The sequence below is a fragment of the Amycolatopsis sp. NPDC051102 genome (assembly GCF_040682815.1).
GTDB lineage: Bacteria > Actinomycetota > Actinomycetes > Mycobacteriales > Pseudonocardiaceae > Amycolatopsis.
Map to the genome: position 1 here is coordinate 109,464 of NZ_JBFBBT010000022.1, position 40,586 is coordinate 150,049.

42 protein-coding genes (1 of these 42 only partly in view) are annotated in these 40,586 nt (G+C 70.8%); 17 read left to right on the forward strand and 25 right to left on the reverse strand.

Translation table 11 applies throughout. The features are described from left to right. Positions 1–295, reverse strand: partial view of an SRPBCC family protein gene (locus AB0M93_RS39570; protein ID WP_364284271.1) — the 5' portion only. It extends 161 nt beyond the left edge of the window; the window shows 295 of its 456 coding nt (coding positions 1–295); it begins with the start codon at positions 293–295; its stop codon lies beyond the left edge, outside the window. A gap of 22 nt (positions 296–317) precedes the next feature. Between AB0M93_RS39570 and AB0M93_RS39575 the strand changes: the two genes are divergently transcribed. Then, complete coding sequence (locus AB0M93_RS39575) at positions 318–929, forward strand: TetR/AcrR family transcriptional regulator (RefSeq protein ID WP_364284274.1); 612 nt, start codon at positions 318–320, stop codon at positions 927–929. Here AB0M93_RS39575 and AB0M93_RS39580 read toward each other — a convergent pair. Beyond that, positions 913–1,476 carry a helix-turn-helix domain-containing protein gene (locus AB0M93_RS39580; protein WP_364284276.1) on the reverse strand — a complete coding sequence of 188 codons (564 nt, stop codon included), beginning with the start codon at positions 1,474–1,476 and terminating at the stop codon, positions 913–915. The genes AB0M93_RS39575 and AB0M93_RS39580 overlap by 17 nt on opposite strands. A 43-nt stretch (positions 1,477–1,519) precedes the next feature. Here AB0M93_RS39580 and AB0M93_RS39585 point away from each other — a divergent pair, with 43 nt between their 5' ends. The 5 genes from AB0M93_RS39585 to AB0M93_RS39605 all read left to right on the forward strand — a co-directional run bounded on the left by AB0M93_RS39585 (position 1,520) and on the right by AB0M93_RS39605 (position 4,805). Then, positions 1,520–2,035 (forward strand): N-acetyltransferase family protein, encoded by a 516-nt coding sequence (locus AB0M93_RS39585; protein ID WP_364284279.1) that lies wholly within the window; start codon positions 1,520–1,522, stop codon positions 2,033–2,035. A gap of 31 nt (positions 2,036–2,066) precedes the next feature. Then, complete coding sequence (locus AB0M93_RS39590; protein ID WP_364284282.1) at positions 2,067–2,513, forward strand: SRPBCC domain-containing protein; 447 nt, start codon at positions 2,067–2,069, stop codon at positions 2,511–2,513. Continuing rightward, complete coding sequence (locus tag AB0M93_RS39595) at positions 2,510–2,845, forward strand: metalloregulator ArsR/SmtB family transcription factor (RefSeq protein WP_364284285.1); 336 nt, start codon at positions 2,510–2,512, stop codon at positions 2,843–2,845. The genes AB0M93_RS39590 and AB0M93_RS39595 overlap by 4 nt, the downstream gene beginning before the upstream one ends. Continuing rightward, positions 2,845–3,285 carry an SRPBCC domain-containing protein gene (locus AB0M93_RS39600; protein WP_364284287.1) on the forward strand — a complete coding sequence of 147 codons (441 nt, stop codon included), beginning with the start codon at positions 2,845–2,847 and terminating at the stop codon, positions 3,283–3,285. Before AB0M93_RS39595 ends, AB0M93_RS39600 begins: the two co-directional genes overlap by 1 nt. Positions 3,286–3,824: 539 nt before the next feature. Continuing rightward, entirely contained in the window at positions 3,825–4,805 is a 981-nt protein-coding gene (locus AB0M93_RS39605; protein ID WP_364284381.1) for a tyrosine-type recombinase/integrase, read from the forward strand. Positions 4,806–4,948: 143 nt separating this feature from the next. On the opposite strand, the gene AB0M93_RS39610 is transcribed toward AB0M93_RS39605, so the two are convergent. Further along, the gene (locus AB0M93_RS39610) at positions 4,949–5,329 is read right to left on the reverse strand and encodes a hypothetical protein (RefSeq protein WP_003081494.1); all 381 of its coding nucleotides are present in this window, start codon (positions 5,327–5,329) and stop codon (positions 4,949–4,951) included. Between the two features lie 66 nt (positions 5,330–5,395). Between AB0M93_RS39610 and AB0M93_RS39615 the strand changes: the two genes are divergently transcribed. Beyond that, positions 5,396–6,187, forward strand: a complete 792-nt coding sequence (locus AB0M93_RS39615; protein WP_364284290.1) for a glycerophosphodiester phosphodiesterase — start codon at positions 5,396–5,398, stop codon at positions 6,185–6,187. Between the two features lie 43 nt (positions 6,188–6,230). Here the strand turns inward: AB0M93_RS39615 and AB0M93_RS39620 are convergent, their stop codons facing one another. Further along, on the reverse strand, positions 6,231–6,896 hold the full coding sequence (locus AB0M93_RS39620) for a transglycosylase family protein (RefSeq protein ID WP_364284292.1): 666 nt from the start codon (positions 6,894–6,896) through the stop codon (positions 6,231–6,233). Between the two features lie 235 nt (positions 6,897–7,131). Here AB0M93_RS39620 and AB0M93_RS39625 point away from each other — a divergent pair, with 235 nt between their 5' ends. The 3 genes from AB0M93_RS39625 to AB0M93_RS39635 all read left to right on the forward strand — a co-directional run bounded on the left by AB0M93_RS39625 (position 7,132) and on the right by AB0M93_RS39635 (position 9,938). Beyond that, the gene (locus AB0M93_RS39625; protein ID WP_364284294.1) at positions 7,132–8,532 is read left to right on the forward strand and encodes an MFS transporter; all 1,401 of its coding nucleotides are present in this window, start codon (positions 7,132–7,134) and stop codon (positions 8,530–8,532) included. Between the two features lie 66 nt (positions 8,533–8,598). Further along, positions 8,599–9,363, forward strand: coding sequence for a thymidine kinase (locus AB0M93_RS39630; RefSeq protein ID WP_364284297.1), 765 nt, complete (start codon positions 8,599–8,601; stop codon positions 9,361–9,363). Positions 9,364–9,590: 227 nt separating this feature from the next. Continuing rightward, positions 9,591–9,938, forward strand: a complete 348-nt coding sequence (locus AB0M93_RS39635; RefSeq protein ID WP_003081521.1) for an RNA polymerase-binding protein RbpA — start codon at positions 9,591–9,593, stop codon at positions 9,936–9,938. Positions 9,939–10,144: 206 nt separating this feature from the next. Here AB0M93_RS39635 and AB0M93_RS39640 read toward each other — a convergent pair whose 3' ends face one another. After that, positions 10,145–10,753 (reverse strand): NUDIX domain-containing protein, encoded by a 609-nt coding sequence (locus tag AB0M93_RS39640; RefSeq protein ID WP_364284299.1) that lies wholly within the window; start codon positions 10,751–10,753, stop codon positions 10,145–10,147. 48 nt (positions 10,754–10,801) lie between these two features. On the opposite strand from AB0M93_RS39640, the gene AB0M93_RS39645 reads away from it, so the two are divergent. After that, on the forward strand, positions 10,802–11,551 hold the full coding sequence (locus tag AB0M93_RS39645) for a DeoR/GlpR family DNA-binding transcription regulator (RefSeq protein ID WP_364284302.1): 750 nt from the start codon (positions 10,802–10,804) through the stop codon (positions 11,549–11,551). Here AB0M93_RS39645 and AB0M93_RS39650 read toward each other — a convergent pair. The 4 genes from AB0M93_RS39650 to AB0M93_RS39665 are packed head-to-tail and all read right to left on the reverse strand — an operon-like array spanning position 11,484 to position 16,339. After that, positions 11,484–12,278: a PIG-L family deacetylase gene (locus tag AB0M93_RS39650; RefSeq protein WP_364284305.1), complete on the reverse strand. Its 795-nt coding sequence runs from the start codon at positions 12,276–12,278 to the stop codon at positions 11,484–11,486. The two genes, AB0M93_RS39645 and AB0M93_RS39650, sit on opposite strands and share 68 nt — an antisense overlap. Before the next feature lie 49 nt (positions 12,279–12,327). Next, the gene (locus AB0M93_RS39655) at positions 12,328–13,095 is read right to left on the reverse strand and encodes a polyprenol monophosphomannose synthase (RefSeq protein WP_364284308.1); all 768 of its coding nucleotides are present in this window, start codon (positions 13,093–13,095) and stop codon (positions 12,328–12,330) included. A 26-nt stretch (positions 13,096–13,121) separates the two neighbouring features. Continuing rightward, a complete protein-coding gene (gene lnt / locus AB0M93_RS39660) occupies positions 13,122–14,732 on the reverse strand; it encodes an apolipoprotein N-acyltransferase (protein ID WP_364284311.1) in 1,611 nt (536 codons plus the stop codon). Between the two features lie 11 nt (positions 14,733–14,743). Next, positions 14,744–16,339, reverse strand: a complete 1,596-nt coding sequence (locus AB0M93_RS39665) for an amidohydrolase family protein (RefSeq protein ID WP_364284314.1) — start codon at positions 16,337–16,339, stop codon at positions 14,744–14,746. 121 nt (positions 16,340–16,460) lie between these two features. On the opposite strand from AB0M93_RS39665, the gene AB0M93_RS39670 reads away from it, so the two are divergent. Continuing rightward, positions 16,461–17,849 carry a lysine 2,3-aminomutase gene (locus AB0M93_RS39670; protein ID WP_364284316.1) on the forward strand — a complete coding sequence of 463 codons (1,389 nt, stop codon included), beginning with the start codon at positions 16,461–16,463 and terminating at the stop codon, positions 17,847–17,849. A gap of 283 nt (positions 17,850–18,132) precedes the next feature. Here AB0M93_RS39670 and AB0M93_RS39675 read toward each other — a convergent pair whose 3' ends face one another. Further along, positions 18,133–18,591, reverse strand: a complete 459-nt coding sequence (locus tag AB0M93_RS39675; RefSeq protein WP_364284319.1) for a hypothetical protein — start codon at positions 18,589–18,591, stop codon at positions 18,133–18,135. 405 nt (positions 18,592–18,996) lie between these two features. Here AB0M93_RS39675 and AB0M93_RS39680 point away from each other — a divergent pair, with 405 nt between their 5' ends. Beyond that, a complete protein-coding gene (locus AB0M93_RS39680) occupies positions 18,997–19,665 on the forward strand; it encodes an alpha/beta hydrolase (protein WP_364284322.1) in 669 nt (222 codons plus the stop codon). A 15-nt stretch (positions 19,666–19,680) separates the two neighbouring features. On the opposite strand, the gene AB0M93_RS39685 is transcribed toward AB0M93_RS39680, so the two are convergent. Further along, the gene (locus AB0M93_RS39685; RefSeq protein ID WP_364284325.1) at positions 19,681–20,298 is read right to left on the reverse strand and encodes a TetR/AcrR family transcriptional regulator; all 618 of its coding nucleotides are present in this window, start codon (positions 20,296–20,298) and stop codon (positions 19,681–19,683) included. Between the two features lie 63 nt (positions 20,299–20,361). Between AB0M93_RS39685 and AB0M93_RS39690 the strand changes: the two genes are divergently transcribed. After that, the gene (locus AB0M93_RS39690) at positions 20,362–21,402 is read left to right on the forward strand and encodes an amidohydrolase family protein (RefSeq protein WP_364284328.1); all 1,041 of its coding nucleotides are present in this window, start codon (positions 20,362–20,364) and stop codon (positions 21,400–21,402) included. A 441-nt stretch (positions 21,403–21,843) separates the two neighbouring features. On the opposite strand, the gene AB0M93_RS39695 is transcribed toward AB0M93_RS39690, so the two are convergent. The 3 genes from AB0M93_RS39695 to AB0M93_RS39705 form a co-directional block, all read right to left on the reverse strand. Next, the gene (locus AB0M93_RS39695; RefSeq protein WP_364284331.1) at positions 21,844–22,881 is read right to left on the reverse strand and encodes a glycoside hydrolase family 43 protein; all 1,038 of its coding nucleotides are present in this window, start codon (positions 22,879–22,881) and stop codon (positions 21,844–21,846) included. 295 nt (positions 22,882–23,176) lie between these two features. Then, a complete protein-coding gene (locus AB0M93_RS39700; RefSeq protein WP_364284334.1) occupies positions 23,177–24,589 on the reverse strand; it encodes a carboxylesterase family protein in 1,413 nt (470 codons plus the stop codon). A 16-nt stretch (positions 24,590–24,605) separates the two neighbouring features. Continuing rightward, on the reverse strand, positions 24,606–25,514 hold the full coding sequence (locus AB0M93_RS39705; protein ID WP_364284337.1) for an MBL fold metallo-hydrolase: 909 nt from the start codon (positions 25,512–25,514) through the stop codon (positions 24,606–24,608). 131 nt (positions 25,515–25,645) lie between these two features. Here AB0M93_RS39705 and AB0M93_RS39710 point away from each other — a divergent pair, with 131 nt between their 5' ends. After that, on the forward strand, positions 25,646–26,503 hold the full coding sequence (locus AB0M93_RS39710) for a helix-turn-helix transcriptional regulator (RefSeq protein WP_364284340.1): 858 nt from the start codon (positions 25,646–25,648) through the stop codon (positions 26,501–26,503). Positions 26,504–26,567: 64 nt separating this feature from the next. On the opposite strand, the gene AB0M93_RS39715 is transcribed toward AB0M93_RS39710, so the two are convergent. The 9 genes from AB0M93_RS39715 to AB0M93_RS39755 all read right to left on the reverse strand — a co-directional run bounded on the left by AB0M93_RS39715 (position 26,568) and on the right by AB0M93_RS39755 (position 37,670). Next, on the reverse strand, positions 26,568–29,702 hold the full coding sequence (locus tag AB0M93_RS39715) for a PA14 domain-containing protein (protein WP_364284343.1): 3,135 nt from the start codon (positions 29,700–29,702) through the stop codon (positions 26,568–26,570). 181 nt (positions 29,703–29,883) lie between these two features. Then, positions 29,884–30,651: an ATP-binding cassette domain-containing protein gene (locus AB0M93_RS39720; protein ID WP_364284346.1), complete on the reverse strand. Its 768-nt coding sequence runs from the start codon at positions 30,649–30,651 to the stop codon at positions 29,884–29,886. Then, positions 30,648–31,622, reverse strand: a complete 975-nt coding sequence (locus AB0M93_RS39725; RefSeq protein WP_364284349.1) for an ABC transporter permease — start codon at positions 31,620–31,622, stop codon at positions 30,648–30,650. Before AB0M93_RS39725 ends, AB0M93_RS39720 begins: the two co-directional genes overlap by 4 nt. 8 nt (positions 31,623–31,630) lie before the next feature. Then, positions 31,631–32,659: a sugar ABC transporter substrate-binding protein gene (locus AB0M93_RS39730; RefSeq protein WP_364284351.1), complete on the reverse strand. Its 1,029-nt coding sequence runs from the start codon at positions 32,657–32,659 to the stop codon at positions 31,631–31,633. Positions 32,660–33,052: 393 nt separating this feature from the next. After that, positions 33,053–33,901: an enoyl-CoA hydratase/isomerase family protein gene (locus tag AB0M93_RS39735; protein WP_364284354.1), complete on the reverse strand. Its 849-nt coding sequence runs from the start codon at positions 33,899–33,901 to the stop codon at positions 33,053–33,055. Positions 33,902–34,068: 167 nt separating this feature from the next. Then, the gene (locus tag AB0M93_RS39740) at positions 34,069–35,184 is read right to left on the reverse strand and encodes an FAD-binding oxidoreductase (protein WP_364284357.1); all 1,116 of its coding nucleotides are present in this window, start codon (positions 35,182–35,184) and stop codon (positions 34,069–34,071) included. A 62-nt stretch (positions 35,185–35,246) separates the two neighbouring features. Further along, on the reverse strand, positions 35,247–36,014 hold the full coding sequence (locus AB0M93_RS39745; protein ID WP_364284359.1) for an amino acid ABC transporter ATP-binding protein: 768 nt from the start codon (positions 36,012–36,014) through the stop codon (positions 35,247–35,249). Then, positions 36,011–36,793 (reverse strand): amino acid ABC transporter permease, encoded by a 783-nt coding sequence (locus AB0M93_RS39750; RefSeq protein WP_364284362.1) that lies wholly within the window; start codon positions 36,791–36,793, stop codon positions 36,011–36,013. Before AB0M93_RS39750 ends, AB0M93_RS39745 begins: the two co-directional genes overlap by 4 nt. Positions 36,794–36,821: 28 nt before the next feature. Further along, entirely contained in the window at positions 36,822–37,670 is an 849-nt protein-coding gene (locus AB0M93_RS39755) for an ABC transporter substrate-binding protein (RefSeq protein ID WP_364284365.1), read from the reverse strand. Positions 37,671–37,855: 185 nt separating this feature from the next. Here AB0M93_RS39755 and AB0M93_RS39760 point away from each other — a divergent pair, with 185 nt between their 5' ends. Further along, on the forward strand, positions 37,856–38,968 hold the full coding sequence (locus AB0M93_RS39760; RefSeq protein WP_364284368.1) for a LacI family DNA-binding transcriptional regulator: 1,113 nt from the start codon (positions 37,856–37,858) through the stop codon (positions 38,966–38,968). Positions 38,969–38,986: 18 nt separating this feature from the next. Here AB0M93_RS39760 and AB0M93_RS39765 read toward each other — a convergent pair whose 3' ends face one another. Then, positions 38,987–39,832, reverse strand: coding sequence for an SDR family NAD(P)-dependent oxidoreductase (locus AB0M93_RS39765; RefSeq protein ID WP_364284371.1), 846 nt, complete (start codon positions 39,830–39,832; stop codon positions 38,987–38,989). A gap of 74 nt (positions 39,833–39,906) precedes the next feature. Between AB0M93_RS39765 and AB0M93_RS39770 the strand changes: the two genes are divergently transcribed. Continuing rightward, positions 39,907–40,350, forward strand: a complete 444-nt coding sequence (locus AB0M93_RS39770; RefSeq protein WP_364284373.1) for a MarR family transcriptional regulator — start codon at positions 39,907–39,909, stop codon at positions 40,348–40,350. Positions 40,351–40,364: 14 nt separating this feature from the next. On the opposite strand, the gene AB0M93_RS39775 is transcribed toward AB0M93_RS39770, so the two are convergent. Beyond that, positions 40,365–40,586: integrase core domain-containing protein (locus AB0M93_RS39775; protein ID WP_364284376.1), on the reverse strand; the 222-nt coding region annotated here is incomplete at its 5' end.

The window sequence follows — 40,586 nt, forward strand, 5'->3', positions numbered from 1 at the left end:
AAGATGCCTCGAACGAGCACAACCGCCGCGCCAGGCGGTTTTCCGGCCGGTCGGGCAACCGCACGTCGACCCGACGACCCGGCGTCAGCGTCATCCGGGAGACGATCTTCGGACCCGGCCCGAGCCCGGGCAGCCGGGAGCGGAACCGGAACTCGGTGACCTTCCCGGCGGAGCGGACCCAGTCGATCCGCCCCAGCTTGCGATCGACCTCCGCGTACCGTCGCGGGTCCATGACCAGAGCCAGGAAAGCCTCCGGAGTGCACGACACGGTCGCTTCCACCGTCACATCCACCATAGAAAGAGAGTAGTTTCTCACTATGGCTCGGACAACCCCCGGCGTCACCCGCCGTCGCATCCTCGACGAAGCCGTCCACCTCTTCGCCACCCGCGGCTACGACGCCACTTCCGTCGCCGACATCCAGACCGCCTGCGGCCTGCACCCCGGAAGCGGCGCCCTCTACAAGCACTTCCCGTCCAAAGCCGCGGTCCTGGAGGCCGCGGTGCACGACAACCTCGGGCGACTGACCACCCGCACCGCCGACACCGCCGACGCCCAGCTACCGGAGGACCCCCGCGAAGCGCTGCGCGTCCTCGCCGACGTCGTCTGGGCATTCATGGCCGCCGACCGCGACCTCATCCGCCTGATGATCCGCGAATTCACCGGCTTCCCCGCACTGTTCGAGCAGATGTGGCAGGGCGTCGTGGCCACCGTCTACCGCCGCGGCGCCGAGTGGATCACCACCCTGCGCGACCAGGGGAGAGCCGCGGTCCGCGACCCCGAAGCCACCGCCGCGGTCCTCGTCGCCGCCCTGACGTACTACCCGATCCTCGACGTCCTCATCGGACACACCCCCGGCGACCTCACGCCCGACCGGTTTCTCGCCGCCTGGCTCGACTCCTCGATCGCCGCCCTCAACCTGCGCGCTTGACCAGCGCCACCAGATACCGGCAGGGGACCGAGCCCGGGTTGGCGAACACGCAGTCCGCCGCCGGGCCCAGCTGCAGGCAGTCGCCCGCGGCCAGCTCGTGCACCTGTGCGCCCTCGTGGAAGCGCAGGTGCCCCGCCAGCACCCAGATCTGCTGGTGCAGGAACGCATACGTCCCCGACACCAGCGGCACCTCCACCCCCGGCGGCAGCTCGACCTCCACCAGCTCCAGCGGCCGGCCGGCCGCGGGGGAGACCGACCGTCGCCGGTAGCCGGTGTCCGGGTCCACCCACACCGGCTGCTCCGCCGCCCGCACCAGCCGCCGCTCGTCACCCTCGGCCCGGGCGATCAGCTCCGACAACGTCAGGCCCAGCGCCGCCGACAGCTTCGCCAGCAACGCCGCCGTCGGCTGGACGTCACCCCGCTCGATCTTGCCGATCATCGCCCGCGACACCCCCGACACCTCGGCCAGCGCCGCGGCCGAAAGGCCCTGGGACGTCCGAGCCGCGTGCACGGTGGCGGCCAGGCGGGCAGTCAGGGGATCAGTCATAACTGTGAATACTATACGAGCCATTACGGCTACCATATGAGCCATGATTCGATCCGCCACCCCGCAAGATGCCGCCGCCTGTGCCGCCATCTACGCGCCCTACGTCACCGACACCGCCATCTCCTTCGAGACCGAACCGCCCGACGCCGGCGAAATCGCTAGCCGCATCACGCGCGCCCACGCCTGGTTCGTCCTCGAAGACCACGGCCACATCGCCGGCTACGCCTACGCCAACCCCTTCGCCGCCCGCGCCGCCTACCGCTGGTCCTGCGAGACCAGCATCTACCTCGAACAAGGCCGCCGCCGTACCGGCGCCGGGCGCGCCCTCTACGAAACCCTGCTGCACCGCCTGCGCGAACGCGGGCTCTGCCGCGCCTTCGCCGGCATGACCCTGCCCAACGACGCCAGCGCCGGACTGCACCGCGCACTGGGGTTCGAGCCCGCGGGCGTCTACCACCGCGTCGGCTGGAAGCACGGCGCCTGGCACGACGTCGCCTGGGTCCAGAAAGACCTACGCGCAACTGAAGGTTGCACATCGGCGCCCGCCGAGCTAACGTGACACGCAACCGAACGTTGCACGAGGAGCCCGCATGGACCACGGCACCATCGAACGCGAAATCCACATCGACGCCCACCCCGACACCGTCTTCGACGTCGTCAGCAACCCCGAACACGTCCGCGCCTGGTGGCCCGACGAAGCCGAATACCCCGTCGAACCCGGGGGAGCGGGACGCATCGGCTTCGGCGGCTCCTGGGTCGGGTTCACCGTCGTCGACGCCATCCCCCCGAAACTCTTCTCCTTCCGCTGGACCCACGCCGAAGGGGAGACCGCCACCCCCGGCAACTCCTTCCTCGTCGTCTTCCAACTCGAACCCACCGCCACCGGCACCCGCCTCCGGATGACCGAAACCGGCTTCCGCGAACGCGGCTGGGACGAAGCCAAGATCGCCGCCGAATACGCCGACCACGTCAGCGGCTGGGACCACTTCCTGCCCCGCCTGCCCGCCCGCGCCGCCGAGGTGGGAGCCGCCCGGTGACCACCACCGTCGACGACGACCTCTGGTCCGCCATCGGCGACCCCACCCGCCGCCGCATGCTCGACCTCCTCCTCAGCGAAGGCCGGGGGACCGCCACCAGCCTCAGCGAACACCTCCCGGTCACCCGCCAGGCCGTCGCCAAGCACCTCGCCGTCCTCGACCGCGCCGGCCTCGTCCACGCCCGGCCCGAAGGCCGCGAAAAGCAGTTCCACGTCGACGAAGACCAGCTCGCCCGCGCCGTCGCCCAGCTTGCCGAAGTCGGCAACACCTGGGACGCCCGGCTCCGCCGCATCAAGCGCATCGCCGAAACCCTCGAAAGGAAAAAGCAGTAATGGATATCCTGCACCGCATCGGCATCCGGAACGCCACCCCCGACAAGGTCTACACAGCACTCACCACGATCGACGGCCTGGCCGGCTGGTGGACCGAGAAAACCGAGGGGGAGACCGGCCTCGGCGGCGTCATCGCGTTCCGCTTCATCCCGGGCGGCTTCGACATGAAGGTCATCGAACTCGACCCCGGCCGGCTCGTTCGCTGGGAGGTCGTCGACGGGCCGCCCGAGTGGATCGGCACGACGATCCGCTGGGACATCGACCAGCGCGACGACCACACGATCGTCCTCTTCAAACACGAAGGCTGGCGCGAGGCGGGCGAGTTCATGCACCACTGCAGCACCAAGTGGGCCATCTACCTGATGAGCCTGAAGCAGCTCGTGGAGACCGGGGAAGGTGCCCCGGCACCGCGGGACGTGATGATCAGCGACTGGCACTGACGTTACTTGACATAATGTACATTATCGGCACTTGGCGACCTGCTGCAGCGAGTGCCGAGAGGGGCGGAAGAACCCGGGGCTCACGCTGTTGCACGAGAGCGTGTTCACTTCGCCAGGATGGCTCCTGTGACGGTTTCCGGTCGGGCTGCCGAGGGCTCGTCGTTGGAGCGGCCTCCGGAGGGACGTGCAGGATCCCCTAAAGGCTGCAGGTTCGACGTCTCGCCACTCGACCGTAAAACGTCACGGTGACGAAACTGAGGAAGGTTCCAGGACCTCGAACTGGCGTATGAGCGTCCGTTGACAGCGAGCCCTATGGGCCACCTCAGGCGTCCCCCTGAAGGCTCGCTGCCCCGACCTGCGGCTTCGTCGAACATATGTGCGCATGCCCCGCCGTGCCGTTCCGAGGAGGGTCGAAACGGCCCTCGATGGATTCCGGATCCCCCAGGGAGTGGCTCCCCGGTTATCCCGGCGTTTCATGCATAATGGCAATTATGCATGAAACGCCGGGTGACGACCCGGCCACGGAAACTGTCGGTGGTGTGCGGTACAAGATCCACATGAAGGTTTCCGAGGCCCAGCAAGCCTTCTTCGCCGCCCGCCGTCCCCGCAAGGACTCCCCGCACACCACCGACGCCTACCGCCGGGACCTCGCCGGGATCACCACTCTCCTGGTTTCGGAGCTCGGGCGGCCGGCCGAGGAGCTGGAGGTCGCCGATCTGACCGGATCGGCGCTGCGGTCGGCGTTCGGGGTGTTCGCGGACGGGCACGCGAAGAGCTCGGTGCTGCGGGCGTGGTCGACGTGGAACCAGTTCCTGACGTTCTGCGTGGCCGACGGGCTGCTGTCCGGCAATCCGATGGGTGCGGTGGCGCGGCCGCGGACGCCGGCGTTGACGCCGAAACCGTTGCGGGGCGAGGAAACCCCGGAGCAGCTGCTGTCGGCGGCGGCCGCGGGTTCGCGGCGCGCGCGGGATCCGTGGCCGGAGCGGGACGTGCTGGTGATCGCGCTGGGGCTGGTGGCGGGGTTGCGGGCGGCGGAGATGCGGGCGTTGACGTCGCGGTCGCTGGTGGGGCGCGCGGGTGAGCTGCGGTTGCACGTGAAGGGGAAGGGCAGCCGGGACCGGTCGATTCCGGTGCAGCCGGTGCTGGCGGAGCTGATCGGGCGGTACCGGGAGTCGTGCCGGGTGCGGTTCCCGAACGTGCGGTTCTCCCCTGGTTCGCCGTTGCTGCTGGATCGGGCGGGTGAGCCGATCGGGCGGGGTGCGCTGGAGTACTTGGTGAAGTCGTGTTACCGGGGTGCGGGGTTGCACGACCGGGTGCCGGCGGGGGCGAATCTGCACGCGTTGCGGCACACGTTCGCGACGCGGCTGGCGGAGGACGGGGCGACGGCGTCGGAGATCATGGCGTTGCTGGGGCACGCGAGCTTGGCGACGAGCCAGAACTACATCGAGGCGACGGGCCGGGAGCAGCGGGCGGCGGCGGCGAGCAACCGGACGTACCGGGCGTTGGACGGGCTGGGTTGAGGGTCGGCACGTGTGCGTGAGCGGTCGACTCGCGTGATTGGGCGGTCGACTCGCGTGATTGGGCGGTCGACACGCGTGATTGGGCGGTCGACACGCGTGATTGGGCGGTCGACACGCGTGATTGGGCGGTCGACGCGCGGGTGTCAGCGGAGTTGTTCGAGGTCCTTGGCCGCGCGGGCGATTTCTTCGGCGAGGCCGCGCAGTTCGCGGGGGTCGGCGCCGTCGTCGGCTGCGGTCACGATGTCTTCGGCGGCGCAGCGCAGCTGGAAGAGGCGGTCCTGGAGGGCGGCGATTTCGGTGTCGGAGAGGACGACGGCGTCTTCGGGCAGGCCGCTGCGTTGCAGTGCGGTGCGGCGTTCGTAGGCGCGCTGGCGGCAGGACTGGCCGCAGTAGCGGCGTCGGCGGCCGACGTTGCCGCCTTCGGGGAGGCGTCGTCCGCACCAGCCGCAGTGCTTGGGGGCGCCTCGGCGGGCCGGGGCGAGTTCGATTGTGGTCGGCTGGGTCAGTTCGGCGGCTTCCCTCACCCGGGAGACCCTAGCTGGCCACCGGTTGCTCATACCGGGGTCATGGCGGAAGGGCACACTTGGGGGATGCAGGCGTCGTTTCCGTACTTGGCCGATCCGGTCCCCCGTGCGTTCGCGCACCGGGGGTGGCACCTCGGTGACCTCGAGGGTTTGGAGAATTCGCTGCCGGCGTTCAAGCGGGCGTGTGCGGAGGGGTACCGGTACCTGGAGACGGATGTGCACGCGACGGCAGACGGTGTGGTGGTGGTGCACCACGATGCGAGCCTGGACCGGACGACGGATGGGTCGGGGTTGATTTCGGCGCAGACGTGGGCGCAGCTGAAGCACGTCAAGGTGGGTGGGAAGGCGCCGCTGTCGCGGTTGGAGGACGTGCTGGAGGAGCTGCCGGACGCGCGGTTCAACGTCGATGTGAAGGCGGATCGGGCGGTGGAGCCGTTCGTGGGGGTGCTGGAGCGGACGGGGGCGTTCGACCGGGTGGCGGGGGCGGCGTTTTCGGATGCGCGGCTGGTGCGGTTGCGGAAGCTGGCGGGGCCGCGGCTGGTGACGGCGATGGGGCCGCGGTCGGCGCTGGCGTTGTGGGCGCGGGGGAAGCTGCCGTTGTTGCCGTTGGGGCGGCTGGTGCTGGGGGCGATGGCGCAGGTGCCGGTGCGGCAGGGGGCGTTGCGGGTGGTGGACAAGGCGTTCGTGTCGATGGCGGGGCGGTCTGGGATCGAGGTGCACACGTGGACGATCGACGATCCGGCGGAGATGCGGATGCTGCTGGATCTGGGGGTGCACGGGATCGTGACGGACCGGCCGGACCTGTTGCGTGAGGTGCTGATCGAGCGGGGTGCGTGGCAGCGGTCCCAGGAGTCGTGAGTGGTAAGGCGCGTTAGAACGCGCCTTACCACTCACGAGGGGGTCAGCGGGGTGGTTTGCCGGTCCAGGCGGCGTCCCAGGTCTTGGGGCCGAGCAGGCCGCTGTCCTTGATGCCGTTGGCGCGCTGGAGGGCGAGGACGGCGGTGCGGGTCTTTTCGTAGTAGCAGCCGGTGCCGCTGAAGCCGTAGCCGTAGGCGTTCATGCGGAGCTGGAAGGTCTTGAGCGGGGCGGCGCAGTCGCCGTAGTCGTAGACGACGCCGGGCCAGGCGGGGCGGGGGCCGCCGGGGCCCGGGGGTGGTGCGGGGAGGCCGCCGCCGATGTAGGCGGCTTCGGCGTAGGTGGGGACGCGTTTGCTGCGGGCGTCGGCGTCGCCGGTGAGTTTGAGCGAGCCGGCGCACTGCCAGGGTTGCCAGCCGCGCATGCGGTAGAGGTAGAGGGCGCGGTAGTCCTGTTCGGCGGGGGTGGCCTGGTCGGGGCGGCCTTGGCCGCCGACGCTGCGCCAGGTGGGCAGGTTGAACTGGTAGGCGCCGTAGTAGCCGTTGCCGGTGTTGGTGGTGTAGCGGTTGCTCGACTCGCACATGCGGAGCTTGGCCCAGGCGGTGGACGCGGGGTCGGCGGCGGCGAGGCCGGGGGTGGTGAGGGGCAGACCCGTGACGGCGAGCGCGAGGAGCAGGAGTCTCAGGACGGTGCGCCGGCGGTTCTGGATCATGGGAGCACAGTAAGAGCGTGTCCCGATGGCCACAACAGACGCAGTGCGCCCGGCAGGCTCACGTGTAACACCGTTCACTTCGGTCTGCGATGCGCGGGGTCGGGCGTCGCGCGGGGGTGCCGGATGATCACGAGGCGACAAACCGGACACGGTTTGCACGGTGCGGTGACCGGGGTCGGCGCCGGGCCGTAGTCTCCGCGCTGACCTGGACGTTTTCGAGACGAAGGAGCCGTGGATGACGCTGGCCGGGACGCGTTCGAGCAAGCGGGAGCGCTGGGGCTGGTATTTCTACGACTGGGCGAATTCGCCGTTCTATTCGTCGACGACGACGGTGTTCGGGGCGCTGTCGATGAGCTCGATCGCGGCGGAGGACGCGAAGACGAACTTCACCCTTAACGGGGATCGTCCGTGCGTGAACGCGGCGGGTGCGGCGGACACGCTGCAGCACTGTGACGTGTCGTTGTTCGGGCTGCACTTCCCGGCGGGTTCGGTGTGGGGTTACCTGTTGTCGCTGGCGACGGTCGTGCAGGTGCTGGTGCTGCCGATCGCGGGTGCGGTGGCCGACCGCAGCCACAACAAGCGGCGGATCCTGGGCGGGTTCGCGTTCCTGGGGGCGGCCGCGGCGGCGGCGATGTTCTTCCTGGCCGGGTCGGACTGGCAGCTGGGTGTGGTGCTGTTCGTGGTGGCGAACATCGGTTACGGGGGTTCGCTGGTCGTCTACTACTCGTTCCTGGTCGACATCGGCGGGCCGGACGAGCGGGACGACATCTCGGCGAAGGGCTGGGCGTTCGGTTATCTGGGTGGCGGGCTGGCGCTGGCGTTGCAGCTGGGGTTCTACCTCGGGCACGACGCGTTCGGGGTGAGCAAGGGTTTGGCGGTGCAGATCTGCTTCCTGACCTCGGGGTTGTGGTGGGCGGCGTTCACGGTGCCGGCGGTGCGGGCGCTCCCCCGCCGTCACACGCCGGTCGAGGTCGTGGCGGGGCGGTCGGTGCTGCGTGCGGGGTTCGCGGAGTTGCGGCAGACGCTGGTTTCGGCGAGGGCGTATCCGTTGACGCTGGCGTTCCTGGGCAGCTACCTGGTCTTCACCGACGGGATCAACACGGTGGTGACGGTGTCGGCGCAGTACGGCAAGGACGGGCTGGGGTTCGGCAACGAGGTGCTGATCGTCACGATCCTGGTGATCCAGTTCGTGGCGTACCTGGGTGGCACGCTGCACGGGCTGGTGGCGCGGCGGATCGGGGCGAAGCGGACGATCCTGGGCAGCCTGGTGCTGTGGGTGGTGGTGCTGGCGGGGGCGTACTTCGTGCAGCCGAAGCAGCTGGTGCAGTTCTTGGCGGTGGCGGTGGGGATCGGGCTGGTGCTGGGCGGGACGAACGCGTTGTCGCGGTCGTTGTTCAGCCAGATGATCCCGGCGGGCAAGGATGCGCAGTACTACTCGCTCTACGTCGTGGGCGAGCGGGGGACGTCGTGGCTGGGGCCGCTGGTGTTCGCCGGGGTGGGGCAGGTGACGGGGTCGTTCCGGCTGGCCATCGTGGCGCTGGTGGTCTTCTTCGCGGCGGGGCTGGTGCTGGTGGCGCTGGTGCCGGTGCGGCGGGCGATCGTGGCGGCGGGCAACCGGCCGCCGGAGGTGCTGTGACGGCCGGCGGTCCGTTGTACCGGGCTGTCCGGGCCGGGCGGCGGGCCACCGATAGGGTCGGGCGTCGTGACCTTGCTCAACGACCCACCCGCCGGCCCTGATCCCACGGACGCGCTGTCGTCGGTTCCCGCGGCCGGTTCGCGTCGCGGGACGCCGCCGGTGGGCAGGCTGAAGTTCTGCTACGGGCCGATGGACTGCGGGAAGTCGACCTTGGCGCTGCAGATCGACCACAATCACGCGCGGCAGGGCCGGCGGGGCCTGGTGCTGGTCCGGCACGACCGGTCGGGTGCGCCGCAGATCTCCAGCCGGATCGGGCTGACCCGGCAGGCGGTGGAGGTCGGCGAGGACACCGATGTGCGTGACCTGGTGCGGCAGGAGTGGGCGCGGGGGCAGCACGTGGACTACGTGGTGGTGGACGAGGCGCAGTTCCTCTCCCCCGGGCAGGTCGACCAGCTGGCGGAGCTGGCCGACGAGGTCGAGATCGACGTCTACTGCTTCGGGATCGCGACGGACTTCCGGAGCCGGTTGTTCCCGGGGGCCGCTCGTCTGTTCGAACTGGCGGACGAGTTGCAGCCGGTTCAGGTCGAGGTGCTGTGCTGGTGCGGGCTGCCCGGGCGGTTCAACGCGCGGGTGGTCGACGGCGAGGTCGTGCGCGAGGGTGACACCGTCGTGGTGGCAGATACCGAACAATCCGTAGTTGAAACTTCAGCTTCAGCACGTTTTGAGGCCGAATTCGCTACTGTGCGTTATCAGGTATTGTGTCGCCGCCACTTTCGATCGGGTGACTTGGGGGCGGTTACCGCTCATCACGGTCAGTTACGGTTGACCTGAGCGATACCCTAGTAGCCCATCTGGGGGATATCAGCACTAAGAAGGCCGTATTGACGTCACGCCGGAGCGCGAAACGCCTCCTACTAGGAGAAGCTGATGCAGGCGGGTGACGCAGCTCATCGTGAGCAACGACATGGTGCTTCGGGAATCCTCCCGGACCCCGGGTCGTTGCATAGGGTGAGCAACACCCTGGCTCCACCCCGGAGCTGACTGAAAGGACCCCCATCATGGCCGACCGTGTTCTTCGTGGAAGCCGGCTGGGAGCGGTCAGCTACGAGACCGACCGCAACCACGACCTCGCCCCACGCCGCACCGTGCGCTACGCCTGCCCGAAGAACCACGAGTTCGAGGTGCCGTTCTCCGACGACGCCGAGATCCCGACGGTCTGGGAATGCCGCCTGCACGGCAGCGAATCGGAGATCGTGGATGGCGGGCAGCCCGAGCAGAAGAAGGTCAAGCCGCCGCGCACCCACTGGGACATGCTGCTCGAGCGGCGCACGATCCCCGAGCTCGAGGACCTGCTCAACGAACGTCTCGCCGAGCTGAAGGGCCGCCGGACCTCCCGGTCGGCATGACCTTCTGGAACTCGGCCCAGTAGCCAAGCTCCCACCACAACCGAAAGGCCCCCGCGACCTCCCCCCGCGGGGGCCTTTCGCCTGCCCAGGGGCCATCTCACGTCCCCAGACAGTCGGCTCGCGTACCCAGGCGGTCGGACACCCGCCCGGCCTCTGCGTGTTCGAGCCGACTCCCCCGGTACGCGAGTCGACCCTCCGGGTGCGGGTCAGGGGGTGCGGAAGGGGCCGTGCAGGGCCGCCCACTGCAGGAGCATGATCGTCTTCGCGTCGGCGATCTCGCCGGTGCCGATCATGTCCAGGGCCTTGGGGAACGGGAGCTCCAGGACCTCGATGTCCTCGCCTTCCTCCGCCAGCCCGCCGCCGGTGCCGCGGTCGGCGGGGTCGTAGGGTGCCGCGTAGCAGTGCAGGCGCTCGGTGACCGAGCCCGGGCTGGTGTAGACGTCGAACACGTGCTGCAGCTCGCCGATGCGGACGCCGGTTTCCTCCTCGGCTTCGCGGCGGATCGCGGTTTCCGGGTCGTCGGCGTCGAGCAGACCGGCGGCCGTCTCGACGAACATGCCGTCCGGGTGGTCGTTGACGTAGACCGGGTAGCGGAACTGGCGGGTCAGCAGGACCGTGCCGCCGCCCGTGTCGTAGAGCAGCACCGTCGCGCCGTTGCCGCGGTCGTAGGTCTCGCGCTGCTCGGTCGTCCAGCGGCCGTCGGCGTGCTGGTAGTCGAACGTCGTGCGGCGCAGCACGTACCAGGCCGACGACAGCAGTTCCACGTCGGTGACCCGGACCCTCGGGTTGCGGGACAGGCTTGTCGAAGAGGTCATGACGCGACCATAATGTGCACGACTCGGAAGAAACAAGGAGGATCGTGCATGCTGGTCGGGGAACGTCGTGATCTGCTGCTCGCCCGGCTCGCCGCCGACGGCAAGGTGCTGGCGAAGGACGTCGCGGCCGAGCTGGGTGTCTCCGAGGACAGCATCCGCCGGGATCTGCGCGACCTGGCCGCCGCCGGGCTCTGCCAGCGCGTCTACGGCGGCGCGCTGCCCCTCTCCCCCGCGGTGGCCGACTACGCGAGCCGGACGGCCATCGCCGTCGACGGCAAGGACCGGGTCGCCGCGGTCGCGGCCGGGCTGGTCCGGCCCGGCGCCACGGTCATCCTCGACGGCGGCACCACCACCCTGGCCGTCGCGAAAGCGCTCCCCCGCGACCTCAAGGCCACCGTCGTCACCCACAGCCCGACCGTCGCGGTCGCCCTGCTCGACCACCCCGGCGTCGAAGTGTTCCTGCTCGGCGGGCGGCTGTTCCGGCACTCCGCCGTCACCTGCGGCGCCGCCGCGGCCGAGGCCGCCCAGGCGATCAGCGCCGACGTCTTCCTGCTCGGCGTCACCGGCGTCCACCCCGAAGCCGGCCTGACCACCGGCGACGCCGACGAAGCCGCGATGAAACGCGCGCTGGCCCGGCGCGCGGCCGACACCTACGTGCTGGCCAGCGCCGAAAAGCTCGGCACGGCCTCCCGGTTCACCGTGCTGCCCTTCGCCGACGTCGCCGGCGTGATCACCGACGCCGACGACCAGAACGTGCAGGAACTTGCAGACCAGGGCGTGACGATCCTGCGGGCGTGACCTCGGCGAACCACTCGTGGCCCGCCACCAGCCCGAACAACGGCGCGGGCAGCCACACCAGCAGCCGCAGCACCGCCGACAGCCGCCCGGTGCCGCGCACGTCGGACACGTGCGCGGCCAGCGCCGCCTGCTTGCGCCCGGCGAAGCGCCGCACGTCGAACCGGTGGGTGACGGCCGAAGCCGGACTGTAGGCGCGGCTGAGCGCTTCGACGTCGTAGTCGAACGGGATCCGCAGCGCCCGGACCACCCGCACGAACCGCAGCGCGAAGTCACGGGGCAGCGTGGCCTCCAGCAGCCGTGTCCCGGTCAGCCGGGCCGCGCGGCGGGCGACTTCGTGCACCTTGACGTGGTCGCGGTGCCCGTAGCCGCCGTTGCCGTCGTAGCCGAGCAGCAGGTCGGCGCGCTCCTCGTGCAGCAGGGCCGCCAGCCGGTGCGCGGCTTCCTCGGTGTCCGCGCGGGCGAACCGCTGCCGTCCCGGCGGGTCCGCGTACAGCACGGGACCGTGGCCGCTGTCGGCGTACCCCAGGTGCACGACACGCCGGACGCCGAGGATCGCCGCCGCGGCCTCCAGCTCCGCCCAGCGCGGCGTCGGGTGCTCGGCGGCCATGCCGTCGGTGGCCACCACGACCACCACCCGGTGCCCGTCGGCCGCGGCCCTGGCCAGGGTGCCGCCGCTGAGCAGGACCGGGTCGTCGGCGTGGGCGTGGAAGGCCACGATGGTCGTCATCGGCCCCATGATGGCCGACAACGGGGGAAAACGGCGTGAACGACCGGCCTCAGGCGCGCTTGACGAGCTTGCGCAGCTGGTGCCAGCGGCGCTCGGCGCCCCACTTGGCCACCCGCAGGAACGCCTCGCGGATGATCGAGCCGCTCATCTTCGACTCGCCGATCTCGCGCTCGGTGAAGGTGATCGGGACCTCGACGATCTCGAAGCCGGCGTCGGCCGTGCGGATCGTCAGGTCGATCTGGAAGCAGTAGCCGTGCGAGTTGACCTCGTCCAGGGCCAGCTTCTCCAGCACCGGACGGCGGTAGGCGCGGAAGCCCGCGGTGATGTCGCGGGTGCGCATGCCCAGCGCGATCTGCGAGTAGATGTTGGCGCCGCGGGAGAGGATCTGGCGGTTGACCGGCCAGTTCACCACCGCGCCGCCCGGCACGTACCGGGAGCCGATCGCCAGGTCGGCGTCGCCGACCGCGTCCAGCAGCCGCGGCAGGTCCTCCGGGGCGTGCGAGCCGTCGGCGTCCATCTCGACGATCGTGTTGTACTCCCGCGCCAGGCCCCAGCGGAAGCCGGCGATGTAGGCCGCGCCCAGGCCGGCCTTCTCGGTGCGGTGCAGCACGTGGACGTGGTCGTTGGCCGCCGCGCGCTCGTCGGCGAGCTCGCCGGTGCCGTCGGGGCTGCCGTCGTCCACCACGAGCACGTGCACGTCCGGGAGTACCTTGTGCAGGCGATCCAGGATCGGGCCGAGGTTCTCCCGCTCGTTGTACGTCGGGATCACCACCAGCACCGGCTCGATTCCCCGGGCCCCCCGCGGCGCCTGCGACATCCGTGCTCCTCCGATATCCGCGGCGGTCAGTCCGCCGCTTCCCCTGCCGTGCCGGCGCTGGTGCGCCGGGTGCGAAAACGGAGTACGAGCCCACCGGCCACCCCGGCGATCGCCAGAGCCAGCAGCCCGTACTCCGTCCACGCACCTAGTCGATCCGACAGCGTAGTCTGCGTCCGCAGCGGCACGCGCCCGACCAGGGAATCCGCCGTGAAAAGGCCCGTTGAGCTGGTCACCGTCCCGTCGGGGGCGACGATCGCGCTCACCCCGGAGACCGCCGACACCACGACCGCGCGGCCGTGCTCGACCGCCCGCAGCCGGGACATCGCCAGCTGCTGGTAGCTCATCTCGCTCTTGCCGTACCAGGCGTTGTTCGTCGGGACGACGAGCAGTTCGGCGCCGTCGCGCACCGCGTCGCGGGCCGGGTAGTCGAACGCGGTTTCGTAGCAGATGAACACGCCGACCTTCGTGCCGCCGGCGGTCATGGTCTGGTTCGCCCCGTCGCCGGGGACCATGTCCACGGTCTCGGAGTCGAGGAACGGCGTGACGAGCTCGGCGACCTTGCGGGCCGGGACGTACTCGCCGAAGGGCACCAGCTGCTGCTTGGCGTAGCGCGCGCCGGGCCCGGTGCGCGGGTCCCAGGCGAGGACGGAGTTCTGCAGGTGCCCGTCCGGGAGCCGGTAGATCGCCCCGATCAGCGCCGGGACGCCGAAGTTCGCCACGAGCTGGTCGACCTGCGGGTCCGGGCCGGTGACGGTGGTGGCGCTCTCCGGCCACACGAGCAGGTCCGGCTGGGGCACTTTCCCGGCCCGGATGCCGGCCAGCAGGCGCCGGCTCTCGGCGATGGTGTTGTCGCGCAGCACCGTCCGCTGTCCCTGCAGCGCGAGGCCGATGTCGGGGGCGTTGCCCTGGACGGTGGCGACAGTGCGCTCGCCGTCCTGGGCGCCGGTGCCGATCGCCGGCCACAGCACGAGGCCGGCGACGAGGGGCAGCAGCGTGCCGGCGGCGGCGAAGACCACCGGCCGGGTGACCTTGCGGACCTTCCCCAGCCGGGCGGCGAGCGCGGCCAGGCCGAAGCCGGTGGCGACGACGGCGAGGCCGACCAGCGGGGCGCCGCCGATCGAGGCGAGCGGCAGGAACGCGCCTTCGGGCTGGCTGAACGCGACCCGGCCCCACGGGAACCCGCCGAACGGGAACCACGCGCGGGGCGTCTCCAGCGCGACGAACACCAGCGCCGCCCACAGCGGCGCAGCCGGGAGCCGGGACACCAGCGTGATCAATCCGCCCGCCAGGCCGTGGTAGAGCGCCAGCGCGAACGACAGGCCCAGCCACGGCCACGGGCCGAAGTCGGGGCCCAGGAAGTCCAGCAGCCAGGTCAGCAGCGGCAGGAAGAACGTGAACCCGAACGCGAAGCCGTAGCCGAAGCCGCCCCGGAACCGGCGTCCCCGCAGCACGAGGGCGAACCCGGCGAAGGCCAGCGGCGCGAGCCACCACAGCGGGCGCGGCGCGAAGCTCAGGTAGTAGGCGAAGCCCGACCCCAGCGCGGCGACCGTGCGCAGCAGCCAGGCAGGGGGGAACCGCCGCGTGCGGGCGGATGGGTGCGGGGCGCCCGGCTCGGGGTCCGCGACGGTGACTGCCACGCCTGACAACTCTAGGAGATGACGTCGTGGAGGACTGCACCCGCGCGGACCGTGCGCAGGCAGTGCGGGAGGGCGGCGTCCGGTTCGAGCCTCGGCAGCGGCGGGACGCCGGCCCGCGGGTCGGTCGACCAGCGCTGCACGCGGCTGTCCGGAGTCGCCACGACCAGGTCGGTGGCGTCCCAGATCGCGTAGTGCGCCGGAGCGCCCGGCACGAGGCTGCCGGTGACGCCGTCGTTGACGCCCGCCGCGCGGTACCCGGCCCGGGTGTGGGCTGTGAACGCGGCTCGCGGCGACAGGCCCGCGCCCGGCGTGCGGTGGTAGGCCGCCGCGCGGACGCTCGCCCACGGGTCCAGGGGCGTCACCGGCGCGTCGGAGCCGAAGGCCAGCACGACGCCTTCGGCGGCCAGGGCCGAGAACGGGTTGAGCCCGGCGGCGCGGCCGGGGCCGAGGCGTTCGGCGTACATGCCTTCCGAGCCGCCCCACAGTGCGTCGAACAGCGGCTGCGCCGAGGCGACCACCCCCCAGCCGGCCAGCTGTTTCGCCTGCTCGGCGGTGACCATCTCCAGGTGCTCCAGCCGGTGGTGGCGGGCGGCCAGCGCGCGCTGCCCGACCTCCTTTTCGGCCAGCCGGAAGCCTTCCACGACCTCGGCGGCCGCGGCGTCGCCGATGACGTGGAAGCCGGCCTGCAGCCCGGCTTCGGTGCAGGTGGCGAGGTGGCCGGCGATGCGGTGGGCGTCGAGGTAGAGCGTTCCCGTGCTCGCGTGGTCGGCGTAGGGCTCGCTCAGCGCGGCGGTGTGGGAGCCGAGGGCGCCGTCGACGAACAGGTCGCCGGCCAGGCCGCGGGCGCCGAGTTCGCGGGCGGTTTCGACGGCGCCGAGCTCACCCCAGTAGCCGACGACCTCGGGCGTGCCCGGTCCGGCGAGGGCGAGCAGGGCGGCGAGGTCGTCGCGGCCGGAGATGTCAGGCCCGGCGCATTCGTGGACGCTGACGATGCCCTGCTTCGCGGCCTCGGCGAGGAACGCGCGCTGGGCGCGTTCGCGCTGCTGCGGGGTGATCGCGGCCCGCACGGCCGCGCGGACGGCGTGGTGGGCGGCGCGAGTCAGCGGTCCGTCGGGCGACCAGCCGTCGGCGCCGCGGGCGGCCGGGGCCAGCTCGACCAGAGCGGTGGAGACCAGCGCGGAGTGGACGTCGACGCGGCTGAGGTAGACGGGCGCGCCGGCGGCGGCGTCGTCGAGCTCGGCGCGGCTGGGCAGGCGCGGGTCGGTCCAGGTGGTCTCGTCCCAGCCGTGGGCGAGCAGGACCTGCCCGGGTACGGCGGCGTCGCGCACGCGGGCCAGCAGCGTCGCGCGGTCGCGGACGCCGGTGAGGTCCAGGCCGGTCAGGTGCAGGCCGGTGGCGGTGGCGTGGACGTGCGCGTCGACGAACGCGGGAGCGACGAAGGCGCCTTGGAGGTCGACGATCTCGGCGTTTTCGTGGAGGGCGCGAGCCGGGGCGTCCTGCCCCACCCAGACCACGGTGCCGCCGGTGACCGCCATCGCCGTGGCGTCGGGACCAGCGGGGGTGTAGATGCGCCCACCGAGCAGGAGCGTCGTGTGTTCGTCCGTCACGCCGCTGAGTCTGCCGCCCTTGGTCCACGTGGGGGAAGGCAGGCCAGCAGGCAGGAAGATTTACTCCGTGAGAACGTTATGACAGGATATTTTAACGTGTTCCCGACGACTAGGAGTACAAGTGACTGCGATCCAGGAACCTGTGACGCCTGCCGCCGCCTTCGACCAGCCCTACGAGTACGCCCGCGCCGAGCTGGTGGAACCCGACTGGCGCCGCTTCCCCGGCTGGCACGACGTGACCGAGGCCGAGTGGCGTGACGCGCAGTGGCAGCGGGTGCACTGCATCCGCAACGTCAAGCAGCTGCGCGCGCTGATGGGCGACCTGCTGGAGGAACGCTTCTACGACGACCTGGTCGCCGACCAGCGCGAGCTGGCGACGATGTCGATGCTGCTGCCCCCGCAGATGATCAACACGATGGCCCCCACGGCCGGTACCGACCCGGCGAAGGTGACCGAGGCGTTCTACGCCGACCCGATCCGCCGGTACATGCTCCCGGTGCGCAGCGACCGCGACCCGGTCTGGACGAGCCACCCGCACGCCGAACGCGACTCCCTGCACGAGGCCGAGATGTGGGTCGTGGAGGGCCTGACCCACCGCTACCCGACGAAGGTGCTGGCCGAGATGATCTCGACCTGCCCCCAGTACTGCGGCCACTGCACCCGCATGGACCTGGTCGGCAATTCGACGGAGACGGTCGAAAAGCACAAGCTGACCCTCAAGCCGGTCGACCGCCAGGACGCGATGATCGCCTACCTGAAGAAGACCCCGGGCGTGCGCGACGTGGTCGTCTCCGGCGGCGACGTCGCCAACGTGCCGTGGCCGCAGCTGGAGTCGTTCCTGATGCGCCTGATGGACATCGACACCGTCCGCGACATCCGCCTGGCGACGAAGGCACTGGCGGCCCTCCCCCAGCACTGGATCCAGCCGAAGGTGGTCGAGGGCCTGGAGCGCGTCGCGGTGACGGCCCAGCGCCGCGGGGTGAACCTGGCGATCCACACGCACGTCAACCACGCCCAGTCGGTGACCCCGCTGGTGGCGGAGGCAGCCCAGACGGCCCTGAACGTCGGCGTCCGCGACGTGCGCAACCAGGGCGTCCTGATGCGCGGCGTCAACGCGACCCCGGCGGCGCTGCTGGACCTTTGCTTTGCCCTGCAAGGGGAAGCGAACATCCTGCCGTACTACTTCTACATGTGCGACATGATCCCGAACGCCGAGCACTGGCGGGTCGCGGTGTGGGAAGCCCAGGAGCTGCAGCACTCGATCATGGGGTACCTGCCGGGGTACGCGACGCCGCGGATCGTGTGCGACGTGCCGTATGTCGGGAAGCGGTGGGTGCACCAGCTCGCCGAATACGACCGTGAGCTGGGGATCTCGTACTGGACCAAGAACTACCGGACCGGGATCGAGCTGGAAGACCCGGAGGCGTTGCAGCGCCGGTACCCGTACTACGACCCGATCTCCACCCTCCCCGAAGCCGGCCAGACCTGGTGGGCCAACCGGTCCAGCTGACGCGTCCGCCTTCGAAAGGTGTGCCGAGGGGTGTCGTGCAGCCCGATGTGGGCCGTACGACACCCCTCCGGCCACTTCGGGCGTTTGGGCTGGTCAGAGCCGGTGCGTACCGGTTGCGACCGATCGCCATACTGTCCAGAAATCCATTGTGGACCCAGCCGCGCGACCCCACTGCAGTGGCTGCTGCGCGCGGCGGTCGTCCAGCCGGGATCCGGCGACCGCGGTGGCCAGCCGGAATAGGTGACACCGCGGTCGGCCAGATCGATGTCCAGCACGTAGTTCGTCAGTAGTTGAACGACACGATCGACGTGGGCGAGCAGACGTCGGGCCGAGCGGACCTGTCGAGGCAGACCTTGATGACGGCGCGGGCCGCCGTCGCGTCCGAGCGCAACCTGGCTGACAACGGGCCACTGGCCGTGTCGTATGTGCGCTTGGACTGCACAGTGGAGGCGTTTTGCCACCGGCCCTGCTTCCAGAAGGTGAACTGCACCTCGACGTAGACGTCCCAGCCATCGGTGTGCTTCAAGTCCGTCCAGTTGGCACCGACCGTCGCGTAGACACCACCGTTGTTGGCGAAGTCACCGTACGCGGAGGCGGCAGACGTGCCGTCGGTCTTCGCGTAGATCGGCCCCCACGCTTTGCCGGCCGCGTGCGCGGCCGGCGCCATCACGGTCGAGGCCAGCACCGTCACACACGCCAATGCTGCCGCGCCGAACACGCGCCGCAAACCCGTTACCGCCATGATCCCTCCCAGATCAATCGTGTGGCAGATACGCCACGACGCAGCCTGGCACCGACCCCAGACTTTCCCCCGGCAAGACCAAACCAGTTCACCCCAATAGACCATCGAATCGTTCCATCGCAGCCCCATGACTTCGCCGCGGCACAGCCCGAGGAGGGCGACAAGGTGTCCAGACGACGGCGTGCGGTCGACGTCCGCGGGGGTAATCCGACGTAGCGGGCGGGGTTGCGCTCGATCAGCGGTTCACGGAGGACGGTGAACCGGCCCGCGTGCGTCGGGTGACGCAGTGCGTGTACGTCACCGCCGGCCGGGGTGCTGCTGTGGAACAGTGCCGATCATGACGGGGTCGCCCTGGGGGCACGGACCCACCGCCTGGTCGCTGTTCGCCGCGGGAAAGAGGACGAAATGAAGAACCTGGTGCTCGTGCACGGTGCCTGGCACGGACCCTGGTGCTGGCAGCCGCTGGTACCCGAGCTGGCCGGCCGGGGGTGGAACGTGTCCGCTGTGGACCTGCCGAGCACGGCCGGCGACCCGGCCGCCGGGATGTACGCCGATGCCCGCGCTGTCGAGGCGCACCTTGCCGCGATCGACGGTCCGGTGACCCTGGTCGCGCACTCCTACGGTGGCGTCCCCGCCACCGAAGCCGCGGCGCCGAATGTCCGGGCGCTCGTCTACCTCGCGGCGCACGTGCTGAAGGCGGGTGAATCCCTGGTCTCCCCCTTGGGCGGCCCGTGGTTCCCGCCGGAGACGGAGTTCGTGCCCGGCGCCGATCCGCTCACGGCGCTCTACCACGACGTCCCCGCGGACCGGGCGCGGGAAGCGGTGGCGCACCTGCGGCCCCAGAGCGCGAAGGCGTTCACCGAGGAGCTGACGCGCGAGGCGTGGCGGGACACCCCGTCCGCGCTGATCGTCTGCGACGACGACCGGGCGATGCCCGAACCGATCGTCAAGCGCGCCGTCGCGGAAGGGCTGACGGACATCGTCCGGCACCTGCCCGGCAGCCACTCGCCGTTCCTGGCCCGGCCCGCCGAGCTGGCCGGGCTCCTCGACGACGTCGTGGCGGCGCTGCCGTGACGGATGGCGTCCCCTTCACGGGGCAGGGGCCACCGCCGCCCGGGCGGGCTTCTCGGCCGGGGGCGTCACCAGCGGCAACAGGACCTCGTCGACGATCGCTGTCACTTCTGCGGCGGTGACCGTCCCCGCTTCCACGTGTTCGACGAGGACCAGGCGCGGGCCCACCGCGGCGATCCGGGCGGTGGCCGCGGCGGGGCGTGCCTCTCCGCGCTCGGCGGCGTCGGCCAGCAGGCCGAGGATCAGCTCCTGGCGGGGGCGCAGCACCAGGGCACGGATCCGGGCGAACAGCTGCGGGTGGCGCGCCCGTTGCGTGATCAGCGGGCGCAGGGCCCGGCCGAGCGGTTCGTCGAGCACCCGGGCCAGCCCGCCGAGCAGCGCCAAGAGGTCGCCGCGCAGGGTTCCGGTTTGCGGTGGCCGGGGCTCCCCGAAGCCCGCGTCCGGGTCGGTGAGCGCGGCCAGCACGAGGTCCTCGGGCGTCGCCCACCGCCGGTAGAGCGCCGCCTTGCCGGTCCGCGCGCGGGCCGCGACCTTCTCGAAGGTCAGTTCCTCGAACGAGGCTTCGGCCAGTTCTGCCAGCGTCGCCTCGAGGATCGCGCGGACCAGCGCGTCGCCCCGGCGCCGGGTCTCGGCCATCGGACCCTCCTCTCGTGTACGGTCTTTAGTGAACGATACCGTTCCTTATCAGAGGGTGGGGCGATGACGGCCATCACGAACGTCCGGGTCTTCGACGGCGCCGGGCTCACGGAACCGCGGACCGTCTTCGTCGAGGACGGCCGCCTGTCCGGCGAAGCCACCGGTGGCCCGGTGCTCGACGGAACCGGGCAAGTCCTGCTCCCCGGCCTGATCGATGCCCACGTCCACCTGCACGGCCGGGAGAACCTCGAACAGTTCACCCGGTACGGCGTCACCACGGCCCTGGACATGGCGACGACGTCGGCCGAACTGCTGGCCGGCCTGCGGAACCAGCCGGGGCTCACCGACATCCGCAGCGCCGGCGTGCCCGCGATCGGGCCGGGCGGGATGCACGCCCGCATGCCCGGCATGCCCGCCGAAGCGGTCGTCACCGATCCCGCGCAGGCGGCAGGCTTCGTCGCCGCCCGCGCCGCGGCGGGCTCGGACTACCTCAAGGTCGTGCTCGAAGCACCCGGGGGCGGCGGCCCCGAACTGCCGGTGGCCCGCGCCCTCACCGAAGCCGCGCACGCGGCCGGGCTGCTGGTCGTCGCGCACGCCGCGACCACCGGGGCGTACACGATGGCGCTGGACGCGGGCGTGGACGTCGTCACGCACGCGCCGCTCGGGCCACCGATCGCGGACGGGGACCTCGCGCGGGCGAAGGTCGTCGTGCCGACGCTGACGATGATGCAGGGCATTTCGACGGCGACCGGCCGGCCGCAGCTCTACGCGGGCGCGGTGACGTCGGTGACCCGGCTCCACCGCGCGGGGGTGGCCGTCCTGGCCGGAACCGACGCGAACGCCGCGCCGGGAGTTCCTTTTTCCGTCGCGCACGGCGCGAGCCTGCACGACGAGCTCGAGCTGCTCGTCGCCGCCGGACTGTCCACAGTGGAAGTGCTGCGTGCCGCGACCGTGCTGCCGGCGAAGCACTTCGGGCTGACCGACCGCGGCGCGATCCGGCCGGGACTGCGCGCGGACCTGGTCCTGCTCGACGGCGACCCGGTTGCCGACATCCGCGCCACCCGCGCGATCAGCCGCGTCTGGTGCGCCGGCGTCGAGCACTGATTCAGGCCGGCCGAGCAGGGCGACCGACGCCCGCAGCTGGGCCACCCGCAGCGCGTCCGGACGGCCGGAGCTGCTCGTCCCGGCGCGAGTACCCCGGCCGCCGCGGTCAGCACCTCGGCGAGGTAACCGACATCGGGGAACTACTGGCACACCGAATTTCACGAGCACGAGGTCGTATGGGGCGTGGCGAGGCGGGCGAGATCACGCGCCTCCCCACGACCAGGTTCGCACCGCGCGCGTTCTTTTCGCGCAGCCGGGTGATCGCCTCTGCCGAGAAAGCCGATCCCGGTATAGCGGGTGTACGAACTGCAGAGACCGGCCAGCACGAGTCCGGTCCCGCATCCGCTCCTCGGGCATCGCCAACAGCGTCGAGCTGTCGAGGATGCCAGGGTCTTCGGCCGAGCCGGCGAGCTGGCGGGTCTTGCCTCGGCCCGCCGCTCCTCATTCGAAGAACTTGATGCTGAACCCGGTTTCGGTGTTCGCTCCGGGGACGTTCGCGCGGCTGTACGTCGTCGACCCCCACCAGCAGAACGTGCCCGTGTACCAGGAGCGGTTCGCCCAGGAGTACGGCGTTCCCTTCGGGACGGCGTGGAACATCAGGGGGAACCTCGGGCCTGCGGGCGGGCTGGTCGCGATGTCACCGTTCAGCAGGACGAAGGTGTTGTGACCGGGGCCGTTCACGTACAGCGTCGGGTCCCAGCCGGCCATCATCGTGGCGCGGTTCGAGCCGAAGAGGCATCCGTTCGACTTGTACCAGTCCCACACGTAGGTCGGATCCCCGCCGGCGCGCAGGCGGAGTTCGGCGATGCAGTACTGGTCGCTCCAGCTGCCGTTGGCCGAGTAGACGATGTGCAACTGGCCGTTGGGGTCCTTGATGGCTTCGGGCGCTTCGTTGATGTACGGGTTGCCGACGACTCGCTCCCAGCTTTCCCGTGGCTGCGAGATGATGTACCGCGCGCCGGTCGGGGTGGTGGGGCTGCTCATCCGGGCGATGTAGAGGTTCTGCTCGACGTTGGTGTCCCCGGCCCACCCGGACCAGACGAACCAGCGCTGGCCGTTGAAGGTGAAGAGGGTGCCGTCGATGGCCCACTTGCCGTCGGGCAGCGCGAGCTGGGTCTCGGCGGAGTACCCGCTGTCGGCGACGGTCGAGCTGATGACGTACATCCGGTGCGCGGCCCCGGTCCCGGCGGTGAAGTAGACGTAGAACCGGCCCCCGTCGGTGACGATCTCCGGCGCCCAGACCTCCCCGCGCCCGCGGGTGTCCGCCCAGATCTGCCGGGCGGCGGCGCCGGCGAGGGCGTCGGGCGAGGACGCTTGCCGGACGGCGATGCCACCGCCAGTCGACTGCACGGAGACGTAGGTGGAGCCGACCCGCAGGACGCTGGGGTCGGCGGCTTTGAGCGATGTCTGGCCGGCTTCGGCTGGTGAGCCGGTGAGGACCATCGTCAGGAAGAGCAGGAAAGCGGCGGCGAGTTTCATGACCCCACCCCTCGGTCGAGTGCGGTCCCGCAGAGCGGAACCCTCAGGCAGGATCACCGGTGATCGACTGGGTTCGGTAGGGCTGGGGGAACTTGCTCGATCCAGCGAAGGCGAAATTGGTCTGAACCGGTGACCGTCGAGCCGAACCGTTGACACCCGGCCAGAGCTCCACCGATCCCGCTGACGCGTCACCGTCCCAGGGCGCGCGCCGAAGGGGCGCACGCGGCCCTGATTGGGCCTGCGTGCGCCCCTTCGACCCTCTCCGACGTTCGGGCTGGTCAAAACCGGTGAGTACCTAGGTGATCAGGTGCGTCACCGGTTCGGCCGGCGTGTGCGCCGGCCAGCCGGGGTTCCCGGTGGCCGCGAATCCGACCCAGGCGCGGTGCACGCGCCGCGCGAGGCCTTCGGGTGCCGGGGTGGGGCCGAGCAGGCCGGTTTCGCCGTGCAGCCACGGCTCGTCGGCGACGTCGAAGACGAACGGCAGCTCGACGGTGTGCGCGGCACCGAGCTGCCCGTCGAAGGCGATGGAGCGGTGGCCGAACGAGTAGACGTGAGTGCGACCCGGCGTGAGGCGCGCGTGGGCGTCGGCCATGCGCGCGGTCCCGGTGCCGAACAAGGCGCTCCCTAGCAGCTTCGACCGCAGTTGTCCCGGGGGCGTCGCACCCGATGCCGTGACGGTGGCTCCGGTGGCGGCGGCGAGGGCGAGCACGTCGGCCTCGGTGGAGCTGTCCAGCTTCCCCTGGGGCACGAGGTAGAGGTTCCCTTCTTCGGTGTTGGTGCCGATCAGGAGGTCGACTTGGCCCGCCGGCCCCGAGGTGAGCGAGTCGGCAGGCTGGGTGGGCAGGACGAGGCTGAACGGGCTCAGGCCGGCGAGGGGGTCCGTAGCGGTGTCCGTCCGCAGGTCCAGACCGGACAGTGCGGGCAGGACCTCGAGGAAGCGCTCGTCCGGGACGCCGGCGAAGCCTTCGGCCGTCGGTGCGGTGCCGAGCGCGGCGGCCGCCGCGGCGGTGACCCGCTGGGCTTGCCCGGGCGTGAACGCGCCGGTGCCGCTGCCGCTCTGCATGATCGCGCGCCGGAACAGGCCCTTCGCCCGGGGCGTGGCGAGGAGGCCGCCGATGAGCGTGGCCCCGGCGGATTGGCCGAACACCGTGACGTTGCCGGGGTCGCCGCCGAACGCGGCGATGGTTTCCCGGACCCAGCGCAGCGCCAGGAGCACGTCGAGCAGGCCGCGGTTGTCCGGGGCGCCTTCGAGCGACAGGAATCCGGGGACGCCGAGCCGGTATTGGACCGTCACGATGACGACGCCGTCGCGGGTGAAGGCCCGGCCGTCGTAGAGCGCGGCGCGGGCGGAGCCGGTGACGAACCCGCCGCCGTGCACGAAGACCATGACCGGACGGTGCCCGCGACCGGCCGCGGGCGTCCGGACGTCGACGGTGAGGTGGTCCGCGCCGCGAACCCAGCCGGGCCCGAAGTACGGGGTCATGTCGAGGCGGCCGAAGTCCCGGGCCGGCTGGGGCGCGGTCGGTCCCGGGCCGGTCCCGTCGCGGACGCCGGACCACCCCGGATGCGGCACCGGCGCGCCGAAGCGGCCGGCGCCGGCCGGTGCCCGGGCGTACGGGATGGCGCGGTAGCGCTCTCCGAAGGCGTCACGGACGCCGCGGACGGCACCCGCCGGCGTCCGCACGACGGGGTTCTGCTCGGCTGGCAAGGCGATTCCTTCCGGGTCAGGCGCTGCGGGAGAAGCCGGCCCAGTCCGCGATGGCGAACCGGGTGCCGTCGCGTTCCACCCGGGCGGCGCCGTGGCCGCCGAAGTGGGCGGGCAACACGAGCGCGCCGGTTTCGGCGGCCTGGCCGAGCAGGTTCCGGCGGGTGACGCGCGCGGCGGCGGGGTCTTCGCAGAAGCAGGAATTGGTCTCCGGCTCGGCGATCTGCAGGGCGGTGTGCACGAGGTCGCCGACGAACAGCGCGCGCTCGCCGCCGGACTCCAGGTGCAGCACGGACGAGCCCGGCGTGTGCCCGGGCGCGAGGTCCAGCCGCAGGTTGGCGTCGATGCGGTGCGAGCCGTCCCACAGCTGCGTCAGCCCGGCTTCGTGCACGGGGGCGACGCTGTCTTCGAAGACGTTCTGGTTCCCGCGGCCGAGGCGGGGCCGGTGGTCGTTGGCGGGGTTCCAGAAGTCGAAGTCGCGCCGCGGCATCAGGTAGGTCGCGTTGGGGAAGGTCGGCACCCAGCTGCGCCCGTCGAGGCGGGTGTTCCACCCGACGTGGTCGACGTGCAGGTGGGTGTTGACCACGAGGTCGACGTCTTCGGGGCGCACGCCCGCGGCGGCGAGCCTGCCGAGGAAGCCGGTGTCGAGGTGGCTCCAGACCGGGGAGTAGGGCCGCTCCTTGTGGTTGCCGACGCCGGTGTCGACGAGGATCGTGCGGCCGCCGCTGCGCAGCAGCCAGGTCTGGACCGCCGTCCGGCAATCGCCGGTCTCGGGATCCCAGAAGTCCGGGGCCAGCCAGCCCCGGTGGTCCTGCCAGGACGCCTCGGAGCTGTCGGGGAACAACTCGGCGGGGGTCATCTCGGCCGAGCCGTAGTACTCGGTGATCCGGGTGACGGTGACCTCGCCCAGGGTGATCTGGTCGGTCATGGCGGCCTTTCGGTTCGGCGGAGCGGTCTGCCTCCACCGTCGCCGGGCCGCACCGGGCCGAACCAGACCCGGCGTTTCCCACCCCTCGCAGGGGCAGGCTGCCACCGCCGTCCGTGCCGCATACTGGCCCGGTGGCTGATCAAGGGCAGCTGGCCGAGTACCTGCAGGCGATGCGGGCGCGGGTGCGCCCGGACGACATCGGGCTGCCGAACTACGGCGAGCGCCGCCGGGTGCCCGGGCTGCGCCGGGAAGAGGTCGCGAGCCTGGCCGGCGTCAGCGCGTCCTACTACGTCCGGCTCGAGCAGGGCCAGTCGGCGAACGCCTCCGACGAGGTGCTCGACAACATCGCCCGGGCGTTGCGCCTGGACCCCGACGAGCACGAACACCTGCGGGCGCTCGCCCGGCCCCGTCGCCGCCGGACGGTGAAACGCCCTCCGGCCGAGCGGGTGCACGAGGCGACGAAGCAGCTGCTCGACGGGCTGGGTGACGTCCCGGCGATCGTGCTGGGGCGCCGGACCGACGTGCTCGCGTGGAACCGGCTGGGTCACGCGTTCTTCGCCGGCCACCTCGACTTCGACGCGCCCGCCCGGCCCGCCGACCGGCCCAACATGACCCGGCTCGTCTTCCTCGACGCGCACACCCGCGACCTGTATCCGCAGTGGCCCGTCAAGGCGAAGGCGGTCGTCGGCAACCTGCGCCTGGTAGCCGGCCGCCACAGTGACGATCAGCTGCTCAACGCGTTGATCGGGGAACTCGTCACGAAGAGCTCCGAATTCGCCGTGTGGTGGGCCGACCACCGGGTCAAGGCGTGCACGGCCACCGAGTACGCCATGCGCCACCCCCTGGTCGGCGACGTCGTGGTCCACCAGCAGGCCATGACTCCCGCGCACGCGCCCGAGCAGACGCTCGTCGTCGCCACCAGCGAACCGGGGTCGCCGTCCCAGTCGGCTCTCGTCCTGCTCGCCCGCGCCGTCCGCGAAACCTCTTGATCGGGCGCGCCGTGCGGTGTGGGACCGCTGTGCCCGGCAGTCCCACACCGCACCGGCCACGGCCTCAGGAGCGCTGGGCGACCTCCGCGTCGGTCAACGCCTTGCCGGCCACGCCGACCTCGTCGACCGCGCCGGGCCAGAAGTCGACGTTGCGGCCGTCGTACTTGGCCCGCCCGACCGTGAACGCGCCGGTGCTGACCAGCGCCGGCCCGGCCGGGGCCGTCGCGACCTTCACGCCGTCCACGTAGAGACGGATCTCGTTGCCGGCCCGCACCCCCGTCAGCTCGTACCAGCGGCCGATCTCCGGCACGACCTCATACCGGGCCCGGTTGCCACCGGGCGTGCTGAACGCGAACGCACCCTGCCCGTACTGCAGGTAGAACGGGCTCTCCCGCTCCCGGCCGTCCTGGCTGACCGCGGTCGCGTAGTTGCCGGGCAGCGCGTCCAGCCGCACCCTCGCGGACACCGTGTAGTCACCGGTCGTGTCGACGACCGGGCCGTAGGTGTCGGCGGAGCCGCCGGAGAACTGCAGCGCGCCGTCCTTGAAGACCACCCCGGCCGGGGTGAGCGTCAGCGGGTTGTTGCCACCGCTCGAGTCCCTCGCGGTCGTGCCCCCGCGTTCGTCGAGGTTCCACTCCCCCTTACCCGCGTAGGGGTACGGCTTACCGGCGTTGGCCCCGGCCTCGATCACGCGCCGGTTGATCTCGCGGACCGGACCCGGGTCGACCTTGATGCGCTTGCGGTCGTAGGTCCAGAGCCCGTTGAGCTCGCCTTCCAGGTCGGTGACCTGCGTGTAGACCGACGCCGACAGCTCGGCCCGCGCCTGCCCGAGGTAGAACGTGCGGGTGTTGTCGACGTACTTCGCCGTCAACGCCGCCTTGTCCGCCACGCCGCTGTAGATCGCGATCGGCGCACCCGGCCACTGGTGCCCCGGCGTGCGCAGCGTGAAACCACCGTGCTCACCGTCCATCGCGACCCGCGTGCCGTCCGAACGAGCCGGATCGGTGTTGTTGTAGTCGTGGTGGTCGATGACGTCGCCGCGGCCCGAGTCGCCCTTGGAGGCGCAGCAGTTCACCCCGCTGTGGGCGTTGACGATCCGGCTCGGGTCGGTGGCCTTGACCTGGTCGGTGATCCGGCCGGTGGCGGCCTTGTCCCACTCGCCCCAGCCCTCGTTGAACACGATCCAGGCGTAGACGGACGGGTAGTTCTGCAGCTGGTGCATCTCTTCCAGGCCCTGGCTGAGCCACGCCTGCTGCGCCGCGGAGTTGTTGCCGTCCTCGACGGACACGAAGTCCTGCCACACCAGCAGTCCGAGCCGGTCGGCGTGGTAGTACCAGCGGGCGGGCTCGACCTTGATGTGCTTGCGGACGGCGTTGAAGCCGAGGTCCTTCTGCGCCTTCAGGTCGAACACGAGGGCCTCGTCGCTCGGCGCGGTGTTCAGGCCGTCCGGGTAGAAGCCCTGGTCCAGCTGCATCAGGTTGAAGATCGGCTTGCCGTTGAGCGTCAGCTTGGGCGTGCCGCCGACGTTGGTGATGCCGGTGGACCGCATGCCGAAGTAGCTCTTGACCTTGTCCCCGCCCAGCTTGATCTCCAGCTGGTACAGGTACGGGTCGTCCGGCGTCCACAGGTGCGGGTTCGGCACCGCCAGCTTCAGGTTCGCGTTCGCCGGTCCGCTGACCGTGCCGACCGGCCGGCCGCGCGCGTCCTTGGCGACGGCCGTGACGGTGGCGTTGCCCGCGGACTTGACGGTGAGGGCCAGCGAGCTGGTGGTGAGGTCGGGCGTCGTCTTGATCTCGTCGATGCCCTGGTCCGCCACGGGTTCCAGCCACACCGTCTGCCAGATGCCCGACGACGGCGTGTAGAAGATGCCGCCGGGGTTGGCGGACTGCTTGCCCTTGGGCTGGTACGGGCCGGTCGTGTCGGTGACGGCGACGACGATCTCCTGCTCGTCGCCGCGCTTGAGCGCGTCGGTGATGTCGGCGCTGAACGCCGTGTAGCCGCCGGTGTGCTCCGCGACGGGCTTGCCGTTCACCCAGACTTTGGCCTGGTAGTCGACCGCGCCGAAGTTGAGCTTGAGGCGCTGGCCGCCGCCGATCTTCCAGTCGCGCGGGACGGAGACCGTGCGGCGGTAGAACATGTGGTCCTCGTGCCGATCGAGCCCGGAGAGCTGCGACTCGATCGGGTAGGGCACGATCACCTTCTCCGGCAGCCGCTTGCCGAACTCCGGCTGCTGACCTTCCCTGGCGGCCGAGAACTCCCACGGGCCGTTGAGGTTGACCCACTTGTCGCGTTCGAGCTGCGGCCGCGGGTACTCCGGCAGCGGGTGGCGCGTGTCGACGTTCTCGCCCCACGGCGTCCGGAGCCGTGCCGTCGACGCGTTCGCGACGGTGCGGCCGGTCTTGCCGATCTTCGTGCCGTTCACCGCGAGCGCACCCGCGCCGTCGTAGTAGATCGTGACCCGCTGGCCCTTCAGGACCTGCTCGGCCAGCCGGATCGTGGCCCGCGTGCGGGTCGTCGTGATGAACGAGATCGGCATCGGCGTCGCGTCGACCTCGATGCGCAGGTGGTCTTGCAGGTCGCTCGTCCCCGAGACACGGCCGTCGAAGCCGGCCGTGAGGGTGCGACCGTCCTGGGACACCTCCGCCGAGCGCGGGACGACCGCGTAGCCGGCGGGAGGCGTGAACGCCGACAGCGGCACGATCTGCTTCGCGATGGCCGCACTCGACCAGCGCAGGAACATGTTGGCGCCGCCGACGTCCTGGAACATCTCCAGCTTGAAGTCGTACTGCTTGCCGGCGGTCAGCGTGACCGGCGCGCTGGTCTGCTCGGTGTCCCAGTCGCCGACCCAGTGGTCGATCACCGGCGCGCCGTCGATGAACAGCCGGAACCCGTTGTCCCCGACGGCGTAGAAGGTGTAGTCGCCGGTCTGCGGCACGGCGAGCTGCCCGGTCCACCGGGCGGTCGTGTTCTCCGTGCGCCCGGCGACCAGCCCGAAGACCGAGGTCAGGTCGGGGTGGTTGACTTCCGAGTCGAGTGCGGTCCCGGCCAGGTTGGCGAAGTCCCGCGCCCCCGGCGCCGACATGGTGAAGTATTCGGCCTTCAGGCCGTGCACGGGCTCGGCGGCACCTGCGGGCGGCGTTCCCGACGCCATGCCCAGCGCCACCAGCAGCGCGAGGAGGACGGAAGCGGCTCTTCTCATCGGCGCGATCCCTCTCACTTTTACAACGTTGTAAAACGCTCTTGGGGATCCAAGCAGATGAATCGGACTTCTCTCTACCGCCGAATGTCGGTATCTTGAGGGCCGGATGCGCGGGTTGACGGCGACCATCTGGAGTCACGAGGTCGCGTACGGGCAGGTCGGCTCGGCCGCCGTGAGCCGGCTAGTTCCCGTCATTGAGGCGGTATTCCGCGTGCACCAGCTCGAGGAGCTCGGCCACCGAGGTGTCCTCGGACCGGCGGTCGAACGTGATCTCGCCGTGCTGCAGGAGGTTCACGCGGTCGCAGATGTCGGTCACCTGGCCGTAGTTGTGGGCGATGAGGATGATGGCGATGTCCCCGCGGCGCTTCAGCTCCTGCAGCAAGCGCAGGATCAGCGCGCTCTCCTTGGCGCCCATCGCGGCGAGCGGCTCGTCGAGCAGCAGCAGTTTCGCGTTCGAGTACACCGAGCGGGCCACCGCGATCGCCTGGCGCTGGCCGCCCGACAGCATGCCGACCTCGGCGGTCACCGACGGGATGTTGATGCCGATCGAGTCCAGGGCTTCGCGGGCGCGGCGCTTCATCTCCGCGCGGCGCAGGAACGGCAGAGGCCGGTGGGTGAGCTCACGGTTCAGGTGCAGGTTCAGGTACACCGGCAGGTCGTCGACCATCGCCAGGTCCTGGAACACCGTCTCGATGCCCAGGGACCGCGCGTGGACCACGGACTTCAGCGTGGCCGGCTCGCCCTCGAACAGGATGCGGCCGCCGTCCGGCTGGTGGTAGCCGGTGAGGATCTTGATCAACGTGGACTTGCCGGCGCCGTTGTCCCCGATGAGGCCGAGGATTTCGCCGCGGCGCACGTGGAGGTTGACGTCGGCCAGGGCGGTGACCGGGCCGAACTTCTTGCTGATCCCTTCGACCCGGATGACCTCGGTGCCCGGTTCCGCGGTCATGTCAGCTCCCGGGAGCCGAGGCGCTTGCGCACCACGATGAGCGTCACGTTCAGCACCATCGCGAGCAGGATGGCCGCGCCGAGCACCACGTTGAACGCGTTCGCGCTGACGCCGGTCAGGTTGAAGCCGTCGAACACGATGCCCAGCAGCAGCGCGCCGAGGAACGCGCCGGCCACCGTGCCGGACCCGCCCAGCAGGGCGGTGCCGCCGATCACGGCCGAGGCCACCGCGAAGAACATCGTGGTGAACCCGCCGTTGGTCGGGTCGTAGGAGCCGACCCGGGTGCCCTGCAGGATGCCGGCCAGCCCGGCCAGGGTGCTGGTGATCGCGAAGTTGACCACCTTCACCCGGTTGACCCCGATGCCCGATTCCGCGGCGCCGACGGGGTTTCCGCCGGTGGCCTGCGTGTGGATGCCGAACCGGGTGGCCGAGAGCACCACCTGCACGACGAGGACCAGTCCGACGGCCCACAGGAACTCGGTCCAGGGTGCCCCGCCGAAGACGTCGACGACCCAGCTGTCCTTCGGCGCGGCGACCGGCCGGGCGTTGGAGATGATCAGCACCAGGCCCTGCAGCAGGAACGCCATGCCCAGGGTCGTGATGAACGACGGGATCCCCACCACCGTCCGGATCAGCCCGTTCACCACCCCGATCGCCGTGCTCGTCACGACCGCGCCGGGCAGCGCGAGCCACAGCGGCCAGCCGTTGACGAAGAACAGCGTGAGCAGGAACGGGGCGAGGGTGAAGACGAACCCGGCGGACAGGTCGATCTCGCCGCAGATCAGGAGCATCACCTGCCCGGCGGCGATGATCGACCACGGCGCCACGTACTGGGCGATCGTCTGGTAGTTGTCCAGGGAGTTGAACGCGCCGCTGCTCACCGTGAAGTAGATGCCCGCGGCCACGGTGACCAGCAGGATGCTCAGCTCCTTGACGTGCAGCACGCCGAGCAGCATGGGTCTCAACGACATCGCCGCGCCTACCGGCTCAGCGTGGTCGCCGGGGGCAACGGGATCGCACTCGGCATCGCGATGACGTCCTTCTTCGCGCCGCCTTCGAACCTGCTGTCCGCCGAAGCGTACGGCCCGACGTTCTCCTTGGTGACGAACGTGAGCCCGGTGTCGGTGACCGGTGGGGCCACCAGCGTCCCGGACAGCCGGAACAAGTACAGGTACAGCACGGAAAGGAAACCCTGGAGGTAGGGCGACTGGTCGATGGTGAAGTCGAGCGCGCCGTTCTTCACCCCGGTGACCGTGTCGTCGAGCAGGTCGAACCCGCCGCCGCCGATCTTGCCGGACAGCTTGCGGTCGGCGATCAGCTTCGCGCACGCGGCGGTGCTGCCGGCGTCGACCGCGTAGATCCCCTTGACCCCCGTGTTCCCGGAATACGCGGCGGTCATCGCGTTGAGTTCGCCTGCCTGCTCGGCCCCGGTGTTCACCGACTGGACGCGCACGCCGGGCGCGGCCTGTTTCAGCGCGTCGGTGATGCCGTCGAGGCGGGGCTGGACGTTGTTGCCGCCCGGCTGGGCGATGCCGACCAGGATGTCCCCGGAGGTCACCTTCTGCGCGATGCGCTGGCCCATCCGGAAACCGGAGAGGTACAGGTCCTGGCCGACGTAGGCGAGCGGGTAGTTGCCGGCTGCGCTCGCGTTGTAGGCGATCACCGGGATGCCTTGGCCCAGCGCGCGTTTGGTGAGCTCGACGAACGCGTTGTCATCGGTCAGCGCGATCGCGATCCCGTCGGCCTTGCCGGTGATCGCGGTGTCCATGGCGCTCGCCATCTGGGCGACGTTGCCGTTCTCCGAGCCGGTCCACTGTGGTTCCGGCACGCCGAGCAACGCCGCGGCGTCGGCGAGCCCGGACCGGGTCGGCACGAAGAAGGAGTTGGTGGTGACGTGGTTGACGAACACGAACCGCCACCCCGGCGTGCTCGGGAACGGGCCCGCGTGCCCACCGTTCTGGGCCTCCTGGACACCGGTGCACGCCGCGAGCAGTGTGCTCGCGGCCACCGTCGCACCGCCTGCCCCCAGGTACTTCAAGGCGGTTCTTCGGGAAGTGGCGCTTGTTCCAGCAGTCATCGTGACTCCGCAATCGTCTCAGCGGCAGTAGTCCGGCTACGACGGGTCCCTCACGGTCAAGCTCCCAGGACCGTAGCAGACATATGATGTCTCAACCAGACTCGCCGTACTGATGACCACTTTTTCTACCTAGGGTGGTTATACATATGTTGTCTGGTCCAGTGGGTTCGGCGAGGATGCAGTGGAATCGGCACGTCTGCCAGTGCCCGGAAACTGGACATCGGAAATCGGACAGAGCTGGTGGGCCAACCGCTCCCGCTGACGCGTCACCGTTCGAGAGGGGTGCCGCGGGGCCCGCGGCACCCCTCCGGCCGTTGGGGGCGATCAGTGCCGGTCGAGGAAGTCCTCGAGCCGGCGCTCGTTCTCCGGCTTCTGCAGGCCGTCGTCGAGGGCCGCGATCATCCGGGCCTCCACTTCGGGCGGCGCGGGGTAGACGTGCGCCAGGGCGGCCGCCTCGACGCGCAGGTCGGCTTCGAGCCGGTCGCCGGCCGTCGTCGGGTCGATGGCGGCCTTCGCCGCGCGGATCTGCGACGGCAACCGGGAGGCGATGCGCGCGGCGATCGTGTCCACGAAGCCGTCGAGCTCGTCCGACGGCACGGCCCGGGTGATCCAGCCGTAGAGCTCGGCGGTGCGGGTGTCGTAGGCGTCCGCGGTCAAGACCGCTTCGAGGGCGCGGGACCGGCCGACCGCGCGCGCGAGCAGCTGGGTGCCGCCCCCGCCGGGGATGATCCCCATGCGGCCTTCGATCTGCCCCATCCAGGTTTCGCCTTCGGCGGCGTACCGCAGGTCAGTCGCCAGTGCGAGCTCGTTGCCCCCGCCACGGAGGTAACCACGCAGCTTGGCGATGGTCACCTGGGGCAGCGCGCGGACACTGGCGACCAGGTGCTGCATCGGCGTGAGCCCCTCGTAGCCACTGTCGTGCCGGCCGAGCGCGACGAAGCCCTCCGGGTCGGAGGCGAAACCGGCGTCGACGTGAGCGGCGAAGAAGTCCGGCACCTTGCTCTCGAAGACGACGACCCGCACCGACGGGTCATCGGCGACCTCGCGCACGAAGCGCTTGAGCTCGGGCACGAGAACGCTGTCCAGCAGGTTCAGCGGCGGGTGGTTCATCGAGACGGTGGTGACGGCGCCGGAGCGCTTGAGGTCCAGGGCTGCGTACTCATCGGTGGTCATCGCGAAGGTTCCTTTCTGGTTCGGCGCCGGGCCGGTGGGCATCCGGTCCATCCACTGAGGACGGTAAGACCTGACACCGGTGTCAGCGGCAAGCTCCTTCGCCCGTGATCCACGTCACCTTCGCCCCTGCGCCGCCGGACGACAACCGCTCGTCCCGGCCCCGGCCCCTAGCGGAACCGGCGGGGGTTGAACGGTGCCAGCATCGGGTGCGGGCGGCCCCTGGTGATCTCGTACGTCAGCAGCTCGCCCGCGATCAGCGCGAGCGTGGCGCCGCTGTGGGTGAAGGCGAGGTACAGACCATCGAGCTCGTCGGTGCGGCCGAGGACGGGGTCGCCGTCGCCGGGGATCGGCTTCGGGCCGATCGCGTGGTGGGCGGCCGTCAGGGGTGGGTGGCCCGCCAGCAGCCGGGATGCCTCCGCCAGCAGTTCGGCGACGACTTCGGCGGGGACGTCGAAGCCGTCGCCGGCCGGCCGGATGCTCGCTGTGGTCCAGTCCGCGTCGACGGCGAGGCCGCCGTGCGGTGCCGGCCGGAGGGAGGCCCGCGGCGTGTTGAGGACCGCGCGCAGCGGCGTGTCCACCGGTGTTGTCGTCACCAGCAGGGAAACGGGTGTCGCGTCCGGGACTCCGACACCGAGCCGGGACGCCATCGCCGGCACGGCGGGTCCGGTTGCCAGCACGACCGACCGGGCGGGGTGCAGCTCACCCACGGCGGTGCGGACGCCGGTCACCGCGCCGTCCGCGGTCACCACCTCGGCGGGACCCGCGTGGGTCACCAGGTGCCCGCCGTGCTCGGTGAAGTCCTTGACCAGGAACTCGGCCAGGCTGGGCAGGTCCACCCACCCCTCGCCGGGGTTCCAGACCGCGCCGGTCGGCGGCACCGCGGCCGGATCGACGCCGGGGACGGCCGCCGCGACCGCGCCAGGGGCGAGGAAGTGGCTCTCGTAGCCGTGGGCGAGCTCGTGCTCGTGCTGCTGCCGCAGTTCCGGGGCGCGGTCTTCGGGGAGCCACGCGAGGCCGCCGTCGAACCGCAGCCAGTCCACGCCCGGCTGCCGGGCCGCGAGCGTGCGGTAGCGATCGATGCCGGCGATCCGCAACCGGTGGTACTCCTCGCTGCGCGAGCCCGCGGAGTTCAGCCACGACAGCGACCGCCCGGAAGCGTTGCTCGTCAGTTCGCCCTCGGTGAGCAAGGTGACCAGGGCCCCGGCGCGGGCGAGGTGACGGGCGGTGGAGATGCCGAGGATGCCGCCGCCGACCACGACAACGGGAGCTGGGGTACTGCGCATCGGAGGATAAAGTCCTTTCAGGATGGTCGCGGTTTCCGCGACCGGGGGTGGATGGCGGCCGGTCAGAGGACTTCGGAGAGGAACCGCTGCAGCCGCGGGCTCTGTGGGCGTTCGAAGAGGTCGCCGGGGGTCCCGCGTTCGACGATCTCGCCCTCGTCCATGAAGACCACCTGATCGGCGGCCCGGCGGGCGAAGCCCATTTCGTGGGTGACCACGACCATGGTCATGCCCCGCTCGCCCAGTCCGGCCATCAGGGTGAGCACGCCCTTGACCAGTTCCGGGTCCAGCGCGCTGGTGGCCTCGTCGAACAGCATGACTTCGGGTTCCATCGCCAGGGCCCGGGCGATGGCGACGCGCTGTTGCTGGCCGCCGGAGAGGTCCCGGGGCCGATGGTCGGCCCGTTCGGCGAGGCCGACTTCGGCCAGGCTGCGAGCGGCTCGTTCTCGCGCCGCCGCGCGGGACATGCCCTTGACCTTCCACAGCGCCAGGGCGACGTTGTCGAGTGCGGTGTGGTCGGGGAAGAGGTTGAAGTGCTGGAACACCAGCCCGATCCGCTGCCTCAGCTTCTCCGGCACCATGGCGGAGGTCGGCGCGCCCGCGAGGAGCACTTCACCGCTTTTGGGCTCGTGGAGCCGGTTGATGCCGCGCAGCAGGGTGGACTTGCCGGAGCCGGACGGGCCGATGACGCAGGTGGTGCTGCCCGGCGCAACCGCGAAGCTGACGTCCCGGACGACGTCGAAGCTGCCGTAGGCCATCGACAGGCCCGTCAGTTCCAGGCTGGAGCCGTGGAACGTGGATTGACTGTCCGCTTTGGACAACGTCTGGTTCATGCCTTGCTCCCGGTGGTGACGGCGCTGCCGTCGAGCTCGTCGAGTTCCTTCAGGCCGCTGACCGGAGCGGCCTTGCGGCGACCGGTGCGGAACCGGTGGTCGAAGTGGTTGACCAGGTGCGTGAGCGGCACAGTGATGACCAGGTAGAACAGCCCGGCCAGCACCAGCGGGGACAGGTTGCCCGAGAGGATCGCGGAGTCCTGCCCGACCCGGAACAGCTCGCGCTCACCGGACAGCAGGCCGAGGAAGTAGACCAGGCTCGAGTCCTTGATGATCGCGATGAACTGGTTGACCAGCGCGGGCAGCACCCGCCGCACGCCCTGCGGCACGACGACCAGGCGCATCGCCTTGGCGTAGTTCATGCCGAGGGCCCGGCAGGCTTCGAGCTGGCCGCGGTCGACGCTCTGGATCCCGGCCCGGAAGATCTCGCCGATGTAGGCGCCGGCGATCAGGCTGAGCGCGATGATCCCCAGCGGGTAGGGCGACGGGCCGAACACGGACTGGCTCAGCCGGGCGAAACCCTGGCCGATCAGCAGGATGGTCAGGATTGCCGGCAGCCCGCGGAAGAGGTCGGTGCCGATCCGGGCCGGGATCCGCAGCCACGGCGACGCGGAAATGCCCATGATCGCGAACAGCATGCCGAGGACCAGGCCGATCGCCGTCGCCGCGACCGAGATGATCAGGGTGTTGACCAGGCCGACCGTCAGCATCTGCGGCAGCACCTCGGCCATGGCCGGGAAGTCGAAGAAGGTGCGGATCAGGTCGTTCAGCCAGTCCATGGGAGCTCCTTCCGGTGTGCGGCCGGGTTCACCGGGCGGCCGGCACGCCGGTGTGGTCGCCGCCCGGCAGGTACTGCTTGGGCATCGGCGAGCCGGGGAACCACTTCTCGTACAGCTTCTTCCACGTGCCGTCCTCCATCGCGGCGACGAGCGCCTTGTCCAGAGCGTCCTTCAAGGCGGTGTGACCCTTCTTGATCGCGAAACCGGCCGGGGCGTCGAAGGAGGGGATGTCGGCGGCACTGGCCAGGCCGAACTGCGCGATGTAGGACTTGGCGGCCTCGTAGTCGAGGAAGTGGGCGTCGACCGAGCCGCGGGTGAGAGCCGAGACGGCGGCGTTGTTGTCGGGGAAGCGGACGAGGTCGGTCCGCGGGAAGTGCTTCACCGCGTACGCCTCCTGCAGCGAGCCTTGGACGACGCCCAGCCGCCGTCCCGCCAGCGCGTCCGCCGAGGTGATGCCGGAGTTCTTGGTCGTGATCACGGTGAGGTAGCCGGCCAGGTAGCCGGTGCTGAAGTCGACTGTCTTCCGGCGCGCGTCGGTGATGCCGATCGCGGCGACGCCGGTGTCGAACTGGCCGTTGGCCACGCCCGGCAGGATGGCGGAGAAGTCCTGGCCGGTGAACACGACGTCGGTCACCCCCATCCGCTTGGCGACGTCGCGGAAGAGTTCGACGTCGAAGCCGGTGAACTGGCCGTCGGCGGCGGTGAAGGTGTACGGCTTGGCGTCGCCGAGGCTGGCGACGCGCAGCTGTCCGGGCGTGATCAGGCCGTACGGGTTGCCGGCGGCGGTCGATGAGCCGCTGCCGCAGGCAGCCAGCCCGAGCACGGCGGCGAAAGCGATCAGCACGGCCAGAAGTGACTTGCGAGGGGTTGCAGACACGGGCCCCGTCCTTGGGTCTCTACGTGTTGAGACCGGTCTCAACGATGTGCGGTAGGGTGGATTGAGACCGGTCTCAAAGGGATTTCCGGAGATTAGGTCGTCGTCGCTCGCACGTCAAGCGCCGACGTCGGGGTCCTCGTGCCGGCGTTCCCGGCAGCGAGGCACAATGCAGCGAGGAGGGCACCTTGGCGAAGCCAGACCAGCACCGGGACCACACCGTGAGCGACGTCGCCCGCGAGGCCGGGGTGTCCAAAGCCCAGGCGGCCCGGGCGCTCGGGGCGTACGGCGCGGTGAGCGACGCCGTCCGGTCACGGGTGCTGGCCGCCGCTGCCCGGCTGAACTACCGGCCGAACCTGCCCGCCCGCGCCCTGAACACCGGTCGCTCCCACAGCGTGGGCGTGGTCGTCGGCGACATCGAAAACCCCTACTTCTCCCTGGCCACCCGGGGCATCTCCGACGCGGTCGAACGGTCCGGTCTGGGTCTCGTGCTCGCGAACACCGGCGAACGGGTCGAGGCCGAACGGCGGGCGGTCGAGATGCTGATGGACCAGCGGGTCGACGGGCTGATCGTGGCCCCCGCGTCGACGACCGAAACCGCGCACCTGCAGGCTGTGGTCGACGCCGGCCGCCCGCTCGTGCTGCTCGACCGGGCGGTGCCGCAGCTGGCCGTCGACGCCGCCGTCGCCGACATCGGGCCGGCCGCCCGGGACGCGGCCGACCGGCTGCTGTCCCTGGGACACCGCCGCATCGGCTACATCACCACCGCCGACGGTGACGATCCCAACCCGGGCAGCCCCGCTCCCCTGCCGTCGCCGGTGGCCGCCCGCGTGGCGGGGGTCGTCGACGCCTTCGCCACCCACGGGCTGACCTGGGACCGATCCCTGCTGCGGTCCGGGTTGCGGGGCGAAGCCCGGATCGAGGCGGCAGTCGCCGACCTCCTCGCCGGCCCCGCCCCGGCGACGGCCCTGATCGCGTCCGACAGCCTGATCGGCCTGGCCGTCGTCGGCGCCCTGCAGGAGCAGGGCCGGCGGATCCCGGAAGACGTCTCGGTCCTGATGTACGACGACCAGCCGTGGGCGCGGCTGGTCAGCCCCCCGATCACCGTGGTGGCGCAGCCGACGTACGACATCGGGCACGCGGCGGGCACGCGGCTGGCGGCGCTGGTCGAGGGAGCGGTGCAGACAGCGCCGCTCGACCCCCTCCCGGCCAGGCTCATCGAACGCGGCTCGATCGGCCCGGTCCCCGGAACCCCCGAAGACCGAGCCGGTTCGCCACTTCACGCTCGCGTCCGCTCCTGACCCGCTTCCCCGGCGGCGCTACCCGTCCCGCTTCACGGCCGTCCACGGGGCGAGGACGGACTCGGTGACCGTCCACAGTGTCCGTTGCACTTCCGTGGAGCGTCCGGGCTCCGGACACGGGAGCGGCTTGCCCGCGCGGGAGAAATAGCCGCCGTTCGCGGCCGCGAAGGCCGGTTCCGTCGCCAGCCGGGTGATGATCGCCGCGCCGCGGCGGGGGTCGCCGACACCGGCGGCGGTGAGGATCCGGTGGAGCGGGCCGGCGAAGGGCAGCTCTCGGCCGAGACCCGTGGTGTTGAACCCGGGGTCGCAGCAGACGGCCGTGACACCGGAACCCGCGAGGCGCCGCGCCAGTTCCTGCGTGAACATGATGTCCATCAGCTTGGTGCGGCCGTACCAGGCACTGGATCCGCGGCGGGTGTACGGGTCGGTGCGCGTGAGGTCGCGGTTCGGGTCGAGGCCTCCGGAATGCCGCGACGCCTGCGAGGCGACCGTGACCACCCGTGCGGACGCGGTCAGCTTCGGCAGCAGCGTCGTGGTCAGCAACCACGGCGCGAAGTAGTTGACCGCGACCATCTCGCTGAAGCCGTCGCCGGTCACCCGCTGGGAAAACGCGTGCAGGCCGGCGTTGTTGATCAGGACGTCGACGCCCGCGGCGACCTCCTCGCCGGCCTGCCGCACTTCTTGCAGGTTCGCCAGGTCGGCGAGGCAGGCCGTGACGGCCGCGTCCGCGCCGATTTCGCGGCGCAGGTCGTCGACCTTGGCGCGGCTGCGCGCGATGACGGTCAGGCTCGCGCCACGCCGGGCGAGGTCGAGCGCGACCAGCCGGCCCAGGCCGTGGGTCGCGCCGGTGATGACGACGTGCATGTCACTCCCCTGTATTGTTGAGGTACCTCATCAACCTAGCTTTACTGAGGTACCTCACAAACAAGGAGTGTTCGTTGTCTCGCGAATCGGCTGTCGGGCTGCGCTACCTCGAGCTGGCCTACCGGGTGCGGCGCAGCGTCGACGAGCACCTGAGCGCCGACGGGATGTCCCTCGCCCGGCTCAAGCTGCTGCAAGCGATCGACCGGCTCGAGCCGGTCAACCAGACCGGCCTGGCCGGCGAGCTGGGCCTGGCCGCCCGCTCGGTGACGCAAGCCGTCGAGGCACTCGAGCGCGACGGCCTCGTGCGCCGGGCAGCCAGTCCCGCCGACCGGCGCGCCAAACTGGTCTCCCTCACTCCGGCCGGGGCCGCCGCGGCAGAAGCGGGCGCGGCCGCGGGTGAGCGCGCCCTGCGGCGGATCTTCCAGGTCCTCGACGCCGGGCAGCGGACCGCGCTGGCCGAGCTGCTCGACGTCGTCGAGGCCGGGCTCGCCACCGACGAGGCGGCCGGGAAAAACTGACCTGCCGCGCCGAGCTAGGTGTGATGTCCGGGGAGGTTGGTCAGCCGGGTGACCGGTGGCTTGCCGCCGGTTGAGCTGTGGGGTCGATGGTGATTGTAGAAGTGCAGCCACCCCGGTAACGCCGCCCGCCGCAGCGTTTCCGATGGGTAGAAGCGGGCATAAGCCCAGCCCTCGGCAAGGGTGCGGTGGAAGCGCTCGATCTTGCCATTGGTTTGCGGCCGGTAAGGCCGGGTCCG

What these genes read in the sequence shown, in the direction of transcription:
- AB0M93_RS39620 (WP_364284292.1), bottom strand. Translation starts at nt 6,896, where the DNA reads ATGATCCAGAACCGCCGGCGCACCGTCCTGAGACTCCTGCTCCTCGCG.
- AB0M93_RS39655 (WP_364284308.1), bottom strand. Translation starts at nt 13,095, where the DNA reads ATGTCGCAGGCGCCGCGGGGGGCCCGGGGAATCGAGCCGGTGCTGGTG.
- AB0M93_RS39715 (WP_364284343.1), bottom strand. Translation starts at nt 29,702, where the DNA reads ATGAGAAGAGCCGCTTCCGTCCTCCTCGCGCTGCTGGTGGCGCTGGGC.
- AB0M93_RS39685 (WP_364284325.1), bottom strand. Translation starts at nt 20,298, where the DNA reads ATGGCCGAGACCCGGCGCCGGGGCGACGCGCTGGTCCGCGCGATCCTC.
- AB0M93_RS39650 (WP_364284305.1), bottom strand. Translation starts at nt 12,278, where the DNA reads ATGACGACCATCGTGGCCTTCCACGCCCACGCCGACGACCCGGTCCTG.
- AB0M93_RS39735 (WP_364284354.1), bottom strand. Translation starts at nt 33,901, where the DNA reads ATGACCACCGATGAGTACGCAGCCCTGGACCTCAAGCGCTCCGGCGCC.
- AB0M93_RS39580 (WP_364284276.1), bottom strand. Translation starts at nt 1,476, where the DNA reads ATGACTGATCCCCTGACTGCCCGCCTGGCCGCCACCGTGCACGCGGCT.
- AB0M93_RS39675 (WP_364284319.1), bottom strand. Translation starts at nt 18,591, where the DNA reads ATGGCGGTAACGGGTTTGCGGCGCGTGTTCGGCGCGGCAGCATTGGCG.
- AB0M93_RS39585 (WP_364284279.1), top strand. Translation starts at nt 1,520, where the DNA reads ATGATTCGATCCGCCACCCCGCAAGATGCCGCCGCCTGTGCCGCCATC.
- AB0M93_RS39690 (WP_364284328.1), top strand. Translation starts at nt 20,362, where the DNA reads ATGACGGCCATCACGAACGTCCGGGTCTTCGACGGCGCCGGGCTCACG.
- AB0M93_RS39625 (WP_364284294.1), top strand. Translation starts at nt 7,132, where the DNA reads ATGACGCTGGCCGGGACGCGTTCGAGCAAGCGGGAGCGCTGGGGCTGG.
- AB0M93_RS39635 (WP_003081521.1), top strand. Translation starts at nt 9,591, where the DNA reads ATGGCCGACCGTGTTCTTCGTGGAAGCCGGCTGGGAGCGGTCAGCTAC.
- AB0M93_RS39745 (WP_364284359.1), bottom strand. Translation starts at nt 36,014, where the DNA reads ATGAACCAGACGTTGTCCAAAGCGGACAGTCAATCCACGTTCCACGGC.
- AB0M93_RS39640 (WP_364284299.1), bottom strand. Translation starts at nt 10,753, where the DNA reads ATGACCTCTTCGACAAGCCTGTCCCGCAACCCGAGGGTCCGGGTCACC.
- AB0M93_RS39725 (WP_364284349.1), bottom strand. Translation starts at nt 31,622, where the DNA reads ATGTCGTTGAGACCCATGCTGCTCGGCGTGCTGCACGTCAAGGAGCTG.
- AB0M93_RS39695 (WP_364284331.1), bottom strand. Translation starts at nt 22,881, where the DNA reads ATGAAACTCGCCGCCGCTTTCCTGCTCTTCCTGACGATGGTCCTCACC.
- AB0M93_RS39600 (WP_364284287.1), top strand. Translation starts at nt 2,845, where the DNA reads ATGGATATCCTGCACCGCATCGGCATCCGGAACGCCACCCCCGACAAG.
- AB0M93_RS39590 (WP_364284282.1), top strand. Translation starts at nt 2,067, where the DNA reads ATGGACCACGGCACCATCGAACGCGAAATCCACATCGACGCCCACCCC.
- AB0M93_RS39740 (WP_364284357.1), bottom strand. Translation starts at nt 35,184, where the DNA reads ATGCGCAGTACCCCAGCTCCCGTTGTCGTGGTCGGCGGCGGCATCCTC.
- AB0M93_RS39705 (WP_364284337.1), bottom strand. Translation starts at nt 25,514, where the DNA reads ATGACCGACCAGATCACCCTGGGCGAGGTCACCGTCACCCGGATCACC.
- AB0M93_RS39645 (WP_364284302.1), top strand. Translation starts at nt 10,802, where the DNA reads ATGCTGGTCGGGGAACGTCGTGATCTGCTGCTCGCCCGGCTCGCCGCC.
- AB0M93_RS39615 (WP_364284290.1), top strand. Translation starts at nt 5,396, where the DNA reads ATGCAGGCGTCGTTTCCGTACTTGGCCGATCCGGTCCCCCGTGCGTTC.
- AB0M93_RS39680 (WP_364284322.1), top strand. Translation starts at nt 18,997, where the DNA reads ATGAAGAACCTGGTGCTCGTGCACGGTGCCTGGCACGGACCCTGGTGC.
- AB0M93_RS39720 (WP_364284346.1), bottom strand. Translation starts at nt 30,651, where the DNA reads ATGACCGCGGAACCGGGCACCGAGGTCATCCGGGTCGAAGGGATCAGC.
- AB0M93_RS39575 (WP_364284274.1), top strand. Translation starts at nt 318, where the DNA reads ATGGCTCGGACAACCCCCGGCGTCACCCGCCGTCGCATCCTCGACGAA.
- AB0M93_RS39750 (WP_364284362.1), bottom strand. Translation starts at nt 36,793, where the DNA reads ATGGACTGGCTGAACGACCTGATCCGCACCTTCTTCGACTTCCCGGCC.
- AB0M93_RS39765 (WP_364284371.1), bottom strand. Translation starts at nt 39,832, where the DNA reads ATGCACGTCGTCATCACCGGCGCGACCCACGGCCTGGGCCGGCTGGTC.